The 57,671-nt window shown below is 31.3% G+C and carries 48 protein-coding genes and 6 pseudogenes; 27 read left to right on the top strand and 27 right to left on the bottom strand.

The annotated features are described in order from the left end of the window. Positions 1-175: 175 nt before the first annotated feature. The 3 genes from LQ679_RS12735 to LQ679_RS12725 all read right to left on the bottom strand — a co-directional run bounded on the left by LQ679_RS12735 (position 176) and on the right by LQ679_RS12725 (position 5,479). Positions 176-1,969: an ATP-dependent helicase gene (locus tag LQ679_RS12735; protein ID WP_000181735.1), complete on the bottom strand. Its 1,794-nt coding sequence runs from the start codon at positions 1,967-1,969 to the stop codon at positions 176-178. After that, positions 1,966-4,155 carry an ATP-dependent nuclease gene (locus tag LQ679_RS12730; protein WP_000470931.1) on the bottom strand — a complete coding sequence of 730 codons (2,190 nt, stop codon included), beginning with the start codon at positions 4,153-4,155 and terminating at the stop codon, positions 1,966-1,968. Before LQ679_RS12730 ends, LQ679_RS12735 begins: the two co-directional genes overlap by 4 nt. Before the next feature lie 133 nt (positions 4,156-4,288). Beyond that, positions 4,289-5,479: an IS256-like element ISLgar5 family transposase gene (locus LQ679_RS12725; RefSeq protein WP_000997694.1), complete on the bottom strand. Its 1,191-nt coding sequence runs from the start codon at positions 5,477-5,479 to the stop codon at positions 4,289-4,291. Positions 5,480-5,847: 368 nt separating this feature from the next. Here LQ679_RS12725 and LQ679_RS12720 point away from each other — a divergent pair. After that, positions 5,848-6,060, top strand: a pseudogene (locus tag LQ679_RS12720) (MaoC/PaaZ C-terminal domain-containing protein); the annotation flags it as partial. A 45-nt stretch (positions 6,061-6,105) separates the two neighbouring features. On the opposite strand, the gene mecA reads toward LQ679_RS12720, so the two are convergent. Beyond that, a complete protein-coding gene (gene mecA, locus LQ679_RS12715) occupies positions 6,106-8,115 on the bottom strand; it encodes a PBP2a family beta-lactam-resistant peptidoglycan transpeptidase MecA (protein ID WP_063852655.1) in 2,010 nt (669 codons plus the stop codon). Between the two features lie 96 nt (positions 8,116-8,211). On the opposite strand from mecA, the gene mecR1 reads away from it, so the two are divergent. Further along, entirely contained in the window at positions 8,212-9,969 is a 1,758-nt protein-coding gene (mecR1, locus tag LQ679_RS12710; protein ID WP_000952923.1) for a beta-lactam sensor/signal transducer MecR1, read from the top strand. After that, positions 9,969-10,340 carry a mecA-type methicillin resistance repressor MecI gene (gene mecI, locus LQ679_RS12705; RefSeq protein WP_000369214.1) on the top strand — a complete coding sequence of 124 codons (372 nt, stop codon included), beginning with the start codon at positions 9,969-9,971 and terminating at the stop codon, positions 10,338-10,340. The genes mecR1 and mecI overlap by 1 nt, the downstream gene beginning before the upstream one ends. An 84-nt stretch (positions 10,341-10,424) precedes the next feature. Here mecI and psm-mec read toward each other — a convergent pair whose 3' ends face one another. Next, complete coding sequence (psm-mec, locus tag LQ679_RS12700; RefSeq protein ID WP_014532405.1) at positions 10,425-10,493, bottom strand: phenol-soluble modulin PSM-mec; 69 nt, start codon at positions 10,491-10,493, stop codon at positions 10,425-10,427. Between the two features lie 319 nt (positions 10,494-10,812). Here psm-mec and LQ679_RS12695 point away from each other — a divergent pair, with 319 nt between their 5' ends. Next, complete coding sequence (locus LQ679_RS12695) at positions 10,813-11,961, top strand: ROK family transcriptional regulator (RefSeq protein WP_000427807.1); 1,149 nt, start codon at positions 10,813-10,815, stop codon at positions 11,959-11,961. Positions 11,962-12,074: 113 nt separating this feature from the next. Here LQ679_RS12695 and cstB read toward each other — a convergent pair. Together cstB and LQ679_RS12685 are read right to left on the bottom strand one after the other, a co-directional pair. Then, positions 12,075-13,409, bottom strand: a pseudogene (gene cstB, locus LQ679_RS12690) (persulfide dioxygenase-sulfurtransferase CstB). Between the two features lie 32 nt (positions 13,410-13,441). Continuing rightward, complete coding sequence (locus LQ679_RS12685) at positions 13,442-14,506, bottom strand: DsrE/DsrF/DrsH-like family protein (RefSeq protein ID WP_000438836.1); 1,065 nt, start codon at positions 14,504-14,506, stop codon at positions 13,442-13,444. Between the two features lie 135 nt (positions 14,507-14,641). On the opposite strand from LQ679_RS12685, the gene cstR reads away from it, so the two are divergent. Further along, positions 14,642-14,902, top strand: a complete 261-nt coding sequence (cstR, locus tag LQ679_RS12680; RefSeq protein ID WP_000220507.1) for a persulfide-sensing transcriptional repressor CstR — start codon at positions 14,642-14,644, stop codon at positions 14,900-14,902. Next, positions 14,902-15,540 (top strand): annotated as a pseudogene (locus LQ679_RS12675) (sulfite exporter TauE/SafE family protein); the annotation flags it as partial. The gene cstR and the pseudogene LQ679_RS12675, both read left to right, overlap by 1 nt. Before the next feature lie 273 nt (positions 15,541-15,813). Here the strand turns inward: LQ679_RS12675 and LQ679_RS12665 are convergent. The 16 genes and pseudogenes from LQ679_RS12665 to ssb all read right to left on the bottom strand — a co-directional run bounded on the left by LQ679_RS12665 (position 15,814) and on the right by ssb (position 29,898). Then, positions 15,814-16,431 (bottom strand): CadD family cadmium resistance transporter, encoded by a 618-nt coding sequence (locus tag LQ679_RS12665; RefSeq protein WP_000562107.1) that lies wholly within the window; start codon positions 16,429-16,431, stop codon positions 15,814-15,816. Between the two features lie 80 nt (positions 16,432-16,511). Next, on the bottom strand, positions 16,512-18,926 hold the full coding sequence (locus tag LQ679_RS12660; RefSeq protein ID WP_000378485.1) for a cadmium-translocating P-type ATPase CadA: 2,415 nt from the start codon (positions 18,924-18,926) through the stop codon (positions 16,512-16,514). Next, a complete protein-coding gene (locus LQ679_RS12655; RefSeq protein ID WP_000159127.1) occupies positions 18,919-19,284 on the bottom strand; it encodes an ArsR/SmtB family transcription factor in 366 nt (121 codons plus the stop codon). Before LQ679_RS12655 ends, LQ679_RS12660 begins: the two co-directional genes overlap by 8 nt. A 237-nt stretch (positions 19,285-19,521) precedes the next feature. Next, a complete protein-coding gene (locus tag LQ679_RS12650; protein ID WP_001041908.1) occupies positions 19,522-19,899 on the bottom strand; it encodes a DUF6262 family protein in 378 nt (125 codons plus the stop codon). 6 nt (positions 19,900-19,905) lie between these two features. Continuing rightward, the gene (locus LQ679_RS12645; RefSeq protein ID WP_002485298.1) at positions 19,906-21,798 is read right to left on the bottom strand and encodes a site-specific integrase; all 1,893 of its coding nucleotides are present in this window, start codon (positions 21,796-21,798) and stop codon (positions 19,906-19,908) included. After that, positions 21,794-21,874, bottom strand: a pseudogene (locus LQ679_RS14955) (site-specific integrase); the annotation flags it as partial. The pseudogene LQ679_RS14955 and the gene LQ679_RS12645, both read right to left, overlap by 5 nt. A gap of 118 nt (positions 21,875-21,992) precedes the next feature. Then, positions 21,993-22,316 carry a JAB domain-containing protein gene (locus LQ679_RS12640; protein ID WP_000088091.1) on the bottom strand — a complete coding sequence of 108 codons (324 nt, stop codon included), beginning with the start codon at positions 22,314-22,316 and terminating at the stop codon, positions 21,993-21,995. Continuing rightward, positions 22,309-22,515, bottom strand: coding sequence for a hypothetical protein (locus LQ679_RS12635; protein ID WP_001077283.1), 207 nt, complete (start codon positions 22,513-22,515; stop codon positions 22,309-22,311). Before LQ679_RS12635 ends, LQ679_RS12640 begins: the two co-directional genes overlap by 8 nt. 1 nt (position 22,516) lies before the next feature. Continuing rightward, on the bottom strand, positions 22,517-23,038 hold the full coding sequence (locus LQ679_RS12630) for a DUF1643 domain-containing protein (protein WP_000836008.1): 522 nt from the start codon (positions 23,036-23,038) through the stop codon (positions 22,517-22,519). A gap of 18 nt (positions 23,039-23,056) precedes the next feature. Further along, complete coding sequence (locus LQ679_RS12625; RefSeq protein WP_000833212.1) at positions 23,057-23,368, bottom strand: DUF960 family protein; 312 nt, start codon at positions 23,366-23,368, stop codon at positions 23,057-23,059. A gap of 84 nt (positions 23,369-23,452) precedes the next feature. Then, a complete protein-coding gene (locus tag LQ679_RS12620; protein ID WP_239705862.1) occupies positions 23,453-23,803 on the bottom strand; it encodes an SAUGI family uracil-DNA glycosylase inhibitor in 351 nt (116 codons plus the stop codon). A 470-nt stretch (positions 23,804-24,273) separates the two neighbouring features. Then, positions 24,274-25,902, bottom strand: coding sequence for a cassette chromosome recombinase CcrB (gene ccrB, locus LQ679_RS12615; RefSeq protein WP_001186596.1), 1,629 nt, complete (start codon positions 25,900-25,902; stop codon positions 24,274-24,276). A gap of 20 nt (positions 25,903-25,922) precedes the next feature. Beyond that, positions 25,923-27,269 (bottom strand): cassette chromosome recombinase CcrA, encoded by a 1,347-nt coding sequence (gene ccrA, locus LQ679_RS12610; protein WP_000816499.1) that lies wholly within the window; start codon positions 27,267-27,269, stop codon positions 25,923-25,925. A gap of 192 nt (positions 27,270-27,461) precedes the next feature. Next, a complete protein-coding gene (locus LQ679_RS12605; RefSeq protein WP_001791132.1) occupies positions 27,462-27,737 on the bottom strand; it encodes a hypothetical protein in 276 nt (91 codons plus the stop codon). 89 nt (positions 27,738-27,826) lie between these two features. Further along, complete coding sequence (gene cch1, locus LQ679_RS12600) at positions 27,827-29,614, bottom strand: cassette chromosome replicative helicase (protein WP_239763173.1); 1,788 nt, start codon at positions 29,612-29,614, stop codon at positions 27,827-27,829. Next, positions 29,614-29,898: a cassette chromosome ssDNA-binding protein gene (gene ssb, locus LQ679_RS12595; RefSeq protein WP_000659554.1), complete on the bottom strand. Its 285-nt coding sequence runs from the start codon at positions 29,896-29,898 to the stop codon at positions 29,614-29,616. The genes cch1 (LQ679_RS12600) and ssb overlap by 1 nt, the downstream gene beginning before the upstream one ends. 136 nt (positions 29,899-30,034) lie before the next feature. Between ssb and LQ679_RS12590 the strand changes: the two genes are divergently transcribed. The 7 genes from LQ679_RS12590 to LQ679_RS12560 all read left to right on the top strand — a co-directional run bounded on the left by LQ679_RS12590 (position 30,035) and on the right by LQ679_RS12560 (position 39,453). Next, positions 30,035-31,084, top strand: coding sequence for a hypothetical protein (locus LQ679_RS12590; protein ID WP_000613217.1), 1,050 nt, complete (start codon positions 30,035-30,037; stop codon positions 31,082-31,084). A 52-nt stretch (positions 31,085-31,136) separates the two neighbouring features. Then, on the top strand, positions 31,137-31,709 hold the full coding sequence (locus LQ679_RS12585) for an ADP-ribosyltransferase (RefSeq protein WP_000489177.1): 573 nt from the start codon (positions 31,137-31,139) through the stop codon (positions 31,707-31,709). A gap of 334 nt (positions 31,710-32,043) precedes the next feature. Then, positions 32,044-33,381 carry a toll/interleukin-1 receptor domain-containing protein gene (locus LQ679_RS12580; protein WP_239763170.1) on the top strand — a complete coding sequence of 446 codons (1,338 nt, stop codon included), beginning with the start codon at positions 32,044-32,046 and terminating at the stop codon, positions 33,379-33,381. 555 nt (positions 33,382-33,936) lie between these two features. Next, positions 33,937-34,917 carry a DUF6731 family protein gene (locus LQ679_RS12575; RefSeq protein WP_239705270.1) on the top strand — a complete coding sequence of 327 codons (981 nt, stop codon included), beginning with the start codon at positions 33,937-33,939 and terminating at the stop codon, positions 34,915-34,917. 618 nt (positions 34,918-35,535) lie between these two features. Then, entirely contained in the window at positions 35,536-36,870 is a 1,335-nt protein-coding gene (locus tag LQ679_RS12570; protein WP_092599049.1) for a tyrosine-type recombinase/integrase, read from the top strand. Between the two features lie 2 nt (positions 36,871-36,872). Next, positions 36,873-39,014, top strand: coding sequence for a site-specific integrase (locus LQ679_RS12565; protein WP_276649612.1), 2,142 nt, complete (start codon positions 36,873-36,875; stop codon positions 39,012-39,014). Continuing rightward, positions 38,980-39,453, top strand: coding sequence for a hypothetical protein (locus LQ679_RS12560; protein ID WP_092599052.1), 474 nt, complete (start codon positions 38,980-38,982; stop codon positions 39,451-39,453). Before LQ679_RS12565 ends, LQ679_RS12560 begins: the two co-directional genes overlap by 35 nt. A gap of 126 nt (positions 39,454-39,579) precedes the next feature. Here LQ679_RS12560 and tet(L) read toward each other — a convergent pair whose 3' ends face one another. From tet(L) to LQ679_RS12545, 4 genes and pseudogenes are all read right to left on the bottom strand, one after another. Next, complete coding sequence (gene tet(L), locus LQ679_RS12555) at positions 39,580-40,962, bottom strand: tetracycline efflux MFS transporter Tet(L) (protein ID WP_239763167.1); 1,383 nt, start codon at positions 40,960-40,962, stop codon at positions 39,580-39,582. 33 nt (positions 40,963-40,995) lie between these two features. Beyond that, a pseudogene (locus LQ679_RS14950) lies at positions 40,996-41,058 on the bottom strand (tetracycline resistance efflux system leader peptide). Between the two features lie 405 nt (positions 41,059-41,463). After that, positions 41,464-41,963, bottom strand: a pseudogene (locus tag LQ679_RS12550) (GNAT family N-acetyltransferase). Between the two features lie 385 nt (positions 41,964-42,348). After that, on the bottom strand, positions 42,349-43,920 hold the full coding sequence (locus LQ679_RS12545; RefSeq protein ID WP_239705272.1) for a hypothetical protein: 1,572 nt from the start codon (positions 43,918-43,920) through the stop codon (positions 42,349-42,351). A gap of 145 nt (positions 43,921-44,065) precedes the next feature. Here LQ679_RS12545 and LQ679_RS12540 point away from each other — a divergent pair, with 145 nt between their 5' ends. The 14 genes from LQ679_RS12540 to LQ679_RS12480 all read left to right on the top strand — a co-directional run. Then, on the top strand, positions 44,066-44,422 hold the full coding sequence (locus LQ679_RS12540; protein WP_204173559.1) for a hypothetical protein: 357 nt from the start codon (positions 44,066-44,068) through the stop codon (positions 44,420-44,422). Between the two features lie 94 nt (positions 44,423-44,516). Then, a complete protein-coding gene (locus LQ679_RS12535; protein ID WP_239705274.1) occupies positions 44,517-44,768 on the top strand; it encodes a hypothetical protein in 252 nt (83 codons plus the stop codon). 42 nt (positions 44,769-44,810) lie between these two features. Beyond that, on the top strand, positions 44,811-46,487 hold the full coding sequence (gene cch1 / locus LQ679_RS12530) for a cassette chromosome replicative helicase (protein ID WP_239749087.1): 1,677 nt from the start codon (positions 44,811-44,813) through the stop codon (positions 46,485-46,487). Between the two features lie 272 nt (positions 46,488-46,759). Beyond that, a complete protein-coding gene (ccrC, locus tag LQ679_RS12525) occupies positions 46,760-48,436 on the top strand; it encodes a cassette chromosome recombinase CcrC (protein WP_239705276.1) in 1,677 nt (558 codons plus the stop codon). A 253-nt stretch (positions 48,437-48,689) separates the two neighbouring features. Then, positions 48,690-49,034: an SAUGI family uracil-DNA glycosylase inhibitor gene (locus LQ679_RS12520; protein ID WP_239705277.1), complete on the top strand. Its 345-nt coding sequence runs from the start codon at positions 48,690-48,692 to the stop codon at positions 49,032-49,034. A 91-nt stretch (positions 49,035-49,125) separates the two neighbouring features. Continuing rightward, positions 49,126-49,437, top strand: a complete 312-nt coding sequence (locus LQ679_RS12515; protein WP_239705278.1) for a DUF960 family protein — start codon at positions 49,126-49,128, stop codon at positions 49,435-49,437. A gap of 18 nt (positions 49,438-49,455) precedes the next feature. After that, positions 49,456-49,962 carry a DUF1643 domain-containing protein gene (locus LQ679_RS12510; RefSeq protein ID WP_239705279.1) on the top strand — a complete coding sequence of 169 codons (507 nt, stop codon included), beginning with the start codon at positions 49,456-49,458 and terminating at the stop codon, positions 49,960-49,962. A 17-nt stretch (positions 49,963-49,979) separates the two neighbouring features. Further along, positions 49,980-50,195 (top strand): hypothetical protein, encoded by a 216-nt coding sequence (locus LQ679_RS12505; RefSeq protein WP_239705280.1) that lies wholly within the window; start codon positions 49,980-49,982, stop codon positions 50,193-50,195. Between the two features lie 205 nt (positions 50,196-50,400). Further along, positions 50,401-51,273, top strand: coding sequence for an HTH domain-containing protein (locus tag LQ679_RS12500; RefSeq protein WP_239705282.1), 873 nt, complete (start codon positions 50,401-50,403; stop codon positions 51,271-51,273). 33 nt (positions 51,274-51,306) lie between these two features. Next, positions 51,307-51,600 carry a hypothetical protein gene (locus LQ679_RS12495; RefSeq protein ID WP_239705283.1) on the top strand — a complete coding sequence of 98 codons (294 nt, stop codon included), beginning with the start codon at positions 51,307-51,309 and terminating at the stop codon, positions 51,598-51,600. Positions 51,601-51,614: 14 nt separating this feature from the next. Next, complete coding sequence (locus tag LQ679_RS12490; protein WP_239705284.1) at positions 51,615-52,109, top strand: hypothetical protein; 495 nt, start codon at positions 51,615-51,617, stop codon at positions 52,107-52,109. 187 nt (positions 52,110-52,296) lie between these two features. After that, positions 52,297-52,500 (top strand): peptidoglycan bridge formation glycyltransferase FemA/FemB family protein, encoded by a 204-nt coding sequence (locus tag LQ679_RS14945; RefSeq protein WP_481816976.1) that lies wholly within the window; start codon positions 52,297-52,299, stop codon positions 52,498-52,500. An 801-nt stretch (positions 52,501-53,301) separates the two neighbouring features. Beyond that, positions 53,302-55,104, top strand: coding sequence for an acyltransferase family protein (locus LQ679_RS12485; RefSeq protein ID WP_239705286.1), 1,803 nt, complete (start codon positions 53,302-53,304; stop codon positions 55,102-55,104). Between the two features lie 1,040 nt (positions 55,105-56,144). After that, positions 56,145-57,671, top strand: a 1,527-nt coding sequence (locus LQ679_RS12480) for a YSIRK-type signal peptide-containing protein (protein ID WP_239763163.1), incomplete at its 3' end; no start/stop codon positions are given.

Here is a 57,671-nt window from a genome sequence, read left to right as displayed (position 1 = left end):
TATGTTTGAATGAATCTTATTTGTGTGATGGTTTTAAAGGGGGGAGAGCGACCTTTTGATTCTTGATTTTTTATTTTCATAAGTTCACTTCCTTTCAAAATTGGGTAAAAAAATAGACGCTCCGTACTGAGCGTCCGATTCCTACTATATTTAAAACAACGACTACCTAGGTATTTTAAATATTATAATCAAATTCTATTTTATCTAATAATTGAGTGGGATAAAGCAAGTCTCCTTTACTCGTAAAATAACCCACCTCTGAGAAAAGAAATAAATTATTTTTTGCTCTTGAACAAATTACGTATAGTAGTTTTCTCGCTGAACTAATTCCTTTATCAGAAACATTAAAAATTTCATTCCAATGAGGAATTTTCCCGTTTAGAAGATTAATAGCGATAACAGTATCATACTCATTTCCTTTAACTTTATGTGCTGTAGTAAGTGTGATACCATCTCGAGATTTAAACATCTTCTTAAAACTAGATACACTACTAGATAATGAATTATTTTTTATCCGATCTTCTACTTCGTTAATAAAAAATAGATAGTGCTTAAAAATAGACGGGTAATTTTTCTCGTCAATATTAAGATTAACAAATATATGTTTGGTAACAAATTTGTATAAATCAACACCGTTGTCGTCTCCACTATACATTCTTTTCACACTGTTTATTAGCTGTAATAAATCTAAGTCAATAAAATAATCTTTAACTTCTATTCCAAATTCATTTTTTAATATAATTAAAATATCGTTTGCAATTAGCTTTCTTCTTCGAACCTTTTCACCTGATTCAGTAAAGTACAAAATTGCTAACTTGAAAAATAAACTATGATTATTTACCTTAATTGGTGATATATTTATAGCATCAAAATTGCAATACGGTAATTCTTTCTTTAAATACTCACCCAGTGAAAACAGAGGATAGTGTTGAGGAGCAAGTACACAAATATCTTTTTCATGAATGCCGCTTTCAATCTTTTCCTTTATTATATTTTTTATTATGTTGGGTAAATCCTCCTTAGTAACTTTGCAATCATAACTTATAAAACCACGGTCGTTTTTATTATTCCCTCTGCTTTCAATCTCGTAAGGACAACTCTGAAAATTAGAGTAGAAGTCTACTAATCTCTGATTAGACCTGTAACAGCCATGTAGCGTCTTTGATTGAAAAGTGTGACTAGTTAGCATTTCTAGTTCTTCAACTGATTTAGCTATACCATCTAATGATCCATAAATTGCTTGGTCAATATCTCCAACAAACATTGACTGAATTTGAGGGTTGTTTTGAAGTAATTTAGCTATTACATTGTATTGTAATTCTCTAGTATCTTGAAATTCATCCACATAAATCGCCCTTATATTACTAGCAATATTACGTGCAACGTTACTGTTTACAGTTAAAATTTTATACGCTACTAGTAAAATCATATCAAAATCAATTTCTTTATTTTTTTCCAACATAGTGTGATACATTTCAGAAACTTGAGTATACTGAACTTCATTAATTTTAAAATCATGAGAAAGTGACAAATCAATTTTGTTCAGTTCATACGTTTTGAGATTTAAATTCAGCATATTATTAATTTGGCTGACGTAAGCTCTTTGAGTATAATCATCAATAATTGTAAATCCTTTTGATACTCTTGAGAGATTCATTTTAAAAGGATAAATAATAAATTCAAGACAAAACTGATGTATTGTCCCCACCCAAATATTAATATCATCATCTATACTAAGTAAACTTAGGCGTTCCTTAATTTCTTCAGCAGCTCTATTAGTGTATGTGATAGCAATTATTCTTTTTAGTGATCCATCGTGTTTAATTGCTTGGTAAGCAATTTTCCTTGTAAGTACCCTTGTTTTCCCACTCCCAGGACATGCATTTACATAAAGGTTATCTTCACTTTCCACAACATCTTTTTGTTCTAAATTTAAATCATTTACGATTTTTTCGAAGATATTTGTCATTTTGAAACCTCAGCATAAAGTATTTTTGTGTAATTTTCTATCTGATTGATTAGATACACAACATCCTCATCTTTACCAAAGTACTCTAATAAAGAAATTATTGCTATATTCAAATCAGCTGTATCACTTGTTTTTAAACTAGCTGATAAAGCTGACAATTCTGTAGTTTCCTCGTACAAGTCGATTGTATGGAGTAGAATTTTTTTATAAATTGAGAGATCTACTATTTCCTGACATGCAAAAGCAATAGCATTAAGAATATACTTAGGAATTTTGATTAAAAAGTCAATTTTTTCACCTAACTCAATTGCAAACCACCCCTTACCAACATGATTGGCTAGTTTTAACATCGCTAAATTTCTTTCTAAATATTGTTCACTTTGTATTTCTTCTTTATAAGCAGTTATTGTTTTTTTATCTTTGAATGCGTCATCTATAATTGGACTGACATAAGTTAGAATATTTTCTTTATTCACATCTAAAAACTCAATTTCAAATGTTGTATTAGCATAAAAACAATTAACCCAATTGTTTTCATTAAAAAGGGAGGATAATTTTTCTTTTCTTGCTTGACCTTTCTCTTGTGCAGTGCTTTTATACAATCGATGTTCTGATGGGATTGCCTGTTCATCTAAATCAGTTACAATAGCACACTTTCTCTGTATTCTATCATCGTCAAACAAGCTAGCGATATATTCAAACGAAGTACTACCAACATTAATCAAACCTATTCCAAGTTCGTCTAAGTTTATACCAAATAATTTTTTTACTATTTGAGGAATAAGTATTTCTTCAGCATCTCCTTCAACTAAGATAACACCTTTAGAAAAAAGCAATCCATTTCTTTTAACATCTAAATATCTCTCTACTGCGTTTATTAGATTTAGATTGTTCTTTTTTAACTTTTCTTTAGCAAATGAGTTCAGATTATTTGCTGGATTCATAACGATAGATTTGCCATTAAACGATTTTAATACATTCATCCGAGATATTTCAGACACTTCAGCTAAATGTACAGAATGTGTGGTCATGAGAATCTGAGTATAGTTTTTTTGAAGATTTAATCCTTCGAACAGAGTTTTTTGAATATGATGATGAATATGAGCTTCTGGTTCTTCAATCAACATAATATTAAGTAGTTCTCTTGAACGACACGCTTCAAATTCGACTATTTTCAAAGCTAAATAAATCATATTTAGATGTCCTAACCCTAGTAAGTCTAAGTCGATATTTTGTTCTGGCTTCATTGAAAGAAATTTTGCTAAAGAACCCATATCATCTGACATAGTTGAGGAAAGAAGAAGATTAGGAGAATACACTGAACCAATTATGCTATTTAGTTGCCGATTAATATTTTCGCCAATTTTCCTAATTTCAGGAACACTGGTAATAGTCTCATTTAATTGCTGTATAATTGTTTTTAATGACTCAACATTATCTGATGATATTTTTGATTCAATTGTTTCCATGATTCTTTTGACTGGGTTTCGATTGTTTTTCATTTCTCTAAGAACATCTCGAAGAGCGTCAACATAAACAACCGAAATATGCTTGAAAATATCTGACATGTCAATTCTTGAGCCCAACAGAGCTTCATCGTCTTCTTCAGGATTACTAGCTATATTGTCATTGAGTCTTCCTACCAATTTATCATAATTTTCATTGATACAGAAATTTAGATTTGATTTAGATGTGTAGTAAAATTCATAGTCGGATAGACGAATAGAATTTCTAAATTCGTTAAATTGATGAGAGTCTAATTCAGTGGAAATATCAAATAATTGCTTTCTAATAGCTTTGTTAGGTCTAATAAATAGAGAAATACTACCTACACCTTTATCTGCATTTGAAATCAATTCTTCTAAGATTGTTTGACTTTCAGAATTTAAAGAAATGGAAGCACAAATCTCATTGTCAAATTCTTCTTCGCTGATTCCTTCAAATGTCGCAGAGATAATAATCCAATGCCCTTGCCACCCATTTTGAATTCCATGAAAAAAATCTGATTCTTTTAGTGTTTTACTACTATAGTAATAACTATCATCTAATAAGATTCTCAATGCAGTAAGAGCATTGGTTTTCCCTGAATCATTCTCACCTATAATAGTATTTGTCTCATTATCGAATCGAAAGATTTCGGATTCATAATTTCTAAAATTTCGAATTTGAAGAGTAGATATAAACATAAGCAGATCTCCTAACTATTTAATTAATATGATTATATAGTAAGTTTATCATAAATTATGTTAGTAAAAGTTCTCATTATAAGGGAGCGTCAATAATTTTGTGTAAATGATTCTTCCCTACTGCAGATTGTTTCTAATTCTCAATCAGTTGGCTTAGCATTTGTTCGAGCTCGCCTTCGGCCTGTTGGAAACCTTTATGACTGCGACCTAGGAATTTTTGGTTGTAAGTATCAAAAGACGAGACTAAGAAACGTTCCATCGACTCTTCATTTTGGAACTGTTCCTTGCGGTGGCTGTATTTTTTGATTTGTTTATTAAAGGATTCAATCAAGTTCGTAGAATAAATACTCTTGCGTATGGCCAAGGGGAAATCATAGAAAGTGAGCAAGTGATCGTTCGAAAGAATCGATTCAACCACTTTTGGATAGCTGGTTTTCCATTTTTCCGCAAAAGTACCACGTGCTTCCAACGCCACCTCTTTAGATGAGGCTTGATACACCATTTTAAAATCATCACAGACTTCCTTACGATCATCGACACGCACTTTATGACTGATATTACGGGAAACGTGTACACAACAATGTTGAAAACGAGCTTTGGGATAGAACCGACTAATCGCTCCTACCATCCCCTTTAAGCCATCCGTGATGAACAGGAGGACATTTTTCAAACCGCGCTCTTGAAGGTCCAATAAAATTTCCTCCCAAATCGTGATGGATTCAGTCGGTGCAATCGCATAGCTCAATACTTCCTTTGATCCGTCCGGGCGAATGCCAACTGCGATATGAATAGCTTCCTTGGCGACGGTTTTCCGCTTTAACGGAATATACGTTGCGTCCATATAAATAGCAGCATAACGGTCATGAAGCTCCCGCCCATTAAACGCCGTTACCTCTTCTGTAAATGATTTTGTTATATTGGACATGGTTTGGGGCGTGTAGTAATGCCCATACATTTTCTCAATCAAGTCTGCGATTTCCGACATGGTAATACCTTTTCGGAAGAGGTGAATGACGGTCTCCTCTAACGTGTCATTCGTCCGTCTATAAGCAGGAACAGTCTGTTGCTTGAACTCACCATTGCGGTCGCGCGGAATCTGGAGATGAAGTTCCCCATACTCGGTCTTGACCGTACGGTCATAGGAGCCGTTACGAGAATTACCCGTGTTAAAACCAATGCGATCATACTTTTCGTAATCTAGGAAAGCCGTTAACTCCGTTTTGAGAAGCGTATTGACTGCTTTCTCCAAATGGACACGGAATAATTCATTCAAATCGCCTTTGTTCGCTAGAGTCTTTAGAATTTCTGTAGTAAAATCGTTCATAGGGAAGTCCTCTCTTCTGTGAATGTGTTGTGGTAACTCTATTCTACAGAAGGGACTTCCTTTTTTCTATTTACACAAAATATTTTACACTCTCCATTATAACAATTGGGTTAAAAAGAAAATAGATAGTATTCTACCTCATATTTATTTGAAAGTAATATATAAAAGACGTTCAAATTCGAACGCCTCTCGTTAACCAAATATTGGATTCAGAATCTAGTTTTCATATATAAACAGAGTATGATTAGGTGCAAAAATTGCACTTTTATTGCACTTTTATTTTTATTTATAGTGTTTTACTGTTCTGTATATTGTTTTAACTCCCTTGATAGTATCGCATTCTGTTTTATACACTTTACGTTGAAAACAGAGAAGAAGTTGTAGCAGGAACACAAATGAATAACGTTAAATTTATTAAACCTGTATACCCAGGTAATACATTGTACGTTATCGCTGAAATTACAAATAAGAAATCCATAAAAAAAGAAAATGGACTCGTTACAGTGTCACTTTCAACATACAATGAAAATGAAGAAATTGTATTTAAGGGAGAAGTAACAGCACTTATTAATAATTCATAATAAAACAGTGAAGCAACCATCGTTACGGATTGCTTCACTGTTTTGTTATTCATCTATATCGTATTTTTTATTACCGTTCTCATATAGCTCATCATACACTTTACCTGAGATTTTGGCATTGTAGCTAGCCATTCCTTTATCTTGTACATCTTTAACATTAATAGCCATCATCATGTTTGGATTATCTTTATCATATGATATAAACCACCCAATTTGTCTGCCAGTTTCTCCTTGTTTCATTTTGAGTTCTGCAGTACCGGATTTGCCAATTAAGTTTGCATAAGATCTATAAATATCTTCTTTATGTGTTTTATTTACGACTTGTTGCATACCATCAGTTAATAGATTGATATTTTCTTTGGAAATAATATTTTTCTTCCAAACTTTGTTTTTCGTGTCTTTTAATAAGTGAGGTGCGTTAATATTGCCATTATTTTCTAATGCGCTATAGATTGAAAGGATCTGTACTGGGTTAATCAGTATTTCACCTTGTCCGTAACCTGAATCAGCTAATAATATTTCATTATCTAAATTTTTGTTTGAAATTTGAGCATTATAAAATGGATAATCACTTGGTATATCTTCACCAACACCTAGTTTTTTCATGCCTTTTTCAAATTTCTTACTGCCTAATTCGAGTGCTACTCTAGCAAAGAAAATGTTATCTGATGATTCTATTGCTTGTTTTAAGTCGATATTACCATTTACCACTTCATATCTTGTAACGTTGTAACCACCCCAAGATTTATCTTTTTGCCAACCTTTACCATCGATTTTATAACTTGTTTTATCGTCTAATGTTTTGTTATTTAACCCAATCATTGCTGTTAATATTTTTTGAGTTGAACCTGGTGAAGTTGTAATCTGGAACTTGTTGAGCAGAGGTTCTTTTTTATCTTCGGTTAATTTATTATATTCTTCGTTACTCATGCCATACATAAATGGATAGACGTCATATGAAGGTGTGCTTACAAGTGCTAATAATTCACCTGTTTGAGGGTGGATAGCAGTACCTGAGCCATAATCATTTTTCATGTTGTTATAAATACTCTTTTGAACTTTAGCATCAATAGTTAGTTGAATATCTTTGCCATCTTTTTTCTTTTTCTCTATTAATGTATGTGCGATTGTATTGCTATTATCGTCAACGATTGTGACACGATAGCCATCTTCATGTTGGAGCTTTTTATCGTAAAGTTTTTCGAGTCCCTTTTTACCAATAACTGCATCATCTTTATAGCCTTTATATTCTTTTTGTTTTAATTCTTCAGAGTTAATGGGACCAACATAACCTAATAGATGTGAAGTCGCTTTTTCTAGAGGATAGTTACGACTTTCTGTTTCATTAGTTGTAAGATGAAATTTTTTTGCGAAATCACTTAAATATTCATCCATTTTTTTAACGGTTTTAAGTGGAACGAAGGTATCATCTTGTACCCAATTTTGATCCATTTGTTGTTTGATATAGTCTTCAGAAATACTTAGTTCTTTAGCGATTGCTTTATAATCTTTTTTAGATACATTCTTTGGAACGATGCCTATCTCATATGCTGTTCCTGTATTGGCCAATTCCACATTGTTTCGGTCTAAAATTTTACCACGTTCTGATTTTAAATTTTCAATATGTATGCTTTGGTCTTTCTGCATTCCTGGAATAATGACGCTATGATCCCAATCTAACTTCCACATACCATCTTCTTTAACAAAATTAAATTGAACGTTGCGATCAATGTTACCGTAGTTTGTTTTAATTTTATATTGAGCATCTACTCGTTTTTTATTTTTAGATACTTTTTTTATTTTACGATCCTGAATGTTTATATCTTTAACGCCTAAACTATTATATATTTTTATCGGACGTTCAGTCATTTCTACTTCACCATTATCGCTTTTAGAAATATAACTGCTATCTTTATAAACTTGTTTGAAATTTTTATCTTCAATTGCATCAATAGTATTATTAATTTCTTTATCTTTTGAAGCATAAAAATATATACCAAACCCGACAACTACAACTATTAAAATAAGTGGAACAATTTTTATCTTTTTCATCAATATCCTCCTTATATAAGACTACATTTGTAGTATATTACAAATGTAGTATTTATGTCAAAATAATGTTATAATTTTTGTGATATGGAGGTGTAGAAGGTGTTATCATCTTTTTTAATGTTAAGTATAATCAGTTCATTGCTCACGATATGTGTAATTTTTTTAGTGAGAATGCTCTATATAAAATATACTCAAAATATTATGTCACATAAGATTTGGTTATTAGTGCTCGTCTCCACGTTAATTCCATTAATACCATTTTACAAAATATCGAATTTTACATTTTCAAAAGATATGATGAATCGAAATGTATCTGACACGACTTCTTCGGTTAGTCATATGTTAGATGGTCAACAATCATCTGTTACGAAAGACTTAGCAATTAATGTTAATCAGTTTGAGACCTCAAATATAACGTATATGATTCTTTTGATATGGGTATTTGGTAGTTTGTTGTGCTTATTTTATATGATTAAGGCATTCCGACAAATTGATGTTATTAAAAGTTCGTCATTGGAATCGTCATATCTTAATGAACGACTTAAAGTATGTCAAAGTAAGATGCAGTTCTACAAAAAGCATATAACAATTAGTTATAGTTCAAACATTGATAATCCGATGGTATTTGGTTTAGTGAAATCCCAAATTGTACTACCAACTGTCGTAGTCGAAACCATGAATGACAAAGAAATTGAATATATTATTCTACATGAACTATCACATGTGAAAAGTCATGACTTAATATTCAACCAGCTTTATGTTGTTTTTAAAATGATATTCTGGTTTAATCCTGCACTATATATAAGTAAAACAATGATGGACAATGACTGTGAAAAAGTATGTGATAGAAACGTTTTAAAAATTTTGAATCGCCATGAACATATACGTTATGGTGAATCGATATTAAAATGCTCTATTTTAAAATCTCAGCACATAAATAATGTGGCAGCACAATATTTACTAGGTTTTAATTCAAATATTAAAGAACGTGTTAAGTATATTGCACTTTATGATTCAATGCCTAAACCTAATCGAAACAAGCGTATTGTTGCGTATATTGTATGTAGTATATCGCTTTTAATACAAGCACCGTTACTATCTGCACATGTTCAACAAGACAAATATGAAACAAATGTATCATATAAAAAATTAAATCAACTAGCTCCGTATTTCAAAGGATTTGATGGAAGTTTTGTGCTTTATAATGAACGGGAGCAAGCTTATTCTATTTATAATGAACCAGAAAGTAAACAACGATATTCACCTAATTCTACTTACAAAATTTATTTAGCGTTAATGGCATTCGACCAAAATTTACTCTCATTAAATCATACTGAACAACAATGGGATAAACATCAATATCCATTTAAAGAATGGAACCAAGATCAAAATTTAAATTCTTCAATGAAATATTCAGTAAATTGGTATTACGAAAATTTAAACAAACATTTAAGACAAGATGAGGTTAAATCTTATTTAGATCTAATTGAATATGGTAATGAAGAAATATCAGGGAATGAAAATTATTGGAATGAATCTTCATTAAAAATTTCTGCAATAGAACAGGTTAATTTGTTGAAAAATATGAAACAACATAACATGCATTTTGATAATAAGGCTATTGAAAAAGTTGAAAATAGTATGACTTTGAAACAAAAAGATACTTATAAATATGTAGGTAAAACTGGAACAGGAATCGTGAATCACAAAGAAGCAAATGGATGGTTCGTAGGTTATGTTGAAACGAAAGATAATACGTATTATTTTGCTACACATTTAAAAGGCGAAGACAATGCGAATGGCGAAAAAGCACAACAAATTTCTGAGCGTATTTTAAAAGAAATGGAGTTAATATAATGGATAATAAAACGTATGAAATATCATCTGCAGAATGGGAAGTTATGAATATCATTTGGATGAAAAAATATGCAAGTGCGAATAATATAATAGAAGAAATACAAATGCAAAAGGACTGGAGTCCAAAAACCATTCGTACACTTATAACGAGATTGTATAAAAAGGGATTTATAGATCGTAAAAAAGACAATAAAATTTTTCAATATTACTCTCTTGTAGAAGAAAGTGATATAAAATATAAAACATCTAAAAACTTTATCAATAAAGTATACAAAGGCGGTTTCAATTCACTTGTCTTAAACTTTGTAGAAAAAGAAGATCTATCACAAGATGAAATAGAAGAATTGAGAAATATATTGAATAAAAAATAAAATTGTTGTGTTTACAACAATACATAGAAAACAGAGGAAACAATCAAGTCGTTGAATATTTCCTCTGTTTTTTAGTTGAAAAAATTAACCGAAAGCCTGAATGCAAGTCTTGATTAAATCAATAATGCTTGTAATAACACCAGTGAAATCCATATGCATACCCTCTTTCTATTTAAGATACATTAAGTATAATATCAAACAAATAAAAAATGTTAAAAATTCCCTAATTGGCTATTTAGATTGCATAAATGTCAAAAATTTGAAAAACATACAACGACTTTGCATAAAAAATCGTCATATTGGAAATACGTAATTTATTGAAATAATAAAAAAAATAAAAGAACGAAGATGATAACCTAAGTGAGGTTTTAAGTTGTTCTAAGGTTTAATTTAATTTATGTTAAAATAGTTGGTATAAAAATACATGATAAACTATAAACTAAATTCAAAATAACTTATGGGGTAGGCAATTATGGAAAATATTTTAAATATAAATGATAATGAAAAAAGAGTGCTAAGGGAAATTTATAACCATCATAATATTTCGCGTACTCAAATATCTAAAAATCTTGAGATTAATAAGGCAACGATTTCTAGTATTTTGAATAAGTTAAAGTATAAATCTCTTGTTAATGAGGTTGGTGAGGGTGATAGCACGAAGAGTGGTGGTAGAAAACCTATTCTTCTGAAGGTTAATCATCTTTATGGTTATTTTATTTCTTTGGATTTAACTTATAGTTCTGTTGAAGTGATGTACAATTATTTTGATGGTAATGTCATTAAGCATGAATCTTATGATTTACCTGATGAAAAGGTTAGTAGTATATTAAGCATAATAAAAAAACATATTGATATTCAGGAGAAACTTGATACTTATAACGGACTATTAGGTGTGTCTGTTTCTATACATGGAGTTGTGGATAATGAGCAGCATGTGACATATTTACCATTCCATGAAACTGAAGGAATTTCAATTGCTAAGAAAATAAAAGAAATTACTAATGTTCCAGTCGTAGTTGAAAATGAAGCGAATCTTTCAGCGTTATATGAACGTAATTTTAATCATAATTTATCCTACAATAATCTTATTGCTTTAAGTATACATAAAGGTATTGGTGCTGGGCTTATTATTAATAATCAATTGTATCGTGGTGCAAATGGGGAAGCGGGTGAAATTGGAAAAACACTTGTCTCAAAAGTTAGCGATAATGTGGAGATCTTTCATAAGATTGAAGATATTTTTTCACAAGAAGCTTTACTGCATAATTTAAGTAATCAACTAAATGAGAAGATGACGCTTAGCAAATTAATTCAATTTTATAATGAAAAAAATCCAGTCGTAGTTGAAGAAATGGAACAATTTATAAATAAAATTGCTGTTTTAATACATAATTTAAACACCCAGTTTAATCCGAATGCAATTTACATTAACTGTCCATTGTTCAATGAAATGCCTGAAATATTAGAAGCAATTAAGAACCAGTTCAAACAATATTCACGTAACGAAATTCAAATAAAGTTAACATCTAATGTCAAATTTGCAACTTTGCTAGGTGGTACATTAGCAATTATCCAAAAAGTACTACAGATTAATGATATTTACTTAGATATAAAAGCATAAAAAACTAATTCAAATGAATAATCAAAGTTCGTAATTGTCTTTATAAAAAAATCCCTCAATCCGAATTGAATTTTCGGATTGAGGGATTTTTATAGTTCTATTGCAGAAGAAAACTATTTTAAAAATGCTGGTAAATGTTGATAGCCACCTCTAACGTTAACAATATTCGTAAATCCTTTATATTCTAATATTCCTACCGCTATTGAACTTCTAACACCTGATTGACAATGTACATAAATTAGGTCATTTTTATCGAAAGGTATATCTTCATTTAAAAGTTTACCGTGAGGAATATGAATTGCTTGTTTTAAATGACCTTTACGCCATTCATCATCATTACGAACATCTAATACATTATGTTCTTCACCAGTCATTTCAGAACTATGAATAGATGATGTGACGATATTTGTTTGTGGCAAACGGTAACTTTTTACATTTTCAAAACCAATTAATTGTAAAGCATGAATAGCTTGTTGAACGGTAGATTTATCGCCAATTAATTCAATATCTTAGTCATAATCTAAATACCAACCAATTTGATTTATAAAAGTTTTATTAAAAGGAATATTGATAGTTCCATGCATATGACCACCATGGAATGCTTCTTTACTTCGAAGATCAAAAGCAGTTTGTGTATTGCTTGAACTAGGGTAAACATTATATGGTTGGTACATTTGCATACCAAATTGATTTATTTTTTTCATTTGTGAAAAATGGTGTGGTGGAGCTGGCTGATTGAGTGTTAAAGTTTCGATAAATGAAGTTTCATCTTTAACATTAAAAGCCCAGTTGTTTATTTTCTCATAACCCAAAGTAGTTGTAGGTAATGAACCTAGCGCTTTACCACAAGGACTCCCTGCACCATGACCTGGCCAAATTTGAATATAGTCTGGTAATGTTGCAGCAAATTGTATGGACTGATACATTTGTTTTGCTCCGATTTTTGTAGAACCTTCAACATTTACAGCTTTTTCTAATAGATCTGGTCTACCTACATCACCAACAAAGATGAAGTCACCGCTAAATAATCCCATTGGTATACTGGAACCCCCACCTTCGTCAGTAAGTAAAAAACTAATACTCTCAGGGGGATGGCCTGGAGTGTGTAAGACTTCTAATTTAATCTTTCCTAAATAGATAATATCTTGATGCTTAACGAAATGTGTTTGTTTAGGCATATTTTTATAATTAAATTCATCTTTACCTTCATCAGATACGTATATACTTGCATTCAATTTATTTGCCACATCTCTAATACCTGAAGCAAAATCAGCATGAATATGTGTTTCTGCAGCTTTAGTAATTGTGAATCCTTCTTTATCTGCAACTTTTAAATATTTTGTTAAATCTCGTATAGGGTCAATAATCATTGCTTCTCCTGTACGTTGACATCCAATTAAATAAGATGCTTGTGAAAAATTGTCTTCATAAAATTGTTTGAAAAACAAAAAAAACTCCTTTTTAAAATAGATTTTATTGATTAGATAAATAAGTTATGATTTGCTTGCTCAGTATGTCCAATATAAGTACCTACGCCACCATAATCGACTTCATCTCTTAATTCTTCTTTTGAAATTCCCATAACATCCATACTCATGGTACAAGCAATTAACTTTATATCTTGATCGATTGCTTGATCGATAAGTGAGTATAAAGAATCAACATTTTTCTTGTTCATTACATAACGCATCATAATATTACCTAGTCCAAACATATTCATTTTTGATAATGGCATATGTATTGGATCCTTAGGTAACATAAGGTCAAACATTTTGGAAATACCTTTCTTTTTAACGCGAGTTGATTGCGCTTTTTTTAATGCGTTGAGGCCCCAAAAAGTAAAGAAAATAGTTACATCTTTACCTGCTGCTTTAGCGCCATTTGCGATGATCATTGCTGCTACTGCCTTATCTAACTCACCGCTAAATAAAACAATTGTTGTACCTGTAGCAGTGTCATTGATTTCAAATTCTTTTGGCTTTTCTTTTTGAATAATTGCATTAATTACATTTGCTTCTTCAGTAAGATTTACAAGGGTATTCCCTGTTTGTTTCGCCCAACTTTTAATATCACTATTGAAACCAGGATCTGTAACTGTTACCTCGATTTGCTCACCCGTTGAAATATTGTTAATTTCTTTACTGATATTAACAATAGGTCCAGGGCACTGAAGACCTCTAAAATCAAATTGTTTACGATTCTCTTTGATTTCAATATCTTTTTCTATTAAAGGAGCACTATTGAAGTTCTTTGCTTCATAATCTTTATATCCACCCTTTAAATTCACGACATCATAACCTTGTTTGGCTAAATAATCGCAAGCTTTAGTGCTTCGGTTACCGCTTTTACAATGTATATAATACGTTTTGTTGCTATTCTTATTGAATGATTTAATCTCTTCTACTGGGTGTAAAGTTGAACCGTTAATGTGTCCTAATTCATATTCTTCTTTTGTTCTAACATCAATCAATTGACCCATTTTTGCCAATTTTTCTAATTCTTCTTTGTTTAATGAATTAATGTGTACTTCTTTGTATTGTTCCATACTTACCTCCTATAAATACCTATGAGGGTATAATAAAACGGATAGAATCATTTGCCAAATACCTATAGGGGTATTTGACAATTTTGTTTTAATTTATTATTATTAACTTAATCAATTTATGTGGAGGAAATGAATATGACTTATGATAAAAAAATGATTAATCGTATAAATAGAATACAAGGTCAATTAAATGGTGTCGTAAAAATGATGGAAGAAGAAAAAGATTGCAAAGATATAATTACGCAACTTAGTGCATCTAAAGGTTCTATACAACGTTTAATGGGGATTATAATTAGTGAAAATTTAATAGAATGCGTTAAAACAGCAGAAGAAAATAATGAAAGTTCTCAAGAATTAATTAATGAAGCAGTTAATTTATTAGTTAAAAGTAAATAATGGATATAGCAAATATGACTATTATGTTGCTAATTGGCGTACTGGGTGGATTTATATCTGGATTAATAGGTATTGGGGGCGCAATTATTATTTACCCAGCTATTCTTATATTGCCACCATTAATAGGTATACCTGCGTATAGTGCATATATTGCTTCGGGACTTACCTCTAGTCAAGTATTTTTCAGTACACTTAGTGGATCATTAAATGCAAGAAAACAACCAGCTTTCTCTCCTAAACTTGTTATATATATGGGAGGGGGTATGTTGATTGGAAGCATGTTAGGGGCAATTTTAGCTAGTTTGTTTAATGCTACTTTTGTAAATACGGTATATGTAATAATCGCCATACTTGCTTTAATATTGATGTTTATTAAAGTTAAACCTACTACACAAGAGACGAAATCTAAACCTTTGCTATTTATTATAGTTGGATTTGGAATTGGTGTAATTTCGGGAATTGTGGGTGCAGGTGGAGCATTTATCATCATTCCTGTATTATTAGCATTATTTAAATTACCAATGAATACGGTAGTGAACAATAGCATAGCAATTGCTTTTATATCTTCAGTAGGGGCATTTTTTATAAAATTAATGCAAGGATATATACCAGTAGAAAGTGCAATTTTTTTGATAATTGAATGATGATCATTTTCTGAAAATATTATGTGGTCATATAATATAATGCCCATCATTTCACTAATCTCTTTTATTCTCTGAGTTATTTTGATATCTCCTGGAGAAGGTGTCGGATCTTATCAAGAGTAAATTATGAAAAAAATGGTTTAAATCAATGTTCTTACTTTAAGTACATGTGTTTAACGTAAATGATAATTAGTTAAATATAAAAAGGTTATCCCAATCAATAGGATAACCTCTTTATACTTTACTTTATGGTTTGGATTCGCCACTTCAAAGAAGAAATGAAATCAGAGCATTGAATGTTCCATTTTCAAACAATATATAAATACCTAGCCCAATGAATACAATTGGTACAATCCAACGTTCATATTTCTCAATTGTTTCCGATATAAAATCGAAGGAAGCTAGACGGTAACTGACATAGCACAAAACTCCAACCATAATTAGAAAGACAATAGTGACAATAAAGATTTCAGACATACTTAAGGTCGTGAAGTACGGTATATAAATGGAAAAGTCATCCGCACTGGAAGCCAATACGATGAAAATCATCGTCAAAAATAACTGATTAAATTTTCCAGAGGAGAATAAAGATAAAATGCTACTTTCATCTTCATCCTCTTCTCCTTTAATCCATATTTTCACGCCTAGGTAAAGTGGTAAAAGTCCAAGTAGTCCGATAACCCATTGCTGAGGAATTAAATTTACAACCCCCTGTGCAACTAAAAGACTTGCTCCTATCACAATTGCAGTCCCTATATATTGTCCTATCCAAATATGTTTTACCTGACCTTTTTTTACTTGCGAAAACAAAAGAATTAATATGACGAGATAATCAATTCCTGTTGCTACATATACCGCAGTAGCCGTCAGTATCGTCGCGATCATTTTATCATCTCCAAATATTTTAGGGATAGGACTTTTCTTCAAAATGAAAAGTCCTTCCGTAAATTGCACACATATAGTACCTATTTATCCTTCACTCTCATCAGTCGCAAACTATTTAATGCTACCAAAATAGTGGCTCCCATATCGGAAAGAATCGCAATCCAAAGGGTTAGCCAGCCTGGAATAACCAATAGTAAGGCAATTATCTTAATTCCGATGGCAAACGTGATGTTCGCTTTGATGATATTTAGCGTTTTCCTGCTAAGTCTTACTGCAAATGGAAGCTTACTTAAATCATCTCCCATTAATGCAATATCAGCTGTCTCGATGGCAGTATCTGTTCCAGCACCGCCCATTGCAATGCCAACAGTGGATGCAGCAAGTGCAGGAGCATCATTGACGCCATCGCCAATCATAGCTACATTACCATGCTCGGCTTTCATTTTTTTAATATAGTCCAACTTATCCTGTGGCAACAATTCGGACTGAATATCAGAAACGCCTACATGAGCACCGATTGCTTCTGCGGTACCTTGATTATCACCTGTCAGCATAATTGTTTGCTTGATTCCTAACTGATGAAGTTTTAGAATCACATTTTTACTTGTTTCGCGGACCTCATCTGCTACAGCAATCACGCCGAGGATTGTTTGGTCCGTTCCAATAATCATGGCCGTTTTCCCTTGGTTTTGTAAAACTTTCACTTTATTTTCAAACTCAAGGCTAAAATCGGAAACATTTAATTCTTTAAAAAGCCTTGGACTGCCAATGTAATAGGTTGTTCCATCTATATTCCCTTGAATGCCCCGACCTGTAATAGAAGTGAAGTCCTTCACTCTAACATCGGAATAAGTAATATTATCTTGCTCTGCTTTCTTCATTATTGCTGAAGCAAGTGGATGTTGTGATCGATATTCTAAAGCTGTAATAATGGAAAACAGCTCTTTTTCTTCCACTTGATCATTTAACACTTTAAAATCTGTTACCACTGGTACACCTTTTGTCAGTGTTCCTGTTTTATCAAATGCGATTGCCTTAATGGCTCCTAATTCCTCTAGATAGACACCGCCTTTAATCAACACACCTTTTTTAGCTGCATTTCCAATTGCCGAGACAATCGAGATTGGAGTAGTAATAACTAATGCACACGGACATCCAACTACAAGTACCGCTAATCCTTGATAAACCCAAGTATCCCAACTTCCACCAAAGAATAAAGGTGGAACGACTGCAACGAGCGCCGCAATAACCATAATGATCGGCGTATAATATTTCGCAAATTTATCTACGAATGCTTGCGCTGGAGCGCGCTCCCCTTGTGCTTCCTCAACCAGATGAATAATCTTGGAGATAGTTGTATCCTCTACGTATTTGGTGATTTTTACTTCAAGTAGTCCCTCTTCGTTAAGCGTGCCTGCAAATACTTCATCATCTACCGTTTTGGCAACAGGGACAGATTCTCCTGTTATAGCAGCCTGGTTGACAGCCGACACACCATTTATAATGATCCCATCCATGGCAATTTTCTCCCCTGGTTTGACGATCATAATATCACCCACGGCAATATCGTCCACATGGATCATTATTTCCTGACCATTCCGCCTAACAAGTGCTTCTTTTGGGGCAATATCCATCAATGAACGAATGGACTGTCTTGCTCTATCCATAGAAAAACGTTCAAGTGCTTCACTGATTGCAAAGAGAATGACAACAATGGATGCCTCTGCCCATTCACCAATGATGGCAGCTCCAATAACTGCAACGGTCATCAGGGTTTTCATGTCGAAATCAAAGCGTATCAAATTTTGAAAACCAACTTTAAATAGTGAATATCCGCCAATTACAATCGAACTTACAAATAACATGGACGTTACAAGGTTATCTTCTCCATTTACAAAGTGAGAAAGGTAACCAAAAGCAATCAGTAATGTGGCAAACAGCAATGTGCTGTGTTTTTTATAAAACGGTATTTTCTCTTCTTTAGGAGCCTTAGTGTCTTCTTTGACCGCTTGTATCGATGGATTCGCCAGTTTTTCAGGAATTACCTTAAGATTCTCGAAAGCACCTGCTTTTTCAAGCTCTTCAACCGATGCGTTTCCATATACATCAATTTTAGAAGCGCCAAAGTTCACTTTTGCATCCTGAACTCCAGCTAGTTGTTTTACATTTTTTTCAAACTTCCCAGCACAGTTTGCGCAAGAAAATCCCTCCACACGGTAAACATTTTTATCTTCTGTTACCACTGGTTCGACCCTTCTTCTAGCCTTCTCTGGTGCCACTTTAAGATTCTCGAAAGCACCAGCCTTTTCCAGATCTTCAACGGTTGCACTGCCAAAGACATCAATTTTGGAAGCTCCGAAATTGACTTTAGCATCATGCACCCCTGATAGTTCTTTTACATTTTTTTCAAACTTCCCAGCACAATTCGCACACGAGAAACCCTCCACACGGTAAACCTGTTTATCTTCTGTTAATGTTTTTGTTGAACTATCCAATACTAGCAACCTCCCTTTGATGCAAGAAAGCTTTTTCTACAAGCTGTTTAACATGCTCATCATCTAGTGAATAATAGACTAATTTTCCTTCTTTACGGTATTTTGCTATACCTAAATTTTTCAATAATCTTAAATGATGGGATGCCGTAGCCGTTGAAGATTCAATGATATTAGCTACATCACAAACACATAACTCTCCCTCTAAAGACAAAACATAAGCAATTTTAACTCTTGTATCATCTGATAGAGCCTTAAAAACTTTCGCTACATCCATAGGATTCTGTTTAGCAAGGTCTTTTTTAGCCCTGTTTACCTTATCTTCATGAATATAGGTAACTTCACACATATCTTTTGTCATAATTACCCTCCTTATTCAAATGACTGTTTGTTTGATGATTATAATATATCCCACTATAAACAAATAGTCAAATGATTGTTTGAATGATATATAATTAATATTAAAAAGGATTGGTTTCTAATGTTAGAAACCAATCCTTTCGGAGATTTTAACCAAATTTTAAAGTATCTTAAACATAACTGCCCCGTTAGTTTAAGTGCATCCTTTCACAATCTGTCTACAGATTAATAATAAAAACTACTCTTTATTATACAGATCTCCATATAATTTTTGAATTTGGTTCTGTAATTTTTTATTTTCTTTTTCTAATTCCATAACTCTTCTTTTTAAGGTTTTTATAAGGATTTCCTCCGAACGAGAACTTTTCTTGGGTTTTGAGACTACATTTGATGTTATTTGACGCTCACGAAGGGATTCGATTCTTTGCCTAATATCGTGTTCCTTATAAAGCCATGATTTAGAAACATTAGCTTCCTTTGCTATTGAATTAAAATTAATAGCTTTACCTTCAATCGAAAATTTAGAAATCGCTTTGTCTACTTTTTCTCTTGTCTTTTGTGATTTCTGCTTCGCCAAACGTACAATTTCTGTTGTATTTCTAACTTGTTTATTCATTGATAATTACCCCGTTAAACTTCCAATGATTTGTTCTAAACGCTCTTTAACACGGCTATTAGTCTCTATTTGTCTTTGCCATTGTTTATCCTTTGCTATGGTTAATAACTCTTCTGTACGCTCTAACTGTTCTTCGTGCTGTGGTAAGAATTGCTTACTGGTACAGAAGTGAGTGCAATCTAAGCATGCATTCGCATGTGGACAACCACCTGCTATTACTGGCAATCTACAATAACCATTTGGAAGCACTTGTGCATTTATATTTTTCTTGAACCATTGAAGCTCTACATCATCGACTTCACTATCATCATCTAGATTGAGCACATCTCCATTATTGGTAACCAGTTTTTCTTGAAATTTAGTAAATTCATTTTTTAGAGTTTCATCAAAGATATGAGCGTATCTGCTTGTCATTTCTGGGCTTTCATGTCCCAAAAATTTCTGCACAATATGCTGGGGCACCCCGTTGTTAATCATTCTTGTTCCTACTGAATGGCGAAAGGCATGGGCATGGAATCTATAAATCTCGCCTAATTTATCCACTATATTTTGCTCATAAGCTAATTTATTTAATTCGCCTCTAAATGTTTCTTGTTTTAATGGCGATCCATCTTTTCTTGGAAAGAGGTATTCACTATCTGGAAATTCCTCTGAAACTTTATCTTCCCGAACTTTAATAAGTAAAACTACCTCTTTAGATATTGGAACTATATGCTCCTTTTTCATTTTCCATTGATAATACTTTAAAAAGTAATCTCCATCTTTGTCCTCTAATAAACAGCCTTTTTTCAAGGTGCACAATTCACTTATCCTCATTCCACATTCTTGAACAATCATAGTCATCGTAGCTATATATTCGGGTAATTTATCAAGATGACTGTTCAATTGCTCTAGAACGAATTCGTCTATAAAGCGAGGTTTTGCTCTTGGTATTTTCGGATAGTCCTCGGGATAAATTAATAATTTGGAAGGAACATCATCCCATTCTAGCCTATGAAGGGTACTAAATAGTCCTTCCAATATAGAGATCCTCCCAGTTATTGTACTAGGTTTTATCCCCATCATGTTTAGTTCACTTAAATATGCTTCAATTTCCACTCTCGTTAATTGGTGTACTCTCTGAACGTGTTTAAACTTTATGTCCAGAAAATTAAAGAACTCTTTAAGTTTTTGGGCAATATCACTTACATAGGAAAAGCTATCCATGTTCAATCTTAACTTACAATATCTTTTTACAAGCTGTTTAAAATATGTATTCCGAAACCCTTTAAAGTTAATTGTATATTCATATTGTGTTGGGTTAACCTTATCATCTGGCAAAGGTAAGTTTCGTCTATCCCAAACGTCTTTATCCCACTCCTCTCCATCAAAATAAAAATCCTCATAAAACTCAATAAATTGTTTAAGATTAGTAACATAGTAAGAATTAGCTTTTACAGGTGTTTTTTCTTGATTAGCAGTAATCTTATAATTAGTGGTGGTAATTCTAACACCCTGTTTTGTCAAATATGTTCTATACTCCGTCATTGCTTTATCAATAGGAACTTCAGTAATTGAAGTAATGCTGGGATACTTTAAATCTAAAAAATCCAACATTTTATTAATTACTGTTCCTTTTCTAATCCAGACAGTTTTTGCATTCCATATTCCATTGTTTAAATGGTAAAAATAAAAATATTTCAATTCTGTTCTTAACCACAGATTTTTAACACGTTCAAAACGAACCCAACGATTTCTTAAAGCAGGATTCTTACTTAATTCTATGGCAGAAGGATGTGGACATTTTCTTATATCCCAACTATTATTAGCCCAAAACCCTTGCATTTCTTCATTCATTACAGCTATTTTTTTGCTGATCTCACTCTGACTGATAATTTTCCTTTTACTAGAAGCATTCATTTAGCTGGTATTCTTTATCTAGTAATAAATACAATGGATACGGCTTATTCTCCACTTCTATCCTTTGAACCCTCACACGCGCCCCCCTCTTTAAACACTTTAAGTACTACAAATTATAAACCTTGTTAATTTTTATTTAAAGTAAAATCTCCCTTTAACATCTCCTCCTGAACTACTTTAACTACTATTATTTATTATACTATGGTTAATATGTCTCCACTTGGGTGGTTATGGCCAATAATCATACCCGTTGCGTTACTTAATATGGCTGTTTTAAATATTTCTCGAGGATGTATAACCGCAAAATTAATGGTTCCTATAGAGACGGTTTCAATATGTGTAGGTTCATTTTTGCTATTCAAGCAAATTAAAATGAAGTGTTCTCGGTCAGCATTTCCTATGAAGTCACGCATAATATCAGCAGCGTCTTTTGGTTCTTCAATACGTCTTTTTAAATACCAAAGTGTATCTTCTTTAACCATTTGGACTTTGACAACATCTATTCTTTTTCTACTCATTATGGATAAGCTCTATACTTTCTATTAAGTCAGGGTGAACAATGGATGTGATAGAATCATCATTCATATAAATGGAATATAGCTCATCTAATTCTGAATTATTTTTTTTGTTTGATGAAAAGGCGATAATGCCTTTAATAACATCGATGTGTGGTTGATGCATTAAATATTGGTATACTTCTTTCCATGTTTGATTCATTCTATTTAGTCTCCTTTAATGGTTTAATTGTCCATGCCTTTCTAGCGTATGGATTTAATGGATGCATGATTTCATTTGTTTGAGGATTTGTTAATATACTGATTTTCTTACTGTGAGGTTTTAACATGTCTAATACTTCATTCACTCGATTTTCCACAAGAGGTTTTTTTCCGTAGGAACCCCAAGCCAATAAAACACTATCGGCTTCTTTGACAGCTTTCATAATGTGAATATCAGTGTGCTTGTCATGGCTGTTTTCGATATGTTTTAAATTAATGGGGGTATCAATATTTGAAAAAAGATTTATAAAATTAACGCCACCATATTCATCTTTTTCAGCTACTTTATTGACAATAAGTTGTGTTGTAAGGTCAACGTTGATAACACCATCATAATGAGGATACATCGTTATAATTGTAAGTACTTCTTTATCAATATCCCAAGTTTTCTTGAGAAGATAACGATGCATTTTATCCTGACTAAATATCGCTTCAGTTTCTAATACACTTTTGATTGATTTCATTTTATCTAACTCCTTTATTTAATATTCTTCAGGTAACAACATGACGTAATAAGAAAGGTCTACATCATCTTCTCGGATAATGTAGACCTTATTAATATTGATAGCTTTTGAATAATTTGCCTTATGAATTTTTACGTACTCTGGACGTTCTTGCTTATGTTTGATATATAATTGACTATTATGCATATTGAACTGGAATATATGAAAGTAATCAATCTCTTCTAGTTCCTTGAATTGTTCGTTTTCGCGTTGCGCTACAAGTTTCCATAACTGTTGCTGCAACATTGCTGGCAAGTAATTGGCAATACTACGTGTAATATAACGTTTCATGCTCATTTCTCCTTTTCTATATCTTTCATTATTGTAATAACTTCTGTAATGACTGTGACGCTTATCTGAGCTATGTGTATCCATTTATTCATTATTATAATTCTCCTTTTCAAGTAAGTGTCTTTGATCTAGTAGTGGCATAACTGTGTTATGAAGATATAAGAAGTCCATATCGTTTGTTTCATCAATATAACCAATCGCAATAAGTTGTTTTTGATAGTAGAGGATAAAGGGGTATATATGCCTTTCATGAAGTGTGTCAGAGTAGTAAGTATACGTATGAAGGATTTTGTTGGTAAGCGGACCAAGTCTGATATATTGATCAGGAAGGATATTATCTGCCACTTCATCGATAGATTCACATTCCCATTTTTCGTCCTTTGGCAGATTGAATAAGTTAGTTATATACTCTTTGAGTTGTTTTTCTAGTGTCATGGTTATGACCTCCTATAATGTTTTTGATGTATACATGTAATACACCATATAGATAATATATGCTTCAAAAAAATTTTGTTTCGTTTGTGAATCCCATTGTTATTAAGAAAATATCCCAATAGAAAATTATCACAATTGTTGATATGACAAGGAAATCCCATTATCCCGCTCATTTCTCAGGAAATATAGCGATATATTTATATATCATTTGGATTTGGTGGTGTCAGTACGACTTACTTTTTCTTTTTATATTATTTATTTATAAATAATAATGGGATTTCGGGATTACGCTTGCGTAATCCTTATCCTACATGTATTTATCAAATCCCATTGCTATCCCGTTCATATTTTATTTTGGGATGTTCTTTCGTCATACAATATAAGCTTCACATTGAGTTGTGACTTGTTAGTATGTTGAAAAGATTCGTTAGATGGGTGTTATTGAATGACGAAAGGACAGTACATAGATATTAGATTTGAAGAAAGAGCGTTTGAGGCAAAAATAAAGACGAAGTGCTGAGGAGCACTTCGTCGAGAGGGGTATTATTGAAAAGTTGTTTAATAATTTCATTATTGAGTTTTAGTGTAACGTAGAACTGTTTTTTATGATTACCGTCTTTACGAATATCAATACGGTCAATGACTGTAAGATATAATGCTTTGAGTTGTGCTTTATCCATTGATTCTATATTTTGAAATATTCGTTGTAATAGGGCAGCGATTTGTTTCGTATCATAAGATAGTTTCTCTTGATTTTGTTGCTGTTTGAGTTGATTCATTTGATTTGTAATGTCATTGAGTTGTGTTTCATATTGATGAATAGTTGCTTTCAATGCAGATGTTAGGTCCGGATTATCTTCAATGGTTTTAACTAAATTATGGAGTTTCCCGCTGACTTCATCGTATTGTTGTTGTTTATAAGCGATATCGTGGTTCAATGCACCAATATCGACTTTATTTTCTTGATTGACACGTTCTAAGACTTGGTTAATGACTTTATCACTTTTGACAATTTCGAGTATTTGATCCATGACGTATTTCTCAATCACATCAGCTCTAACGCTATTCGCAGAACATACTTTTGAGCCTTTGTTTCGGAAGTTACTGCAAGAATAATAACGTATTCGCTTCTTGGTACCATCTTTCAATGTGTTCGTTGTGTTACTAGCTGCCATTGGTGCACCACATTGTGGACAATGAACGATACCTGTTAATAGATTAGTTCCTTTACCGTGGACTTGAGGTTTTTGACTGACTTGTTTTTTACGTAATTGGACTTTATCCCATAAGTCTTGAATAATAATAGGGGAATGCTTACCTTCAGCTATTATTGGTTTATCATTCAGCCCTTTACGACGCTTTTCATTCCAATCTTTGTACTTTGCGAATTGAATTTTACCAACATAGAATGGATTAGATAAGATATAGGTCACTGAACCAATACTGAAAGGCTTTCCTTTTTTAGTCACGTATCCTTTGTGATTGAGTGCATTCGCAATTTTACGATATCCGTGGCCTTTAGCATATGACTCAAATATATATTTGACAATATTCGCTTCATGTTGGTTTATCATGAGTTCATGCTTGCTATCCGGTATTTTGTCATAGCCCAGCGGCAAATTGCCTTGATAATAGCCTTCTTGAGCGCGTCGGGTTTGACCCATGAATACATTTTCGACAATATTATTTCTTTCAAATTCTGAAAAACTCGCTAGAATTTGTAGCATCAATTTACCACTGCTTGTATTGACTTCCATACGCTCAGATAAGCTGAAGAATTCGACATTTTGACGATGAAGGTCTTCAACAATTTTGAGTAAGTCAGAAGTGTTACGTGCTAGTCGGTTTGTTTTGTAGACCATAACAGAATCAATCTGACCTTCGTTCGCATCTTTTAACAAACGTTGTAGTTCTGGTCGGTTCATAGATTTTCCAGAGATACCTCTATCCGCGTATACATCTACAACAACAAAGTTATTGAAATCACAATATTCTCGAATTTGATTGATTTGTCCATCGATACTATAGCCTTCAGTACTTTGGATTTCCGTTGATACACGAACATAGATACCGACACGTTTTTGTTTGAGTTGTTGCATGATTTTTTCATCCTTTCTGATTAAGCAATCGATGATTGCGAGGTTTGGTTCACAATGTTCAATGGTTCATTTTTGAAATAGATCCCAACAAGGGCTTTATTTTTTGTAATGCGAATTTCATCAATATAGGGATGCAGCATGTTTAACGTGAAACTTTTCTGTATAACCTTTTGTAGTGATGTTTGTAACTGATTATCACTTATGGAGGATATGGTTTTGTGCTTTTGATTCATCAAATGAGTCTGTTTTCTGAATGATTCAGCATCAATCATACCTTTGGCAAGTTTATCTATCAGTTGTTCTTGAGTTAGCGTACTTTTAGCTTCTATCACTCTTTGTTTTTTGAGGCGTTGATGAATTGCATTATTAATTTTTGAATAGAGCTGTTGGTTTTGAAAGAAGTTCTGACATGTAGCTAAGACTTGAACTTCTAATTTTTGTGCATTTATTCCTTTGAATGAACAGACAAAGCGAGATTCATTCATATTTTTAGGACAAATATAATATCGCAATGTATGTTTTTTTCTTATTGTCATATTTGTCAGTGTTGAGTCACAACAAGGACATTTGATCTTTTGTTTCAGCTGATTCTCTGAAGGTATACAGTGAAGTTGCTTCTTATTACGGATTGCTTGAGCATGTTCATATTTCGTTGCCGAAACAATAGGTGGTACCATATTGTTATATTGACCATATTGATTGATGACACGACCACAATAATTTGGGTTCATAATTATATTTCGTACCTGATAAGGCTTGCGGGTAATAAGTTTATTATCGTCTTCTAAATATTGTGCAATCTTCTTGTAGCCATATCCTTGAAGATAATAATTGAATACAGCTTTGACGGTAGGTGATTCATCATTATTAATGATGAAAGTACCATTTTGATAGTGATAACCGAAAGGCGCATGGGTCGTTATGAGTTTACCTTGTTTTGCCTTTTCTCTAAGTCCATTTTTGACTTGTTCTCCAATATTATCGGATTCAAGTTCAGCCAGACTCATGAATATATTGAGTTTTAGGCGATCAAACGCTTTATCCATATCAAAATAGCCATCATGAACACTTAGAATATGAACATGATATTTTTGACAGAGTTTCATGAGTTTTAATGCATTTTTCAAGTTGCGATGAAGTCGATTCAAGCGATAACAACATAATACGTCACATTGTCTTTGTTGGATGCGTTCGGTGACTTGTTGATAGCCTGTTCGATTATCTGTTCTGCCTGATTGCTTATCACTAATGTATTGGATATTTTGAATATTGTGCTTTGGAGCTAATAATTCTATTGCTTGCTTTTGAGCTGGGAGTGATTGTTGTTTCGTTGTACTTTGGCGCAAATAACCAATGGCTCGTTTCATAGTATTTCCTCCTTTCAAAGAGATAATATATATTTATGAACGAAATTATAGATAAGCCCAACACCAGTCGGGTGTTGGGCGGTATTATTAGTCATCAGCGTGATTGATTTCTTCAATAACCAGATCGGCTAATAGTATGATTAATTCGTCCATGTATATCACCTCATTATTCATAGTATTAACAACAATTCTTTAGTTGCATCTCAAAAGTAGTAACGAATTCGATATTCTTCTTTGAGCAAATTTTTTTAAATGAATGTAATCTTCATATTCTCCATATGCAACAATGGACGTAGGTTTGATTACTTTCTCCAAAATGTCATTTATTAACTTGTACTCCTCAGTGTAAGTGTTACTTATTTGACGACCTTCTTGTTTACAGCATTCCTTCACAGTATCTAGGGGTGTGCTTTCTAAGTATTCAAATCTTTCATCTTCAATTTCGTGAGCTAGTGCTACTGTATTCATAGTACAATTCCTCCATTGATTTAATATTTGTGCTACAACACCTTTAAATAGGTGTTGTAGCAAATTTATTTAATAACATATTTTAAGCTTTAAAAGTCAATATCACCGTTTTTATCCCATTCTCTTGCTTTTGAAATCATGTCTCGTAGTATTGGATGTTGGTGTTCAGAGATAAATGATAAGGGTATATTGAATTTACTTTTTTCAGATAGACCAAAAATAGGAGCGTATGATTTATCAAGCTTAAGATGATAAAATACGATGGTTTTTGGTTTGCCTTCTTTGTCTTTGACACTACGTTTTGTTGTTTTACGATTGGCGTCTGACTGGATGTAATCTTTATCCCTCAGTGCATCAATGACATTATTTGTATCTTGGAAATTATGTTCTTTTAACATATTTTTAAAAACCGAGGCAATCATTTTCACCTGGATATGATCATCTTCAAGTGAAATCATTCCATAATTTTCAATAAGCGTTGATAACCTAGTGTCGTCAGAAAACTTACCACGATTTTGTGCTACAAATTGGACAATGACTTCAATTGCTTTATCAGCTAGGCTTCGCTCACTAACAGAATCTAAATGATAGTTAATAAGATAGTCCCTTACAGCATTCAAATCAACAGGTGTGGCAATGACACGTTCCAATATACGTGCTGATGTTGTAATGGTTGCATAGCGTTTGAACATCCGAATTCCTGTATTGCTGGTTTCCTTTTCTAGTTGAGTTTTGAACCTTAGGTGCTCATTTTGGAACCATTTAATGACTTCTTGTTCACGATTGAGTAGATATTCAGCTACTAATGGCATGATATGACCATAATTAGCTGATGTTGCTTTTTTAATAGTATCTGCGTTGTCAGCGTTAGTTGTAAAAGCTTCAGATATTTCAATGGTACGTACATTCAAACCATCATTACGTGCACTATTATTGAAAATACTGTGTTCGGCAGTACTAATTACTGAGGTTCCCCAGTTTTTTAGTGACTTGACTTCTCCGTGTATATTAGAACGTTGTCTTCCTTGACCTTCGGCAATTGAATAGAGCAAACCAGTTGTATCTTTAAAGGTTGCAGATGACAGTTCGTCCAATACAATAGGTACACCATAGTTGTTACTTAGATATCCTTCAAGCGCGTTTCTAGTGCCATTCCATGATCTAAACAGCGTATTACTACCTTTAGTAGGGTTGCCGGTTATTGAGACTCCTAAAGCCGCTGCAGTTGATTTACCCGTGCTTGAATTTCCCGTAAATGAGAAAATCGTACCTGCGAATTCAACCTCATGTTTTGTTTTTAAAAACGCAGTTACTAATGAAGAAATACCAAACACTACAGCAAGTTCGAGTAACAAGTTTCCTTTTACTTCATCAAGATACATTTGCCACCAGTCTTCAAAAGTGCCTTTAGGTTGTAGATCGTACTGTGTTTCACAAATGATTTCATCCGCCTGCGACTGTGTAATTTCTTTTGAAAGATATGGTTCATCTAATGAAATGACGACACCTTTATCAGTATTTAACACACCGACACCCGTATACAACGATGACAGAGGCAGTGATTGGCGCATTAATTGTAGTGCATTGCTTAATGATTTAATGTACTTCTCATTGATGCTGAAGCCATACATGATTAGTGAAGGTAACTTTTGCGATGTTAAAATATCTGATGTTTCAATACGTTCAATATTTTGTCCGTTGGAAATAACTAGTTTCTCAACCCCAGATTTGGGGTCAAGAAACTTGCTTTTAATTAAAATTGGACTAGATAAGCGTATTGACTTTTGCTGATCATTTTTACCTTTCGGTGGTATAACTTCATACCATGAATCTTCAGTAAGCCAGTATGGATATTCACTAAAGATGATGTTAGTCATTAGTTGTTACCACCTTTCCAGTTATTTTGATGATTCATCGGATTTGGTGCAGTCTTAAGGTAGAGCAAAGATGAACCTTTTTTTCCAACTACAATGAATGGAAGGTTAGGTGTATATTTTACAAAATGTGCAAACCAACGACCAACATCTTGTTGAATTTCAGTCGAGCACAAAACATTAGCCCTCACATTCAAATCGTGATACATAAACATGGTGCCTACAGGTAAATTAAATGCGATGCTTGTAACAGCACGTTTTAGTGTATAAAATTCTTTTTCTTTCATCATAAGTTCCTCCAAATAAGTCTTATTAGTCAAGCAATACTGTAGATGCTTAACACCTCAATGGTTGATTGCTATAATAAGCATAAATGAAGCATTTTAATTAGACGCGGAACAAAAAATAGGGAGGGGGGTATATATGATACCTACGATAGAAGAAATTATTGACAAGTATGGCAGTTTAGTAGATTGTCTAAAGTTTGATATATCAGGTGAGGTTTATGAAGACTTATTGTTATTAAGAAGTTTAAGCGATTTAAATGAACACCAAAAGATGCATAGAGTTTCATTTATACAAAAACACTTTAACCCTAATTTTGATTATTTGTTAGATGACTCAGAATTTAGAAGTATGAATAAAATTTATAGAAATTTAAATACTATGACGTATATCAATAGTCAAAACAATGAATTTAAACTTAAACCATTTATAAATGAAGAACAATTAAAATCACTACTTGCGATAAAGAAAGTAGATGAACATTTGAGTTATGACCCATCTATTACCTCAAAAGCATTAGCAGATATAAACAAGACGCAAAAAAGATTGGTTACAAAGCCAAATATTCTCTATAATCGATCCAAAAAAGAAAATGAGTATGTACGGTTAGGAGGAAAAATATCATATACAAAGATGGAGAAGCATTGGGAATATTTACATAATGAGATTCAGTATTATAATCTTACTAATCAATTAATTAGTTATGTTGCTTTAGAAAAGGAATATGCATGGGCTTTTTTAAATGAATTATTTTATTTAATAGAATTATATTTGAAGGCATTTAAAGGACAAAAGAAAACTGGCCATGAATTTGAAGAAGGATTGAACGCATTTATTCAATCATATGTCATTATTTTACTTATAGATATAAGATTACCGACTGTTAGGTTATATATTATTAGGCGTATTGTGGATGAATGCGAAAAAGAATCAGATAATCAAAAAAGAATTAAACTGATAGAGGAATCCATTAAAAAGTACAGATATGTAAAAGAACAGATTGAAAGATTTGGAAATGCGTTGAAAGAAGAATTATCAATCGCGACTTTGTCTATTGAACAGAATATGTTAGAAGCTAAAATTGATTATTATAAGAATTACTACTATCCTAGAAAAAAAACAAAGCATAACAATATTGAGTACAACGTATCAATGTTTTTTAAAGCTGTAGATTCTTTAAAGAAATAGTATTCGACGGACAATATTTATAGATAATAATTAATTAGAGAGGTTTTAAGTTGTGTTTAGATTAAAAAAATGGTATTTAAAACAAAAAGGCTATTTTTGCCGTGTCGGTGAAAAGTGGGACAATAGTAATTTATCCCATGAAAATATACATAGTTATGTAGATAGAGTACTTGAATATGAGACTGAAACACGTAGAAACGGCCAACCAACTGAAGAATATATATTAGCTAGTAGTGGGGAAAAAATAAATGAAGATTTAAGAAGTGGTACTAATGATCACAAAGAAATTCTAGAGGTATTTGATAAATATAAAGTAAAAGAGGATATAACTACTTATAGAACGGTTAGTCCTCGGATATACAAATTAATGGAGAAAAATGCTAAAAACTTAAATGGAGTAGATTTGTTTGAACTTGGAATTTTACACACTTCATTAATAAAAGGGTACGAATCAAGAGAAGAAGGTTACAAATTACGGGTAAAAGTAAAAAAAGGAACACCAGCTTTCTATGTAGGTAATTTAACAGGCGAAGAAAGCCATTATTATGAGGTGATTGTAGTTAATAATTTAAAATTAAAAATCATATCTATTGAAGATTACTATATAAATTGTGAAGTAGTATAATTGGAATCAATTCTGTTAGTTGTTCATAATAAGCCAATTATTTTTTTAATGAACTTATTACTTAAAAACCGCATCATCAACTGATAAGCAGAAGCGTATCACAAATAAAACTAAAAAATAGGTAAGTATATGAAGAGTGTAAATCAGAGTAATTAATAATAATGTATCAAAATTTAAGAAAGTAGAGATTAATTTTTTATTACTTCCTCTAAACCACTCATTATTAAAAAATGATTAATTAAAAGTCAAAGAAGTTTTAGTAGAAGAAAAAAAGTTTAAATAAATAATTAACTAGTGTATTAGTTAATCAATTCATAGAGAATGGAGATTAAAAATGACTAATAATCAAGAAAGAAAAACATTATTTATTTCATATGCTCATACTAATGATGATCACAAAAATAGAGTGAAGGAGATGGCAACTGAACTAATCAATAATGGTGTAGAAGTAATTTTAGATATTTGGGATTTTGAAAAAGGGTCAGACTTGAACAAAAAAATGGAGGATTCAGTAACGAAAAGCGATGTAATATTAATAATTGGAGATAAAAGTTATGTAGATAAAGCTAATAATCGTGAAGCTGGGGTTGGTAAGGAATCAATTATTTTAAGTAATGATTATGTGAAAAATTTAAACAGTGGAAAATATAGAATATTATATGCCTTTACTGAAAAAGATGATATGGGAAACCCAATATTACCAAATTACATGTTAGGAAATAATAGTTTTGATATGACTGATGATGTTAATGATTATCAAGTTGCAGAGGAAATAGCAAGAACTATATATGGTGTTCCGATAGAACCAAAACCTAAATTACAACCTATACCTGATTTTTTAGGAAAGAGTAGCATGAGCGCAATTAAAAAAATAAAAAAAGTAAATATAATTGATAACAAGCTACTTGATGAATTTATTGAAGAGTTAAAAAAAGAATTAGCAGAACTAGATAAGGATTATAAAAAATATCAAGACATACATATAAGACGTGATTTCAGTAGCATTACTAGGCTGCTAAAGTATTGGGATGAAGTTGTTAGAAAAGTTGATAAAGCGAAAGAGATAGCAAAAGTTTCAGAAGAGTTATTAAATACTTTAGATTTATATGATAGAAATAATAACGATGCAACAAGAATTTTTATTCGTCTTTCTTTTGTTTACACAATTGCTTATGCTATAAATATAGAGTTTATAGAAGACTTGATAAAATATGACTATACTGTTGATGATAGAGAAACAGACTATACAATAATAAATGATTTTTGTAACCCATCATTTATTCAAAATGAAATATATGAAAGAGGAATATTAGATTATAATACTCTTTATTTTGAAGTGGAAGAAATAATACTAAGAGATAATGATTTTAAAATAGTAGGAATTCTTGAAGCAGACATATTTCTTAACTTTATTACTTTATTTAATAAAGAAAAATCTAAGAGTCAATTTAATAATTGGAAAATTGTGGATCCAACGATATATTCAAAAGTAGAGAAGTATAAAAATCGTTTCAAATATTTGAAAAGTTTCAAAAGGGAGAAAACAATTAATGAACTACTATCACTTTTAAATATGGATAACTTAGAAGAGTTCATCGAAAATTTAGAAACTATTAAAAATAGTAAGTTCTTTTTAGTAATTAAAAAAGAGGAAATAGCCAGTCAAAAATAAAATTTAAAAAGTTAACTGTAGAAAGGGTAATAGTGTCATGGGAATAAAACTTAATAAACATCAACGATTATTAGACGTTACAGATGATTTATTGTAATTATCTCAAAGAGTTAATGAAAAAGTAATTGAGGACAACATGGACTTTAAATATGAATTGAAAAAACTAAAACGTATTATATCTAATATAGAAGATGAAACGATCACAATATATAGTCATCCGTATGTTTTATAAATATCTTATTTAAAAGCAGAAAACATTTGATCTAGTCTTAAAAGTGTAGTATTACTGTGTGCAAGTACTTTTGAGTGCTTGTGAATCATAATAAAATACTCCTTAATTTACCCTGTCACTTTATGTGATGGGGAATTTTATTTTTGCGTTCAATCGGCATCTACTAATAACAGTTAGTCTAAATGTGCGGTATAATATAAATGTATATTAACAACTAATATCTACCCTAATGTTAGTTGTGATTTTTTATAAAAAATTCTTTCTATTTTATTGTGTAAAATGTATAATATCTTTAAATACACACACTGAAAGAGGTAAGGGGAATGGCCAAGAATAAAATTGTACGCTTTAACTTTTTGAGACCAATCAAAGAAGAATTTGATAGAGATGATGTTGAATATGAGTTAACAGATTTATTTACTATTATTGAAAATCAATATAAAGATTGTAAATCTGAAGTTATAAAAGCAAAAAAAAAAAAGAAACCCAAAGAATATGTAAGTAGAATTTCAAATTATTTTTATACTTATGAACATGCAGGTAATAAAATAAAGTTAGGTTATGTGAATCATGACCTTGATAATAAATATTTTCACTTAGTTTTTGAAAAGTTTGATTATCAATTATATGAACTTAGTAAAGAAAGTGGAGAATCACGAATTATAGACGCTGAAGATGATGAATATATTGGATATAAAATAAGTTGTCTATATGATCCAGCAAATGCTTGTTTAATAATTCAAAGGGGTGTTAATGCTGTAGGCATAAAAGCGATCGAAGGTTTTATAAATAAGTTAATAGATTTAGTTCTAAATATTGAAATAAAATTAAGGTTAGATGCAATTTTAGAAAAAAATACTACCAAAAAAGCGCTAAACCAAAGTGTATATAGAAGTATTGGGATTCAAGTATCTAGGACGCAGGCTCAAAATATTGTTCGCGAGTTATTTAAGAAAGAAATAAATGGAGTATACTCAGTTGAACTAACATTAAAAACTGAGAATAAAAAAACGGCTGAAATAGACAGTGAAGATATGAAAGAAATAATAAACACCTATACAAATATGATTGCAAAAGATACCTATGATAAAAATAGTAGCTCTGAATTGGAAAAATTAATTGTCCGTGCTAGAGAAGAAGAAGATAGTAGTGTGCAATCGATTGACTTAATAAGTAATAAAATACAAGCCATTATCGATGTAAATATTAGTGAAGAGCGTTTAATATCGCAAAGTGGTATTTATGATAGAATGGTAAGTTTTTATCGATTGCAAGATAAACCTTTTAATAGATTAGTGAGATGATAAAGTGGAGAACATTTTAGATTATAATTCATTCTTTAATAATGTGATAATTTTTTCTAGTATTACATTAGGTTTGTTTGGGACATTTGTAGCCTCGATATTCTCTATGAAAGAAGATAAATTAATTAAATTTATATTTGTATCAGTTAGCTATAGAAAGCAACTTAGATGGTTTTTATATATTTTGACAGTAATTAGCGTTTTATTGATATTACTGTCAATCCTAATTGTTTCTATAAATATAAATTATATTCATGGTAATTGGAAGGTATTATATGAATTTTTGAGATATTTTTCAATTTTTCTTTTTATAGTTCATATTGTTACCATATTAATATTTTTTATTACGAGTATCAGGGCGTTTACAAAATAGTAACTAATCCCACCTACTCTGTAATATTAAAGACAAGTAATTATACATGATGTCTTATTACATCATATCTTGTTTATAATGTTACACACATTATAAAAATGCACATTACTAAGAGTTAACTTTAGTGGTGTGCACTTTTGTTTTAACTACCTTTTTTTCTGTTTTATTAAAGAGTTTAACATTTTACAATTGCTATGAAAAAACATTATAATGGAATAATTGTTCTTTTTTAAGGGGGCTAATAATTGTATTGGTATGAGTATTGTCCAAAACATGTTATAAGTAAATATCAGCTATTAGTATTTAAAGATAACCAACCCTTTCTACCTTTGACAGATTATTATCAAGATTGTTTAGGGAGAATTGATAAGAGTTCAGCAACATCTTATTTAAGGTGCTTATTACCCTTTTTCAAGTGGCTTGAGGAAGAGAGTAACTATCAGGGAAACCCAGTCCAATGGAATGATTCAGAAGAGAAAATACGTGTGGCTGTTGAAGATTACTTACTGTATGAAATGAGATGTAAGATTCGTGATAAAGATTCGTTTCGTTTTGTAAACTTAACAAATAAAAGTCCTAATACTATAAGCCGTTTTTTATCAGCATTAAAATCATTTTATAAGGCTATGATTCGTTTAAGGTACTATCCATACTATAACCCTTTAATTGATGGACAAGCTATTCTGCATATCTATAAAGATGAATTAAAAGGTGTTCGAGAAGATAAACCTAGAATGCCTTCAGTTGCAGGAACAGAAGACCCTATCATTCATCGAAGATTAACAGATTCCTATTTCAAAGTCATCAATGAAGAATGGCAGCCTCAAATTATTGATGATATGAATTTACCTTATCAAGTTTATCAAGCAGGGAAAAAAGTAAATTGGTCGCAACGTGAAATGATCGTAGCTCGTATGCTATTCGAAACGGGAGCAAGGGCATCGGAAATTATTGAACTAACTGTTGGAGATTATCGTCAGCGTAAAAGTCATCAAGAGGTCAGTACGTTTAACAAAGGGAGTCATGGTAGGAAGATCAAGTTCCTACGTTTTAGTAAAGATACAGTCAAGCGATTGTTTCACTATATATACACCGAGAGAAAATCCTATGATGAAAACCATTTAGAATTTGACCAATTACCTGATGATGCACCAATCTTCTTATCTGCAAATGGCACACCATTTACTTATCACGCATGGTACTATCATTGGAATCGAGCAATGATTGTCAATGAAATGAGTTTAAATCCACATAAAGCAAGACATTGGTTTGTCACTTCCCGCCTAAAAGAAATCTATAATGTTTCAAAAAATGAAGCTGAAATTCAACAGCGTAAAAATGAATTAATTAAATACATGAAATGGAAAAATCCAGATACCATGAATGTATATGAACATCATTTTGACGAAGCAAAACATCGTGAAGCTCATGAAAATATGCTGGAACAAATGGCACAAGGAGAGCGAGAATACACCAAACAACGTAAATCCTCAAGAAAACTAATGCCAACAGTCATCGAAACAACAAATATTGAATTGGTTGATGAAGAGTTACAAGAACTATTAGAAGGGTTGGAATAAAATTGGCTGACACAATGCAACTAAGACCATCAACGGAATGGTATGATAAATGGATTGGTAAAATGGATACAAAGCTAATGTGCCTACAAAATTGCCGAAATGAGTTTTTAATCGACAAGGTAGATGAACGGCTTTTTATCTACCTTAATAGGAATTGCTTAAATTTTGATTGGAAGAATCACCTTTTATTAATTATATTAATTGAAACAACTCAAAAAAAGGATGTCGGCACTACACAACGGATCATCGGGACCTTAAACACACGATTTAAAGATATTTTTACTAATTTTAATATTACTAGACTTTTAGATTTCGATGTGAATGTTCATTTATATTCATATTTGAAGAGTGAAATCTTTCCTAACGATTCTAACAACAAAAGGTTTGATTTATGGCGCTGCTATAGTGTAGCTGAGTACCATACAAAGAAATGGGTTTATAACAACTTATCTTTTGAGGAACAAGAATATTATAAAAAGTTTCTATTGCAACCTACCACATTTGATTCAAGAGATTTTTCATTCCGAAAGTTAGCACTAGAACACGCTCAAGTTATACGTAAAGACGAAACAGATGCTATTGTGCCAATGCTTCCAACGATACGTGCAGAAGCAAACTTACGATGGAATCAAATGAAAAGGCTACGTGAAGCCTTTCATCAACAAATACAAGAGGTAGAAACTAAATCATTATCACTGCCAATTGAATTTTTTTATGATGAACCTGAACGTATCGGAGAGCGATTTCATTTTCGTTTATGGGATAAACCATCCTTTGTATTGCACCACCAGACACATTTTTCGAAAAGTGTTATAAAGCAAGCAACTCAGAGGAAATTAACTTATTCTGATAAAAATAATGCTTATTTCCTAGAATTTATTCGTGCGGAATCACTTGAGGGTGAATCAGAAGGAGAAGGTCTCTGGTTTAACGAATTGATTGAATTTAATGTTCTCGGATATTGGTTTAAAAATAGACCAATTGAAGAACATGAGCGTATTCTAAAGGTTTTATCTTTATGGGGCTACGAAAATGAACATGGGCAAAATCCTACTCCATTTTCATCTAGCCATAAAGGCATTTTAACACCGTCACTTTTTATAGCTTTGAACAAATACAAAGCACAAGGTTTATTGATTGATGTAGAGCCATTTTACGCCGCTTGCACATTTGGTCTATTGGCTACGGATATTTTAACAACCACTGGTGCAAGAATTAATGAATTACTTCAAATCAGTAATACGAAAGAATGTATCCTTATAAAAAAGGTTAAAGAGAAGTTGCATTTCTCATTTAAAGTTATCCCTAAGGGACGAGATTCTATAGAAGAATTTTATATAAGCAAACAGACTATGGAGCATATTCAAACCGTAGCAAGACTGTTAAAAGAGCATTATGCTACCGAGAAAATACCGAGTAATTTATATAGAGGTGTTAGAAGGCATCTTTTCCCTAAACCTATGCCCTATTATTTTCAATACGAAGGTAAGGTGATGAAAAAGGAAACTATATATAGTTGCATTAAATTTCTTCTTCATGGATTGGTTTTTGAAACACAGAGTGGTAAGCCTGTAACAATCAAGACGCACCTTTTACGCCATGCTTTTGCAACAGAAGCAGTCCAGCGACAAAACGTGAATATTGATATTGTAGCAAAGATGTTACATCAAAAGGATTTGAATGTAACATCTTATTACTCCGAACCGACGCCATCACAAATCTCTGAATCAGTAAGTGAATTACATGATGTTATTTCAAGCTATGTTGATATTGATGATGCGTATTTAAGAAGCCCTAAAGAGCTGCAACAGCAATTTGATGAACATGCTGAAAAGGTTGGGGTGTATAACAAAGTATTAGGTGGTACGTGCGTAACTGATTTCGTGTGTCCAATTAAAATGCAATGTCTAGGTTGTAAAGCAAAAGTGCCTGAACCAGACCAAGAGGATGAACTTTTAGAAGTTATTCAATTATCAAAAGATATGGAGAAACGCTTTAAGAGTATCGGATTAGAAGTTGAAGTTCGTAAAGCAAAAGAAATGGCGAAGCAAGCTAAGATCGAATTAAAAGAGATTGACTTGATAAAACAATATAGAAAGGAACGTCATTATGAAACAGCAACAAAGCTTAACCCATTCAGATAAGCGGCAATGGCTCCATAAAGTACATAAGCAACGTAAAGAGCGTTCACTTACTATCGGTATTCAAACAATTGATTTTCTATTAGAACAAACGATTCCTGTAACATATCACAACATTAGTGAGCACTCAAAAGCATTTGATGAAAAAGGAAAAGGCATCCATCAAAATACGATTAAACGAAACGGGGAACTACATTCTTATTATCAAAAGCATAGCAGAACGTATAAAGTAAAAAACACACGTAAAAATCCTGTAATACCTTCTATATTTGACGAAGCATCTTTAAGAAGAATTTCGTCTGAACGTGATGTAAGCATCGCTAAAAAGAGGTATATGCAGCTTTCGAAAGAGGAATTGGCAAATAGATTAATAGCAGTTGAAAAATACGTTGCAGAAAATCAAGAGCGATGGGTAACTAACCAATTTGAGCAGTTCAAATAGAACATTAATAATATACAAAAATAGCCTTGTTAAAAATAATTTAACAAGGCTATTTTAACTATCTTGTTCAACTAACGCGCCCGATTGCTTAAGAAAGCTAGAAGTCATTTAATTTATCTCTGGTATTCAACTTTTAAATTGAATTTGTCTTCGTTTATATACATTCAAGGTGATCAGCCAACTAGTGACAACGACTCCTGTAAAAAGGAATAGCATATTACTATACAAGTAAGTGGATTGATCAAGGTCCATAGGTAGCAACTTCTGATTCAGTAAGCGTACAGATAATAAACCACCAACAATTGCAATACCTGTTCCCTCTGATAAAAAGCTGGTAAAATTAAGCAAACTCATTCCGGCACCAGCTTCCTTTTGTTTCAAACTACTTGAAACAATTGTAGACATAACTGTTTTGGTGAATGACAGCCCACCAAAAACAAAAACTAATATAATTGTCAGTAACCATGGTGTTACTTCTAAAAAAAAGGCAGCAATTAAAAAGCTAACGGAAAGAAATGTAACTCCAATGGTTAACACGTACAATGGACCTTTTCTATCAACAAGTAATCCACCAATGTAACCGAAGATAATAACGCTCATTGTTCCAGGGAAAATAATCACACTGCCAATTGCAGCAGTACTTAGTTGATGTACATCTTTCATCATGTAAGGAACCATAGAGATAAACCCTGCTACTGTACCAAATATAAGTCCTCCACAAAGGACACCAATTATAAAAGAAATATTTTTCCCCAGTGCAGGTTCAACAAAAGGTTCTGTTACTTTCCTAATATGTTTTACAAATATCAGGAATGACAGAATACTGATGATCAGAAAAGAAATGTTATAAGATGTTGTAAACAGCATAAAAAATACAATGCCCACTGACATTAGTATAATTCCTACAATATCAAAATGACCTTTTATCCTTACTTCTTTTTTCAACAATTTAATAAGGAACGGAACAGTGATAATTGTCATCATTGGAATGAGCAGAAGATAAGACCAATGGATAAAATGAGCTATCATTCCACCAATAGCTGGACCGATACCTTCTCCCATAGCTACTATGGAGCCAATAAGACCAAACGCTTTACCCCTATTTTCCTTTGGAATATAGCGCGCAGCTACAACCATCACGAGTGCTGGAAATGCAGCTGCACCAGCTCCTTGAATAAATCGAGCCAGAATAAGTATGGGAAAAAAAGAATGTCCAACAAACCCAATTACCGATCCGAAGCAATTTATTATAATCCCAAATAGGAGTAACCTTTTAATGCCTAGCTGATCAGATAGCTTTCCATATAGAGCTGTTCCAATAGAAAAGGTTAACATAAAGGCTGTGTTCACCCAGTTTGTACTCGCCGGTGATTTATTAAAATCATTTGCAATATCAGGTAATGAGACGTTCAAAACCATTTCATTTAATACGCTAAAAAAAGATAGAACGCAAAGCCAAATTAAAATTTGGTTGTGTCGTAAATTTGATTGTGAATAAGACGTATTCACATTTCGCCCTCCAATAATGAGGGTAGACGCAGTTTATAGGGCTAATGATACGTTTCCCTCTTTTAATTGAACCCTGTTACATTCATTTCACTTCATAATTAATGCCTCCTAATCTTGATTGAAACATTTTACCACATACAGACTAAGTTTTCAATTCAGTTTTCATCACTTATTCCGTTAAATGGCCCGTTAGTTGAAGAACTATTTATCATCATAGTACCATAGTAAAGTATTTAGAAGGCATTAAGAATAAAGTGCTACACATTATGGTCTGGAAACGACAATAGAAGATCGTCTATTGACAATCTTCTATTGTCCAACTAATGCTTATTATAATGTTGCACATTATATAAAAGATACTGATATATTAAGTTCTCTACATTATTTATTGACTTTTAATAAAATTAATTGGTGGTCTTTTTTAATTTAAATATTTCCACAATACAATCAAATATTTTTGAAAATTAAAACCACCTAAAGGAATAGGTGGTTTTATTTATACTATAAAACATATTCAGATTTTAACAAAGACATAATATATATGCATCCTTATACTTACCTTTAGTATAGAATTGCTCTTTGAGTAATCCTTCTGTTTTAAATCCTTGTGACTCATATATATGCACAGTTTTTTCGTTATCTGTATCAACATAGAGATAAATCTTGTGCATGTTTAAAATATTGAATGTATAACTTGTTGCTTTTTCAAATGTGAATTTTGCATATCCATTACCACTAAACTCAGGTTTAATAATTACTTGTATTTCACAATTAAGATGGATGTAATTAATTTCTACTAATTCAGCAATACCGACTACTTGATTCTCATCTTCTACAATAAAGCGTCTTTCGGATTTATCTAATAAATGTTTATTAAATAAATATTGAAGTTCCGTTAAAGATTCATAAGGCTCTTCAAACCAATAACACATAATAGAATATTCATTGTTTAATTAATGAACAAAAGGTAGATCACTAACCTCTAATACTCTTAGTTTCATAATTCCACTCCTAAAATTTTTCCTGTATACCTGCATTATAAATATAAATAACGAATAAGTCATCATTCACTACATTTACTCTATTTTAACAATTCAATCCACACTAACTCTCATTCTCTCGCTATTTTCTAATACATGAATAGTAACAAAAATACTTAATACTACTAAAAAAAGAGGGTTATTGTATGAAATATTCATTGGAAGGTACATATTTAAAGTCTGATTACGGAGATGTAATAAATAAAAGCTAACTAGATTTAAAACCACAAAACCACATAATTAAATAATTATAAATAAAGACATACTATACTATTACAATAAGTCTCATTTTAATATGTTAATTAATTATTTTTAAGAGGTTTCGTGGTTTACATAAAGTTGATTATTAAAGTTTCTTAATTGTTTTTGTAATTAGAGTACAAACTAGCTTTTCATCTACTTTATTAGTTAGATTATCTAATAATGACTTAAAAGAAGTCATTGAATTAAGTAGACTATCATCATCATTATTAAAATCATTGTCTAGCTCTTTGGCTTCAAATATGTCTAAGTAATATTTATCTGATACAAAATTTAATGATGCTACATCACTTTCCATTTGTTGGATGAAGTTGTTGTGATTATTTATCCAATTATTAATTGAGTTTATTATACTGTTTATTAAATCATCATAATTTATGAAATTATTATATTTAGAAGTATTGCTAATGATATAAGTTAATCTATCCGTAATATCAAATGTAGTTTGAACGGCATTATAATGTTTCTTTGTGTTTAAAGGAGTATAGGTTAAACTAAAAATATTATCAATTAGACTTGCAACTTCGTTTTGTTTATTAATATCAACTGTTCCCTCTATTTTTGTCCATATGAAATCAGTTAAGTCATCAGCAAATGCAATTTTTTTATCTATAATGAAGTTGCTCATTAGTATAGGTATATTAATTAAATCTTTCTTAAGTGTTTTATAATCTTCAGCTTTGTGAGATGAAAACTTTCCTAAATCCATCATTTTTATGTATGGGTTTTTGTAAAAAGTAGCTATAGCTGAAATAATTACGAATTCGTGAAAATTAAATGTTCTAGGAGTAAATTTATTATAAATAGTTCCCTTTCCCATAGACTCTTGATTAGAAGAATGAATATTATCTGCTGCAAAGTTTTTAACATCAGCTAATTGGAAGTGCATATCAGCACCGACGATTTCATAAAAGCTTTTATCAATATAATGCATAATATTATTTAAAGCGAAAATAGATTCAGGTTTGTATTTCGATGGATTTATATTTTCTAAATTAGAATTTATTAACTTAATAGGCTCGGGTAATTCCAGTTCCGTTATCTTTTGTATATTACTTTTAATAAGCTCTTCAATAATTTCGTTAATATCATCTTCATTTTTTTCTACATCTTTAACTGTTTGATCTGAAAAGTCAAAATATGCAGGAGTATTAACATCTCCAATAAACCTATAGACTAAATTAATCTTATGGATTCGTTCTTTTTTACTCTCAATATCTTTCATTGAATGCTTATTCATATAATCATATTCAAACATCATTCTAGGAAGAGTTACTATTTCGCTGTCAAAAAATTTATGTTTGAAAAAATCGAGTGTTGATCGTTCGAAATTATTCCAAAGATTCATTTTAGTTTCTTTATTTAAATCAGCTTCTAAAGCATCATAAAGTGAATCTAAAACACGGCGGATTAATAATTTATAAGCAACCTTTGAACTACTACATCTAATTATTGATTCAATATCTTCGTCATAAATATATATTACAATCCCATTTAAAGTATACTCACTAAAACTCTCACCCTTATTTAATTGCTTTATAGAAATAGTTAAAGATTTATCAATATCCAATGTTTTTAATGATACCCTACAGTAGTCTAATACATATCCTAGAAATATATAATTATTATCGGCAACTTGCTTAATTTTAAACTCCATATCAAACACCTCAAATTTTGTCAATTATTTTGCTCAAAGTAATTCCATTTATTATTTTTTAAATGGAAACTGCCTTTCCTATATGGATATATATTATATCTAACTTAAGTTAATGCTTGAGTATAATTCTTAGGAGGTTTTTATAATGAAAACATATGTAATGAAAGAAGTTTATACCCATGATGAGAAAGTTCATCACATAGAAATTGAAACCATAAAAGGAGAGCAATTTAAGTATACTACACAATTCACAATAACAAGTGATTGTAAAAATTTAATTACTCTTTTGATTGGTCAGGCTTTGATGTTGCCAAGTAAAACTGAATTTTCAATATACGACTTGTTGGATATGGTTGGTGAAGATGTCTATGGCGATATTTACGATGAGGAAGTATATGCTATTAACATTTTACTTGAAATGTATCTTGAAGAACATTTCACGCTATGCCAGTTACAAGAAGGTGAAGCGGAAAATATAATAGTTAAGATTTTTCAAAGGTAATTAATCTAGGAGGCAAAGAAGATGGAAATAAAAACAAATAATTTTTTATCAATTCAAACTGACATAGATCAACGTGCTGAAGAGGTTAGGTAACATGGGCAGAGAATGGTTCTTGAAATGTTTAGAAGAAGCGTTAAGTAAGAGAGCAAATGAAAAATTCACTGTAAAAAAATTGCTAATAGATACAGGTGCAAAGGATCCAACAACAAAGTTAGTAGAAAATGTCGAAAATCGGTTTCGACATTATGTAATGTTGAATGAATCTGTACATTTTGAAATGTTTTGCAATAAAAATCAACTTATTTTCGTAAGACTTACGGATTTTTACGGTTTCGATGATATTTAAGTAGTATTTGTAAATAAGATTATGCATGGAGGTAAAGAAGTAATGAAATTTGAAAATGATAATTATTTAATAAATTCAAATGGTTGCTTTAAGAAAATGAAAGGTACCAATGATGGAGAAAGTGAGAAGCTAGTTAAACTAGCTTCTCCAATTTTTATAGTTGCTAAGTATAAAGATCGAGTATATAAAAAGGAACAGCTTATCATACAAGATATAGATGGTGAGGAATACATTTTAGATTCAAGCATATTAAGTTCACGTAATTTGTTTAAATTAATAGAAATGGGATTTACTATTAATGAAAATCGCATTAAAGAATTGAGTAATGCTTTACAGGAGTACAGAGATAGTACGGTGAAAAGTAGTTTTTATAAAGGTGTGGGTGTTTTACCTACAAATAAAGGAACAGTTGTTGTACTTGATGATATCCATTTCAGTCCTTCAATGACTGAGGAAGATATGAATCAAGTGATTTGTGATAATAAATATGATTTATCGCCTAAAGGTAAATTAGATGAATGGCTTACAATGTTTCAGCAGCAAGTGAATGGCAATGTTGTATTAGAACTAATTACCATCTTTGGAGTAAGTTCATTAGTTACAAGATATTTATTCTTGCTAAATGAAATTGAGTTTACAGGAATAATATATTCATTGACAGGACAGTCATCTAGTGGCAAAACAACAGCAGCTATGTTAGCAGCATCAGTAGCAGGTAATCCTAATAAAGGAGATAATACTTTATTTTGTAGTTGGAATGCGACTAAAGTAGGCATTGAAAATATCGTGAGTTCAAACTTTGGGGTTCCAGTGATATTCGATGAATTATCAACTTCAACCATTAGAAATCTAACGAACTTGCTATATTCTGTAAGCGAAGGGCAAGGAAGAGAACGAGCAGATAAAAATGGTAACACAAGGGAAAAATTCAATTCAGGTACTTCAATTATTTCAACGGGCGAATATAGTATTTTTAATAACTCAGCAAAAAATGATGGATTAAGGGTACGTATCATTGAGATTAATGATGCTATAACATCATCATCTTCGAATTCGGATGCTATTAAAAAAGTTGTAAGAAAAAATTATGGTCATGTCTTGCCAATAATATCCGAGTATTTATTAAATAATGAAGAGGAATTGGTCTCTATTTATGAAGAACATAGACAGTGGTTTGAAGTTGAACTAGCAAATGAAGAAAGCAACACAGGAATGCGAATGATAAGTAGGTATGCTGTGATTTTGACTTCAGCAACTATATTTGAACGTGCTTTAGATTTGAAATTGAATAAAGAAGGTATGAAAAAATATCTTTTAGAATATCATAAAAATACAATGTCAGAGCGTTCTTTAACCGAAAAAGCAATGACAGCTATTATTCAATATGTCGCAGTAAATAAAGGCAAGTTTATCAAAGATGGATCATTATCTAATATGATTGAAAACAATGGAACAATATTAGTTCAAAATGATTATGTTGAAGTAAAGATTATACGTTCTATCTTCGAACGTATATTAAAGGATAATGGGTTTGAGGATACAAAAAACGTAATCAAAGCATTGGATAGTGACAATAAATTAGTAACAGATAAAGACAGAAAAACAAATCAAAGAAAAGTGAAAAATAGTAATGATGAATTGGAATCAATAGTCTTTTATCACATAAAAATTGATAGAGCATTTGCTGAAACGTTGGATTTAAATATGTATAATACATGATTATTGATAACAATTTGTCTGTAGAAATAAACAAAGAAAGGCGTTGAATAGTATGAATAATGAACAAGTTGAAGCGTTTATTGAAGTGCTTGTTCCTATAATGGAAGAACGTATTAATAAAGATAAATAATTTAATTACGTACCACAGGATGTAACCTGCAGTACACATATTTTATTTAGTAGAAATAAAACAAATCTACAAATATATATTATTACATTGAAGTTATATACCAAGGTCTATAACGGAAACTAAGTAAAAGGAGAGAAATATTATGAACAGAAAAATAGCATTATACTCACGTGTGAGTACGACAGAACAGTCTGAGCACGGTTATTCTGTGCATGAACAAGAACAAGTCCTCATCAAAGAAGTTGTTAAAAACTATCCAGGTTATGACTATGAAACTTATATTGATTCAGGGATATCAGGAAAGAATATTGAAGATCGTCCTGCCATGAAACAATTATTAAAGGATGTCAAAAACAATAAAGTAGAGATGGTTCTAAGTTGGAAATTGAATCGTATTTCTCGTTCAATGCGTGATGTATTTAATATTATACATGAGTTTAAAGAACATGGTGTAGGTTATAAATCAATTTCGGAAAACATTGATACCTCGAATGCATCTGGTGAAGTTTTAGTTACAATGTTTGGTTTGATAGGTTCTATAGAGAGACAGAGTTTGATATCTAATGTGAAGCTTTCAATGAATGCAAAAGCGCGTAGTGGAGAAGCTATAACCGGAAGAGTTTTAGGATACAAATTGTTACTTAATCCACTGACACAAAAAAATGATTTGGTTATCGATGAAAATGAAGCTAATATTGTTAGAGAAATATTTGATTTGTATTTGAATCACAATAAAGGACTTAAGGCCATAACAACAATTCTGAATCAAAAAGGTTATCGCACGATTAACCAAAAACCTTTCTCTGTGTTTGGGGTTAAATATATTTTGAATAACCCTGTTTATAAAGGGTTTGTCAGATTTAATAACTATCAAAATTGGACAGTTAAACGAAGAAGTGGTAAAAGTGATGAAAAAGATGTAATTTTGGTGAAAGGTAAACACAAAGCAATTATAAGTGAAGAAATATTTGATCAGGTACATGAAAAATTATTATCCAAAAGCTTCAAACCAGGAAGGCCAATTGGTGGAGACTTTTATCTAAGGGGGCTTATTAAGTGTCCCGAGTGTGGTAATAATATGGTATGCAAGCGTACTTATTATAACACGAAAAAATCAAAAGAACGTACTATTAAACGTTATTACATTTGTTCATTATTCAATCGTTCTGGTAGTTCTGCTTGTCATAGTAATGCGATTAATGCGGAAATTGTAGAACATGTTATTAACGTTCACCTTAATCGTATTTTATCTCAGCCTAAAATCATTAAACAAATTGCGACTAATGTTATAGAAGAGCTGAAACGAAAACATAACACTAAAAGTAATGTCATCATTGACATTGAAAGTTTAGAAAAACAAAAAGCTATAATTAGAACACAACAAGAACGTTTATTAGAATTGTTTTTAGATGATCAAATGAATAGTGAAATGTTGAAAGAAAAGCAAAATCAATTGAATCATCGATTTCAAGCTCTTGAAGAACAAATCAAAGCGGCTCAACAATCTAATCCAGAAGAAACAAAAATACCTGACTTTGATAAGTTGAAGAGTCGCTTAACATTGATAATTAGTCGTTTTAGTGTTTATTTAAAAGAAGCAAATCCTGAAGCCAAAAATCAGCTTATGAAGTTGCTGATTGATTCTATTGAAATTACTACAGATAAAAAAGTAAAGCTCGTACGGTATAAAATTGATGAAAGTCTTATCCCCCAATCTTTGAAAAAAGATTGGGGGTGTTTTTTTATGCCAAAAATTCATTTTGTAATTGATGGTACACAGAAATATTCTATTGACCAAATTACCACTTTTACCACTTAAATCTAAGTGATAAAAGTGTAGAATTTGTTATTAATAAATATATGGATAACATTATAAAAAATATTTCTCTTAGCACAATAATAAAAGAGAGGATAATGGGATTTCCTTGTCATACCAAATATTGTTGCTGATTTTTATTGGGAAGTTTTCTGAATATCAGTGGGATTTCTAAGGGAAATAAACGAAAAATCAAACGTATATTATCTATATGATGTGACACATACATCAATCAAACAATTAGGAGGTCATAAAAATGACATTAGAACAACAACTCAAAGGCTATATCACACACTTATTCACCCTACCAAAGGACGAAGAATGGCAATGTGAATCACTAGAAGAAGTGGCGAATGATATCCTGCCAGATGCATATATTAGGTTGGGACCACTCAGTAATAAAATCCTTCAGACTCATACGTATTATTCAGAGGCATTACACAAGCGAAAACTCTATCCATTTATTCTCTACTATGAGAAACAACTTATAGCCGTTGGCTATATCGATGAATACCATGATATGGACTTTTTATATTTTCATAATACCGTAATGCCTTTACTAGACCAACTCTATTTACTACCAAAAGGTGGTGAATCATAATGGCGACATGGATTCGTATTGCAGAAATGAGTATCACAGTCATAACAGGTGTGATCGCAATAATAGAAGAAATTGAGAAGGGTGACGTATAATGGCACGTTTTATCACAAGAGGTATTGACTCAGACTTACCTTACATTATCCAAAAACATATCTGGGAGCTTGTATTATTCAGAGAACATGAACAGGCTAGAGAACATGAGATAATCGACTATTTTCATATCTTTCAATTCAATATGTATAATGAGGAACTATACATTAAGCACAAACAAGAACGACCAGAATATGTCAAAATTCATAAAACGCGTTATAAGCAACCGATTAATATTAGTAAAGTCTATGTTATACGCGAAGATGATGTAGGCTGTTCTTATTATGTCATGTTGTTGCCGGAAGAATATTAAATAAGGAGTGTAAAAAAGGTGCAAAATATTAAAAGTACATTAGAAACAGAAGCGATATTCAGTGATGATAATCAACATCGTTATTTACTAAAGAAGACATGGGATAACACGAAACAATCTATCGCAATCATTACAATGTATCCTAGTTATACAGGGATACTTCAAATAGATTTAACAACTCAATTGATTATAAACAAAATTTCAGAAATGGATGAATATGGCACGATTTATTTTGTGAATTTATATTCCAATATTAATACACCTCGTAATTTAAAGCACTTAAAAAATAGTTTTGATAAGCATACAGAGATTCATCTGATGAAGGCGGTCAAAGAAGCAGATGTTGTTATTCTTGCATGGGGTGCTTATGGTAAAAAGCCAGGTGTAGACAAGAGGGTGAATAATGTATTAGACATGTTGAAACCCTATCAGAAAAAAGTGAAAAAACTCATTAATCCCGCCACAAATGACATCATGCATCCACTCAATCCGAAAGCACGTCAAGAATGGCTTTTGACAACATAATATAGGAGGATATATAAATGACATTATCACATTGGCAAAACGTTAAGCATTTTTTAGATTCACAAACATATGAAGTGATGATAAAAGGGGTTATCGCACATATCGCATCTATTCATGACCATAATACATTGAATGATATTTATCAAATGTATATGGCAGATGATACCCTAACATGTATACTTCATGAGAACATACAAGGCATCATTAAGTCGGTACAACATGAAGCCGATTAATATTGTATCCTTATAAATTAAAGATAGGGATTAGTCGTATTGTGACACTTCGTTTTTCTTCATACTTCATGTTTATATTATATTCCCCCGATATAACGCCTTTTTAGTACGTTTGTATTTTTTACTATATTTTTGAAAAAGATTCGCGTAATGACATATTTTGTCATACCTGTTTTGTAGAATATAGATTGAAGGAGGTGACGCATTGGATCGTGTTTTTCGTGTGTTGACGATATATAATCGCTTACTACAACACAAAAATGTTAATAAAAAGACACTCACACAAGCATTAGGTTCAAGCCCGAGAACGATACAACGAGATATTGATGATATTCGTAACTTTTTATATGAAGCAAAAAGCTGGGTTGGTGTTCAAAGTGAAATAACGTATGACTATAAATCTGAAAGTTATACATTAAAAAAAGATAAAAGTGAAAGTCAATATTTTATGTATGATATTTTAAATAGTCTTTATCTGACAACACCAAAGATAAGTCGTCACTTCTATCAGTATCTTAAGATGGTGATAATCAAATATCATGGAGACCAACAAGATGGATTATTACAATATTTAAATCATTTTGAAGTTGATGATGAGAAAGAAACGCGTACATCTGTTTCAGTCGCTGTTCAAGCGTTAAATGAAAATCGATATTTAAAGCATCATAAACATTTAATATTACCGATATCACTTCATTACCAAATGTTTTCATTTCATCTCATTTATCAATTCAATCATGAAATTTATATTACAGATATTCATAAAATGGATTTAACATTAGCGAATGAAACGTTTGATTGTCATCAAAAAGAAATGAAGCATGATTATATTACATTTGAAGTATCAAAAGAAGTTTGGTTAAACATACATCGGTATTATCAAATTCATGTGATTGAAAATTATGATGAAGATCATATTATGGTGACATTTAAAATGACAAGGCCTGAGGCTATTCAACTTTGTTTCTTATATCGATCACAAATACGTGTGATTTCACCACGAGATTTAAGGGAACAAGTGATTGATGAATTACTCTTTTTACAATCAACATATCTAAAACAACAGATTCAGCATTAATAACATATTTTAATTACGGAGGGAATCGAAGCAATGGGTAACATAATAAAAACGATAGGAAAAGGTATCGGCAAAGGTATAGGTGCAGCCGCTTATGTTTCAGTTACGACTATTGGTGCAGCCGTTAGTGCAATCTGGGAAACGACAGGTGATAGAGGAATGGTAAGGGATGCTTTAAAAGATTGTTCTAATGAAGAATTAATGGAAATATATGGTATACAAAAAGAAGATGATGGTGATTATACCATGTATCTTGCGGCAAAATCTTTATTAGAAGAAAGAGGCTATATGTATCTTGATGAAACTAATGAATGGATTAAACGGTAAGGGGGTAAAAGGTTATGGACTTTATTTATTATAAGCAAAAAAATTTAGATCATTTTGAAAATCAATTGAAAGAACTAGCTTTAAATAAAAATTATAAATTTAACAAAGAAATTGAAGTGTTAAAAGAAAATGAGATTCTTGAAAAGTCGGGTAATCATGAGCGAGAACTATTAAAAATATTTAAAAACAATGCGCAGATAACAACATACCATTTCAAGAATCATAAAAGTAATTATTTAATTATTATTGGAGAAACAAATACTCCTGGAATTATAGGTTTAACAGTTATATTTGATAAAAAGCCTTTTAAACAAACAGGGAAGCTTGCATTGGCCTCTTTATTAACATTATCTCTTTTATCTGGAGGAGGTATAATAGCAGCTATAGCTGGACTTGGTGTTCTTGGGTCATATGCCAAACGAACTTTCGCAATTAAAGGTCCATTAGGAAAAGAAATATCAGAGATTATAGAAAATAAATTGGGTCAACCTATAGAATTCAAAGACTAGAAAATCAATACAGTTATGTCAATGATAGAAGTTTGAATACGAAAAATAACAGCAATATTAAAATATTAACAGTGTAAGATATATTGTAGGACAGGGATAGATATTAAAAAGTGTCCCTGTCCCATTTATTTCATTAAAAAGGTGCAATAATATTTTTTTTGAACCTTACAGAAAAAGAATTTGATACATTTACAAAAGCATATTTCAAGCCTTACACAAAAAAGTTGTATATATTGTAGGTGTTAAAAATGATAAAAATGAAGTTGTCATAGCTATTTTATTTACAAAAATAAGGGCTATAAAGTTTTTAAAATATTTATATTCACATAGAGGTATGTTAACGAATTATTATGATATAGAATTAGTCAAACTAGATAATTTTCTGTTTTAGACTTAAAAAATTGATTAGATGATATGTTGTTGTCAGCATATAATCATCAAACGAGCCGTATAATAAAAAAGGAAGATGAAATGGATGTAGAAGTAAACACTTTACTTATTGAAAAAAAGAAAGATTCTTAAAATTATTTAAGTTGGCTGAAGAAAAAGTAATTCGTTCAATTAATTGTATAGATTAATTAAAAGGCATATAAAATACAGATGATAGTCAAGCAATATTTAAAATTGCATCTATTAATTTATAAAGCTATTGAGATCTATTAATGTCATAATGAATTATGTTGAAAGGTGAAATCCAATACACAAAATCTATGTTAGCAGACAATCCCAACTATAAAAATACAAAAGACAGCTATTCAAAACCTTAATTAAATAATTGATTAAACGAGATGGTGAAATCATGGATTGAAAGATTATTGTGTTTAGCAATTTAAAAAAAGTTTTTAATAGTAATGTAGAAGAGTATTGAGCAGACTTTATAAAATCTTTTAGGAAAATTTGATAATTTTTTAAATAGGTTAACTCAGTAGAAAAAATCTTTAACATTTTAAACTTAAAATAAGTATATTAATCTAAGTATATTTTTTGAGTTTTATTTGCTAATGGTTTGGTTCTGTAATCTTAATCGTTAGTACAATTACTTTTGTATATTTTTGACTTTAACAATCTGATATCTCTTTCTTGTATGTAAGAGTAATTAACAAGTTTTATCCTTTTATGTATATCTTTGGTAAATCATGATACAATAGTTTTTATTAGAAATTTTTACAATTTATTGAGGAGTCAATGAGAAATGAATGGTCAAACGAAAGAGATTAAGTCACACTCAATTCGTTATTTATATGGTTTAGATGGCTTAAGGGCAATTGCTGTTATAGCTATCATCATTTATCACCTTAATCCTAAGTGGTTATCGGGTGGTTTTTTAGGTGTGGATACTTTTTTTATCATTTCTGGCTATTTAATTACGAGCTTATTAATCCATGAATATCAACAGACTGGTACGATTGACCTCTTACATTTTTGGAAGAAACGTATTAAAAGGTTACTGCCCGCAGTCTTATTTTTATTAAGTATTGTACTTACATATACTTTATTATTTGAACCGAGCATTATCAAAAGTGTGAAACAAGATACGTTTGCTGCTTTATTTTATGTATCCAACTGGTGGTATATTTTTCATCATGTTAGTTATTTTGACAGCTTTAAAGTGATGCCACTTAAACATTTATGGAGTCTAGCGATTGAAGAACAATTTTATGTTTTTTGGCCAATTTTATTAATGATATTACTTCGCATTAAAAAGTTAAAAAGGCATTTTGTTTTAGTTGTATTTATAGCTTCTCTTATTTCATTATTGTTAATGATATTAATTGCTGAACCGAATGTTGATAATTCAAGAGTATATTTTGGAACAGACACTAGATTACAAACTTTGTTATTAGGTGTATTACTAGCATACATATGGCCGCCTTTTAGATTGAAACAGCAAATTATAACGCCGTTAAAGATTGGAATTGAAACGATAGGTTGTATTTCTTTGGCGCTATTAATTTATTTTATGATGACTGTTTCATCCAATGACAATTGGTTATACTTTGGTGGCATTTATCTTATTTCTTTAAGTTCTTTACCTGTCATTGCGAGTGCTGTTCACCCTAGCACATTATTATCTAAAGTATTAAGTAATCGTTTATTGTTATGGATTGGACAGAGATCTTATAGTTTATATTTATGGCATTATCCTGTCATAACATTTATCAATAAACATTTTGTTCAAGGGCAAATCCCTTTTTATATGATATTGATAGAAATCATATTAACGTTACTGTTAGCTGAATGTTCATATCGTTATGTTGAAGTACCTATTAGAGTTCGTGGGCTAGCATATTTCAAACCTGGAAAAGCTCAATTAAAATCACTCATTGCTAAGAGTAGCATTACTTTAGTATTAGTTGGTCTTACGTTAACAATACTTTCAGGGCATTTTGATTATTTACAACAAGCGCAACATCATCATACTAAGACGACGTTTAAAGTTTCAAATCACGACCATAAGAATAGTTTGATATTACCTATTCCTAAAATTAATGTTAATAGTGAACAAACCATTAATCATAAAGGAAAGCATCAAGATAAAATGTTATTTATCGGTGATTCCGTCATGGTTGATATCGGCGAAGAAATACACAAAGCATATCCAGATGCAATAATAGATGGTAAAGTCGGCCGTAATTTAAATGATGCTATTCCACTCGTTCAAGAGAAATACAGTACATTTAATAAGCCTAATCAACAAGTTGTACTTGAACTTGGTACGAATGGAGATTTTTCATATGATGATTTGACGAAGCTCATTAAAATGTTTGGTAATGCGCATGTATATGTCGTGAATACACACGTACCAAGAGATTGGGAACAAAGTGTCAACGAAAAACTTTCGAACGCAGCAGATTCACATAAGAATGTTCAATTAGTCAATTGGTATCAAAAAGCAAAAGACCATTCAGAATACTTCGCATATGATGGTGTGCATTTAGAATATAAAGGCGTACAAGCACTCGTATCCGAAATTAACAAACATATAAAATCATGAGATTTGAATTTGAAAAATTAAACAGGTCGGTTATAATATTAATTGTACCTTGTCAAGTAGACAATTAAATAATAGAAAATGGTCGAATTCATAGCTGTGCTATGGACTCGACTATTTTTATATAATTTGATTAGTTTTATATAAAAGATATATTTGAAAAATCGATTACTACCCACTTTATAAATTATAAAAAAACAATTCTTGTCTCTTTATAGAGTTCACTTTTCATCATTTCTGATCCTATACTTATTGAAATATCATATACTTGGTATTTTTAAATTGGTTAACCCCTTTATCAAATGTGCTAAAAGCAGGTTTGTTAAATGCCAAGCTCTTATTCTTAAAGTATTTGCTACAAAGTTCTTTTATTCATTTAAAAATTCCTCCTTTTTTTAATTTCTTTTGATGTTGAGATGATTATATAAAGATATTTATAAAACATTTATATAATTATTAACTACTACAAAATGTAATATTAACTCTATACTTATCAAGGTATTCTTACCATTACTTATCCCTTAAAATTATTACAACCAATCTCGAATCTATTAAATATAATGTATTTCATAAAATATAGATTGTAGAAAGGAAAAATTCAACGATAAATAAAGAGATTAATTTATTGTATGATTTGTATGAAATTGTTTTTCGAGTATTTTAGATAAAATCTAGTGAAAGTAGAAATGAAGGATATTAATATTACCTTAGTTTTTATTGAATAGACATAAATCGGAGTATGTTACTAGTGACTATATCGCCTAAAATATAGAGTAATAAATCTATATTTTTTTGCTAAATATTTTGTATGTTATTAACAATTTTATAAATCATTATATTTAAAGAATCGCATCTACGTGTAATTTATATACAAAAATAATAATAAATTTTAATTGTACTCAACAACAATTATAAAATCTATATTTTTTTAATATATTTATATATTGAAAATCTAATTTTGATAGATTAATATAAATGTGATAAGGCAAGTTGTAATATTCGTCGTATCATACATTAATATATTTGAAAGGAGACTTGGTTCAATGAAAAAAAGGGGTAGAAAATTAGATTTTATACCTAATAGATTTAATAAGTATTCAATTAGAAAATTCACTGTTGGGACTGCTTCAATTTTAGTTGGGGCAACCTTGATTTTTGGAATAGGAGAAGAAGCAAAGGCGGATGAACAACAAAATAGTTCTGTACAATCACAGTCAGCAGATGATAATGGTCAATCTGGCAAATCTTTAGAAGAAGCAAGCACAGAAGAAAAAGCACCAGAAGCTGAGACAACAGAAGAAGCAACTACAGAAGAAAAAGCACCAGAAGCTGAGACAACAGAAGAAGCAACTACAGAAGAAAAAGCACCAGAAACTAAGACAACAGAAGAAGCAACTACAGAAGAAAAAGCACCAGAAACTGAGACAACAGAAGAAGCAACTACAGAAGAAAAAGCACCAGAAACTAAGACAACAGAAGAAGCAACTACAGAAGAAAAAGCACCAGAAGCTGAGACAACACCAAAAGCTGAAGCTACAAACAAAGTAGCATCAGAAGAGCCACAAACTAATTACAATAATAATGATTATTCAATTTCACAAGTTCGTGATGAAGAAACAGCTGTTATATATTATAAAAAAGCTGCCAACGTTTCAGATGAACAAGCTCGTGAAGTAATCAGTAATTTAAATTTAGATATAAAAAATTTAAGTGAACAAGAATTACAATATGAATTAATCAAGGCGTTAGCAAAAGAGCAGAACAATAATAAACCATTAGCAACTGCTTTAAGAGCGGTATCACCAAAAGATGAAGAATCTTTAAATATTGCTTCAAATGAATTAATCAATACATTAGCAGTAACAGATAAATCAAAAGTAATCGAAGCAGATGCGATTAAGAATGGATATATCAAATCTCAAACTGACGCAACTAACGCTAAAAATACTTTGTCAGGAAGAGCTTGGATTGTTGATAAAGGAACGCCTGCAACAATGTCTAATGGACTTACAGCAGTTCCTGAAGGTACGAAAGTATACTTACAATGGATCGATAAAGATGGAGCTGTATCACCAACATATATGGCTACAACATCTAACAAATTAAGATCTTCAGATGGTTCTCAAGTAGGTCCAGGTGCATATGCATTTGACTTAAGAGAGGCTTGGACTGACGCAAATGGAAAAGAGCATAAATATAACGCGACTAGTAAGCAACTATATCGCTTATGGATTGAAGATTTTGAAATTGATGATGGTATTACAGCGACAATGATACGTCAAGCTGGCGGATTTTATCCTGGAAGATATGTAGACTCTATTACTAATTCTAATTTAGGTCAATTTCCATTAATTGGTTCAAATATGCAACGTACGGGTATATTTATGGGAATTAAGTCAGGTAATGATTACATGACTAATGACAAATCTGAATGGATCCATGATGAACAAGGTCCATTGAGTAGTCCAGCAGTAGATTTAAAAGCAAAAAATTCAGTTTCAGGACAAGTTTGGTTTGAAACAGGTGCTGGAGACTATGCTAACTCAGCTACAGGACCAAATAATAATAGT

The sequence above is a fragment of the Mammaliicoccus sp. I-M35 genome (assembly GCF_022386455.1).
GTDB lineage: Bacteria > Bacillota > Bacilli > Staphylococcales > Staphylococcaceae > Mammaliicoccus > Mammaliicoccus sciuri_A.
The sequence above is the reverse complement of the archived record's forward strand: the minus strand, read 5'-3'. Positions and strand labels throughout refer to the sequence as shown.

What these genes read in the sequence shown, in the direction of transcription:
- LQ679_RS12735 (WP_000181735.1), bottom strand. Translation starts at nt 1,969, where the DNA reads ATGACAAATATCTTCGAAAAAATCGTAAATGATTTAAATTTAGAACAA.
- LQ679_RS12730 (WP_000470931.1), bottom strand. Translation starts at nt 4,155, where the DNA reads ATGTTTATATCTACTCTTCAAATTCGAAATTTTAGAAATTATGAATCC.
- LQ679_RS12725 (WP_000997694.1), bottom strand. Translation starts at nt 5,479, where the DNA reads ATGAACGATTTTACTACAGAAATTCTAAAGACTCTAGCGAACAAAGGC.
- mecI (WP_000369214.1), top strand. Translation starts at nt 9,969, where the DNA reads ATGGATAATAAAACGTATGAAATATCATCTGCAGAATGGGAAGTTATG.
- LQ679_RS12695 (WP_000427807.1), top strand. Translation starts at nt 10,813, where the DNA reads ATGGAAAATATTTTAAATATAAATGATAATGAAAAAAGAGTGCTAAGG.
- LQ679_RS12685 (WP_000438836.1), bottom strand. Translation starts at nt 14,506, where the DNA reads ATGGAACAATACAAAGAAGTACACATTAATTCATTAAACAAAGAAGAA.
- cstR (WP_000220507.1), top strand. Translation starts at nt 14,642, where the DNA reads ATGACTTATGATAAAAAAATGATTAATCGTATAAATAGAATACAAGGT.
- LQ679_RS12665 (WP_000562107.1), bottom strand. Translation starts at nt 16,431, where the DNA reads ATGATCGCGACGATACTGACGGCTACTGCGGTATATGTAGCAACAGGA.
- LQ679_RS12655 (WP_000159127.1), bottom strand. Translation starts at nt 19,284, where the DNA reads ATGACAAAAGATATGTGTGAAGTTACCTATATTCATGAAGATAAGGTA.
- LQ679_RS12650 (WP_001041908.1), bottom strand. Translation starts at nt 19,899, where the DNA reads ATGAATAAACAAGTTAGAAATACAACAGAAATTGTACGTTTGGCGAAG.
- LQ679_RS12645 (WP_002485298.1), bottom strand. Translation starts at nt 21,798, where the DNA reads ATGAATGCTTCTAGTAAAAGGAAAATTATCAGTCAGAGTGAGATCAGC.
- LQ679_RS12640 (WP_000088091.1), bottom strand. Translation starts at nt 22,316, where the DNA reads ATGAGTAGAAAAAGAATAGATGTTGTCAAAGTCCAAATGGTTAAAGAA.
- LQ679_RS12635 (WP_001077283.1), bottom strand. Translation starts at nt 22,515, where the DNA reads ATGAATCAAACATGGAAAGAAGTATACCAATATTTAATGCATCAACCA.
- LQ679_RS12630 (WP_000836008.1), bottom strand. Translation starts at nt 23,038, where the DNA reads ATGAAATCAATCAAAAGTGTATTAGAAACTGAAGCGATATTTAGTCAG.
- LQ679_RS12625 (WP_000833212.1), bottom strand. Translation starts at nt 23,368, where the DNA reads ATGAAACGTTATATTACACGTAGTATTGCCAATTACTTGCCAGCAATG.
- LQ679_RS12620 (WP_239705862.1), bottom strand. Translation starts at nt 23,803, where the DNA reads ATGACACTAGAAAAACAACTCAAAGAGTATATAACTAACTTATTCAAT.
- ccrB (WP_001186596.1), bottom strand. Translation starts at nt 25,902, where the DNA reads ATGCAACAACTCAAACAAAAACGTGTCGGTATCTATGTTCGTGTATCA.
- ccrA (WP_000816499.1), bottom strand. Translation starts at nt 27,269, where the DNA reads ATGAAACGAGCCATTGGTTATTTGCGCCAAAGTACAACGAAACAACAA.
- LQ679_RS12605 (WP_001791132.1), bottom strand. Translation starts at nt 27,737, where the DNA reads ATGAATACAGTAGCACTAGCTCACGAAATTGAAGATGAAAGATTTGAA.
- cch1 (WP_239763173.1), bottom strand. Translation starts at nt 29,614, where the DNA reads ATGACTAACATCATCTTTAGTGAATATCCATACTGGCTTACTGAAGAT.
- ssb (WP_000659554.1), bottom strand. Translation starts at nt 29,898, where the DNA reads ATGAAAGAAAAAGAATTTTATACACTAAAACGTGCTGTTACAAGCATC.
- LQ679_RS12590 (WP_000613217.1), top strand. Translation starts at nt 30,035, where the DNA reads ATGATACCTACGATAGAAGAAATTATTGACAAGTATGGCAGTTTAGTA.
- LQ679_RS12580 (WP_239763170.1), top strand. Translation starts at nt 32,044, where the DNA reads ATGACTAATAATCAAGAAAGAAAAACATTATTTATTTCATATGCTCAT.
- LQ679_RS12575 (WP_239705270.1), top strand. Translation starts at nt 33,937, where the DNA reads ATGGCCAAGAATAAAATTGTACGCTTTAACTTTTTGAGACCAATCAAA.
- LQ679_RS12560 (WP_092599052.1), top strand. Translation starts at nt 38,980, where the DNA reads ATGAAACAGCAACAAAGCTTAACCCATTCAGATAAGCGGCAATGGCTC.
- LQ679_RS12545 (WP_239705272.1), bottom strand. Translation starts at nt 43,920, where the DNA reads ATGGAGTTTAAAATTAAGCAAGTTGCCGATAATAATTATATATTTCTA.
- LQ679_RS12540 (WP_204173559.1), top strand. Translation starts at nt 44,066, where the DNA reads ATGAAAACATATGTAATGAAAGAAGTTTATACCCATGATGAGAAAGTT.
- LQ679_RS12535 (WP_239705274.1), top strand. Translation starts at nt 44,517, where the DNA reads ATGGGCAGAGAATGGTTCTTGAAATGTTTAGAAGAAGCGTTAAGTAAG.
- cch1 (WP_239749087.1), top strand. Translation starts at nt 44,811, where the DNA reads ATGAAATTTGAAAATGATAATTATTTAATAAATTCAAATGGTTGCTTT.
- ccrC (WP_239705276.1), top strand. Translation starts at nt 46,760, where the DNA reads ATGAACAGAAAAATAGCATTATACTCACGTGTGAGTACGACAGAACAG.
- LQ679_RS12520 (WP_239705277.1), top strand. Translation starts at nt 48,690, where the DNA reads ATGACATTAGAACAACAACTCAAAGGCTATATCACACACTTATTCACC.
- LQ679_RS12515 (WP_239705278.1), top strand. Translation starts at nt 49,126, where the DNA reads ATGGCACGTTTTATCACAAGAGGTATTGACTCAGACTTACCTTACATT.
- LQ679_RS12505 (WP_239705280.1), top strand. Translation starts at nt 49,980, where the DNA reads ATGACATTATCACATTGGCAAAACGTTAAGCATTTTTTAGATTCACAA.
- LQ679_RS12495 (WP_239705283.1), top strand. Translation starts at nt 51,307, where the DNA reads ATGGGTAACATAATAAAAACGATAGGAAAAGGTATCGGCAAAGGTATA.
- LQ679_RS12490 (WP_239705284.1), top strand. Translation starts at nt 51,615, where the DNA reads ATGGACTTTATTTATTATAAGCAAAAAAATTTAGATCATTTTGAAAAT.
- LQ679_RS12485 (WP_239705286.1), top strand. Translation starts at nt 53,302, where the DNA reads ATGAATGGTCAAACGAAAGAGATTAAGTCACACTCAATTCGTTATTTA.